Source organism: Deltaproteobacteria bacterium (assembly GCA_026388415.1).
GTDB lineage: Bacteria > Desulfobacterota > Syntrophia > Syntrophales > JACQWR01 > JAPLJV01.
On the sequence record JAPLJV010000044.1, the window covers coordinates 1 to 57,671 of the forward strand.

The 57,671-nt window shown below is 52.5% G+C and carries 42 protein-coding genes, 1 tRNA gene and 1 pseudogene (1 of these 44 running past the window's edge); 25 read left to right on the forward strand and 19 right to left on the reverse strand.

Features of this window, described 5'->3' with window-relative positions; all coding sequences use genetic code 11:
- Positions 1-274: 274 nt before the first annotated feature.
- Positions 275-2,503, forward strand: a complete 2,229-nt coding sequence (locus tag NT140_09705; protein ID MCX5832142.1) for a vitamin B12-dependent ribonucleotide reductase — start codon at positions 275-277, stop codon at positions 2,501-2,503.
- A gap of 182 nt (positions 2,504-2,685) precedes the next feature.
- Positions 2,686-2,997 (forward strand): hypothetical protein, encoded by a 312-nt coding sequence (locus NT140_09710; GenBank protein MCX5832143.1) that lies wholly within the window; start codon positions 2,686-2,688, stop codon positions 2,995-2,997.
- Positions 2,998-3,017: 20 nt separating this feature from the next.
- Here NT140_09710 and lspA read toward each other — a convergent pair whose 3' ends face one another.
- The 5 genes and pseudogenes from lspA to radA form a co-directional block, all read right to left on the reverse strand.
- Positions 3,018-3,509, reverse strand: coding sequence for a signal peptidase II (lspA, locus tag NT140_09715; protein ID MCX5832144.1), 492 nt, complete (start codon positions 3,507-3,509; stop codon positions 3,018-3,020).
- Positions 3,510-3,538: 29 nt separating this feature from the next.
- A pseudogene (ileS, locus tag NT140_09720) lies at positions 3,539-6,325 on the reverse strand (isoleucine--tRNA ligase).
- Positions 6,326-6,486: 161 nt separating this feature from the next.
- Positions 6,487-8,142 (reverse strand): chaperonin GroEL, encoded by a 1,656-nt coding sequence (gene groL, locus NT140_09725; GenBank protein ID MCX5832145.1) that lies wholly within the window; start codon positions 8,140-8,142, stop codon positions 6,487-6,489.
- 22 nt (positions 8,143-8,164) lie between these two features.
- The gene (gene groES, locus NT140_09730; protein ID MCX5832146.1) at positions 8,165-8,452 is read right to left on the reverse strand and encodes a co-chaperone GroES; all 288 of its coding nucleotides are present in this window, start codon (positions 8,450-8,452) and stop codon (positions 8,165-8,167) included.
- Between the two features lie 227 nt (positions 8,453-8,679).
- Positions 8,680-10,044 carry a DNA repair protein RadA gene (radA, locus tag NT140_09735; GenBank protein ID MCX5832147.1) on the reverse strand — a complete coding sequence of 455 codons (1,365 nt, stop codon included), beginning with the start codon at positions 10,042-10,044 and terminating at the stop codon, positions 8,680-8,682.
- A 152-nt stretch (positions 10,045-10,196) separates the two neighbouring features.
- Here radA and NT140_09740 point away from each other — a divergent pair, with 152 nt between their 5' ends.
- The 6 genes from NT140_09740 (at position 10,197) to NT140_09765 (ending at position 15,388) form a co-directional block, all read left to right on the forward strand.
- Positions 10,197-11,324 (forward strand): phosphoserine transaminase, encoded by a 1,128-nt coding sequence (locus NT140_09740; GenBank protein ID MCX5832148.1) that lies wholly within the window; start codon positions 10,197-10,199, stop codon positions 11,322-11,324.
- 66 nt (positions 11,325-11,390) lie between these two features.
- On the forward strand, positions 11,391-12,689 hold the full coding sequence (locus NT140_09745; GenBank protein ID MCX5832149.1) for an adenylosuccinate synthase: 1,299 nt from the start codon (positions 11,391-11,393) through the stop codon (positions 12,687-12,689).
- A 60-nt stretch (positions 12,690-12,749) separates the two neighbouring features.
- Positions 12,750-12,825 (forward strand) — tRNA-Lys (locus tag NT140_09750).
- Between the two features lie 179 nt (positions 12,826-13,004).
- Positions 13,005-14,237, forward strand: coding sequence for an integrase arm-type DNA-binding domain-containing protein (locus tag NT140_09755; GenBank protein MCX5832150.1), 1,233 nt, complete (start codon positions 13,005-13,007; stop codon positions 14,235-14,237).
- A 36-nt stretch (positions 14,238-14,273) separates the two neighbouring features.
- Complete coding sequence (locus NT140_09760; protein ID MCX5832151.1) at positions 14,274-15,017, forward strand: Fic family protein; 744 nt, start codon at positions 14,274-14,276, stop codon at positions 15,015-15,017.
- 143 nt (positions 15,018-15,160) lie between these two features.
- On the forward strand, positions 15,161-15,388 hold the full coding sequence (locus NT140_09765; protein ID MCX5832152.1) for a hypothetical protein: 228 nt from the start codon (positions 15,161-15,163) through the stop codon (positions 15,386-15,388).
- A 110-nt stretch (positions 15,389-15,498) separates the two neighbouring features.
- Here the strand turns inward: NT140_09765 and NT140_09770 are convergent, their stop codons facing one another.
- The 12 genes from NT140_09770 to NT140_09825 all read right to left on the reverse strand — a co-directional run bounded on the left by NT140_09770 (position 15,499) and on the right by NT140_09825 (position 34,560).
- On the reverse strand, positions 15,499-15,786 hold the full coding sequence (locus NT140_09770; protein ID MCX5832153.1) for a hypothetical protein: 288 nt from the start codon (positions 15,784-15,786) through the stop codon (positions 15,499-15,501).
- A 230-nt stretch (positions 15,787-16,016) separates the two neighbouring features.
- On the reverse strand, positions 16,017-16,979 hold the full coding sequence (locus tag NT140_09775; GenBank protein ID MCX5832154.1) for an MBL fold metallo-hydrolase: 963 nt from the start codon (positions 16,977-16,979) through the stop codon (positions 16,017-16,019).
- A gap of 124 nt (positions 16,980-17,103) precedes the next feature.
- On the reverse strand, positions 17,104-18,165 hold the full coding sequence (locus tag NT140_09780) for a TRAP transporter substrate-binding protein (protein MCX5832155.1): 1,062 nt from the start codon (positions 18,163-18,165) through the stop codon (positions 17,104-17,106).
- 121 nt (positions 18,166-18,286) lie between these two features.
- The gene (locus NT140_09785; GenBank protein MCX5832156.1) at positions 18,287-19,588 is read right to left on the reverse strand and encodes a TRAP transporter large permease; all 1,302 of its coding nucleotides are present in this window, start codon (positions 19,586-19,588) and stop codon (positions 18,287-18,289) included.
- Positions 19,581-20,063 carry a TRAP transporter small permease gene (locus tag NT140_09790; GenBank protein MCX5832157.1) on the reverse strand — a complete coding sequence of 161 codons (483 nt, stop codon included), beginning with the start codon at positions 20,061-20,063 and terminating at the stop codon, positions 19,581-19,583. Before NT140_09790 ends, NT140_09785 begins: the two co-directional genes overlap by 8 nt.
- A gap of 682 nt (positions 20,064-20,745) precedes the next feature.
- The gene (locus NT140_09795; GenBank protein ID MCX5832158.1) at positions 20,746-21,663 is read right to left on the reverse strand and encodes a cysteine synthase family protein; all 918 of its coding nucleotides are present in this window, start codon (positions 21,661-21,663) and stop codon (positions 20,746-20,748) included.
- Between the two features lie 228 nt (positions 21,664-21,891).
- Positions 21,892-23,712, reverse strand: a complete 1,821-nt coding sequence (gene recD / locus NT140_09800; GenBank protein ID MCX5832159.1) for an exodeoxyribonuclease V subunit alpha — start codon at positions 23,710-23,712, stop codon at positions 21,892-21,894.
- A 4-nt stretch (positions 23,713-23,716) separates the two neighbouring features.
- Positions 23,717-27,388, reverse strand: a complete 3,672-nt coding sequence (recB, locus tag NT140_09805) for an exodeoxyribonuclease V subunit beta (GenBank protein MCX5832160.1) — start codon at positions 27,386-27,388, stop codon at positions 23,717-23,719.
- An 8-nt stretch (positions 27,389-27,396) separates the two neighbouring features.
- Positions 27,397-30,618 (reverse strand): exodeoxyribonuclease V subunit gamma, encoded by a 3,222-nt coding sequence (gene recC, locus NT140_09810; protein MCX5832161.1) that lies wholly within the window; start codon positions 30,616-30,618, stop codon positions 27,397-27,399.
- Positions 30,619-30,947: 329 nt separating this feature from the next.
- Positions 30,948-33,572 carry a polymorphic toxin-type HINT domain-containing protein gene (locus NT140_09815; protein MCX5832162.1) on the reverse strand — a complete coding sequence of 875 codons (2,625 nt, stop codon included), beginning with the start codon at positions 33,570-33,572 and terminating at the stop codon, positions 30,948-30,950.
- Between the two features lie 98 nt (positions 33,573-33,670).
- On the reverse strand, positions 33,671-33,940 hold the full coding sequence (locus NT140_09820; protein ID MCX5832163.1) for a DUF350 domain-containing protein: 270 nt from the start codon (positions 33,938-33,940) through the stop codon (positions 33,671-33,673).
- A 62-nt stretch (positions 33,941-34,002) separates the two neighbouring features.
- Positions 34,003-34,560 carry a LemA family protein gene (locus NT140_09825; GenBank protein MCX5832164.1) on the reverse strand — a complete coding sequence of 186 codons (558 nt, stop codon included), beginning with the start codon at positions 34,558-34,560 and terminating at the stop codon, positions 34,003-34,005.
- 540 nt (positions 34,561-35,100) lie between these two features.
- On the opposite strand from NT140_09825, the gene NT140_09830 reads away from it, so the two are divergent.
- From NT140_09830 to NT140_09870, 9 genes are all read left to right on the forward strand, one after another.
- Complete coding sequence (locus NT140_09830) at positions 35,101-36,150, forward strand: radical SAM protein (protein MCX5832165.1); 1,050 nt, start codon at positions 35,101-35,103, stop codon at positions 36,148-36,150.
- A gap of 56 nt (positions 36,151-36,206) precedes the next feature.
- The gene (locus NT140_09835) at positions 36,207-36,449 is read left to right on the forward strand and encodes a 4Fe-4S binding protein (protein MCX5832166.1); all 243 of its coding nucleotides are present in this window, start codon (positions 36,207-36,209) and stop codon (positions 36,447-36,449) included.
- Entirely contained in the window at positions 36,446-37,588 is a 1,143-nt protein-coding gene (locus NT140_09840) for a 2-oxoacid:acceptor oxidoreductase subunit alpha (GenBank protein MCX5832167.1), read from the forward strand. Before NT140_09835 ends, NT140_09840 begins: the two co-directional genes overlap by 4 nt.
- Entirely contained in the window at positions 37,588-38,421 is an 834-nt protein-coding gene (locus NT140_09845; GenBank protein MCX5832168.1) for a 2-oxoacid:ferredoxin oxidoreductase subunit beta, read from the forward strand. Before NT140_09840 ends, NT140_09845 begins: the two co-directional genes overlap by 1 nt.
- 2 nt (positions 38,422-38,423) lie before the next feature.
- The gene (locus NT140_09850) at positions 38,424-39,026 is read left to right on the forward strand and encodes a 2-oxoacid:acceptor oxidoreductase family protein (GenBank protein MCX5832169.1); all 603 of its coding nucleotides are present in this window, start codon (positions 38,424-38,426) and stop codon (positions 39,024-39,026) included.
- Positions 39,027-39,285: 259 nt separating this feature from the next.
- Complete coding sequence (locus tag NT140_09855) at positions 39,286-41,667, forward strand: PAS domain S-box protein (protein MCX5832170.1); 2,382 nt, start codon at positions 39,286-39,288, stop codon at positions 41,665-41,667.
- A gap of 230 nt (positions 41,668-41,897) precedes the next feature.
- Positions 41,898-43,193: an ATP-binding protein gene (locus NT140_09860; protein MCX5832171.1), complete on the forward strand. Its 1,296-nt coding sequence runs from the start codon at positions 41,898-41,900 to the stop codon at positions 43,191-43,193.
- 390 nt (positions 43,194-43,583) lie between these two features.
- Positions 43,584-44,801 (forward strand): 1-acyl-sn-glycerol-3-phosphate acyltransferase, encoded by a 1,218-nt coding sequence (locus tag NT140_09865; protein MCX5832172.1) that lies wholly within the window; start codon positions 43,584-43,586, stop codon positions 44,799-44,801.
- Positions 44,802-44,813: 12 nt separating this feature from the next.
- On the forward strand, positions 44,814-46,088 hold the full coding sequence (locus tag NT140_09870; GenBank protein ID MCX5832173.1) for an MFS transporter: 1,275 nt from the start codon (positions 44,814-44,816) through the stop codon (positions 46,086-46,088).
- Between the two features lie 6 nt (positions 46,089-46,094).
- Here NT140_09870 and NT140_09875 read toward each other — a convergent pair whose 3' ends face one another.
- The gene (locus NT140_09875; GenBank protein ID MCX5832174.1) at positions 46,095-47,282 is read right to left on the reverse strand and encodes a hypothetical protein; all 1,188 of its coding nucleotides are present in this window, start codon (positions 47,280-47,282) and stop codon (positions 46,095-46,097) included.
- 140 nt (positions 47,283-47,422) lie between these two features.
- Between NT140_09875 and NT140_09880 the strand changes: the two genes are divergently transcribed.
- The 7 genes from NT140_09880 to NT140_09910 all read left to right on the forward strand — a co-directional run bounded on the left by NT140_09880 (position 47,423) and on the right by NT140_09910 (position 55,117).
- The gene (locus tag NT140_09880) at positions 47,423-48,814 is read left to right on the forward strand and encodes an FAD-binding protein (GenBank protein ID MCX5832175.1); all 1,392 of its coding nucleotides are present in this window, start codon (positions 47,423-47,425) and stop codon (positions 48,812-48,814) included.
- A 19-nt stretch (positions 48,815-48,833) separates the two neighbouring features.
- Entirely contained in the window at positions 48,834-50,186 is a 1,353-nt protein-coding gene (locus NT140_09885; protein MCX5832176.1) for an FAD-binding oxidoreductase, read from the forward strand.
- 59 nt (positions 50,187-50,245) lie between these two features.
- Entirely contained in the window at positions 50,246-51,550 is a 1,305-nt protein-coding gene (locus NT140_09890) for a (Fe-S)-binding protein (protein ID MCX5832177.1), read from the forward strand.
- Between the two features lie 173 nt (positions 51,551-51,723).
- Entirely contained in the window at positions 51,724-52,683 is a 960-nt protein-coding gene (locus tag NT140_09895; protein MCX5832178.1) for a D-glycerate dehydrogenase, read from the forward strand.
- A gap of 141 nt (positions 52,684-52,824) precedes the next feature.
- Positions 52,825-53,730, forward strand: a complete 906-nt coding sequence (locus tag NT140_09900) for a hypothetical protein (protein ID MCX5832179.1) — start codon at positions 52,825-52,827, stop codon at positions 53,728-53,730.
- 47 nt (positions 53,731-53,777) lie between these two features.
- Positions 53,778-54,221, forward strand: a complete 444-nt coding sequence (locus NT140_09905) for a Rid family detoxifying hydrolase (protein MCX5832180.1) — start codon at positions 53,778-53,780, stop codon at positions 54,219-54,221.
- A 140-nt stretch (positions 54,222-54,361) separates the two neighbouring features.
- A complete protein-coding gene (locus NT140_09910; GenBank protein MCX5832181.1) occupies positions 54,362-55,117 on the forward strand; it encodes an SDR family NAD(P)-dependent oxidoreductase in 756 nt (251 codons plus the stop codon).
- 79 nt (positions 55,118-55,196) lie between these two features.
- On the opposite strand, the gene NT140_09915 is transcribed toward NT140_09910, so the two are convergent.
- On the reverse strand, positions 55,197-56,825 hold the full coding sequence (locus NT140_09915) for a diguanylate cyclase (protein ID MCX5832182.1): 1,629 nt from the start codon (positions 56,823-56,825) through the stop codon (positions 55,197-55,199).
- Between the two features lie 460 nt (positions 56,826-57,285).
- On the opposite strand from NT140_09915, the gene NT140_09920 reads away from it, so the two are divergent.
- Positions 57,286-57,671: the 5' portion of a hypothetical protein gene (locus tag NT140_09920; GenBank protein MCX5832183.1), read on the forward strand. It continues 166 nt past the right edge of the window; 386 of the gene's 552 nt are visible here — the first part of the coding sequence; it begins with the start codon at positions 57,286-57,288; the stop codon falls past the right edge of the window.

Genomic DNA, 57,671 nt, shown 5'->3' on the forward strand with positions numbered 1-57,671 from the left:
ATAAGTGCAAAATAAATGTTTTTTGGCAAAACCTCTTTTTTGCCGCCACGTCTCCAAAATCTTAATCATCATCACTACATATCCCAGCTCATCACGGCTCATCCCGCTTCATTTTTTGGCAATACCCCCCCTCACTTCATAATCCGGTTTAAAAATTTCCTGATAAATTTCTTGACAACCCATACATGTTGTGGCAAACATGGCACACGCCACAATATGTTGTATAAAGAAATTATTGCGCGATAATTTATCAAGTCAAGGAGCATCAGAAATCATGACAGGAAAAGTTAAGGTCCACGACAAAATCACCGGTCTATCTCCCAACGCCATTAGCGTCCTCAACAAACGCTATCTGCGCCGGGACCATGAGGGCAAAGTTCTGGAGACAGCGGCACAAATGTTTCACCGGGTTGCCGAAACCGTTGCCGCTGCCGACTTAACATTCGACAACAGGGCCGATGTGAAGAAGCTGTCCGACGACTTTTATCAGATCATGACTAATCTGGAATTTCTTCCCAACTCCCCGACGCTCATGAATGCGGGACGGGAATTGGGCCAGCTCTCTGCCTGCTTCGTTATCCCCGTAGGCGATTCCATGGAAGAGATATTTGAGGCGGTAAAACAGACCGCCCTGATACACAAATCAGGCGGCGGCACCGGATTTTCTTTTTCCCGGCTCCGGCCGGCCCACGACGTTGTCATGTCCACAACCGGCATTTCCAGCGGTCCGATTTCCTTCATGCGGGTCTTCGACATTGCCACCGAAACCATCAAACAGGGGGGGACCAGACGCGGCGCCAATATGGGCATACTCCGAATAGACCATCCGGATATCATGGACTTTATCATGTGCAAGGACGATCAGCGGACCTTGAACAATTTCAATATCTCTGTCGGTCTCACCGAGGCCTTCATGGCGGCAGTAGAAAAAGACCAAGAGTACAATATTATCAACCCCCGCAGTAAAGAAGCTGTGGGTTCCCTCAATGCCCGCAAGGTATTCAGCCGCATCGTCGCTCAGGCCTGGCGTAACGGCGAGCCAGGAATCATCTTTCTGGACCGCCTGAACAAGGATAACCCCACCCCGCTGGTCGGCGAGATCGAATCCACCAATCCCTGCGGCGAACAGCCTCTCCTTCCCTACGAGTCATGCAATCTGGGATCAATCAACCTCGGAAAAATGGTAAAGAACCATGAGCTGGACTGGCAACGCCTGAAGGAACTGGTGACCCTTGCCATCCATTTTCTGGACAATGTCATTGAGATCAATAATTATCCCCTGGCAAAAATAGCGGAGATGACAAGGGGCAACCGCAAGATCGGTCTCGGCCTCATGGGGTGGGCAGACACGCTGATCCTGCTCAAAATCCCTTACAATTCTCCCGAGGCCATTGCTCTCGGCGAGAGAGTTATGAAATTCATCAACGACGAGGGGCATGCCGCCTCAAGGGAACTGGCCCTGACGCGCGGTCCTTTCCCCAATTTTACCGGTTCCATCTACGACAGACCGGGGCTTTCGCCAATCAGGAACGCTACCATAACCACGATCGCCCCGACTGGCACCATCTCAATTATTGCCAACGCCTCATCGGGGGTCGAACCTCTCTTTGCCGTATCTTTTGTCCGGCAGGTTATGGATAAAAATATTCTCGTGGAGGTAAACCCGGCCTTCGATAGTCTCGCCCGCGAGCGGGGTTTCTACTCCCAGGAGCTGATGGAGGAGATTGCTCAACATGGCACCGTCCAGGACTTGAAGGAAGTCCCGGAAGATGTGCGCCGCATATTTGTCACCGCTCATGACATCACCCCGGAGGACCACATCAATATGCAGGCTGCCTTCCAGAAATACACCGACAATGCCGTATCCAAAACGGTAAACTTCCCTCATACGGCCACTATCGAAGATGTAGAAAAGGTTTATCGTCTCGCCTACTCTTTGGGATGCAAGGGGGCAACCATATATCGCGACGGTTCCCGGGACGAGCAGGTCCTTTCCACCGGCAAGATGGAAGAGAAAGCGACGGCCCCGAAAGAAGAGAAAAAATTACACAAGCGGGAACGTCCCAAGGTCCTGAAGGGGTGGACTTATCAGATTCAGACCGGTTGCGGACCGATCTATATCACCATCAACGAGGATAAAGCTGGACTGTTTGAACTATTCACCACGATGGGGAAAGCCGGGGGTTGCGCTTCCTCCCAGTGCGAGGCGATCGGCAGGATGGTTTCCCTCGCCTGGAGGAGCGGTGTCCAGGCCCGCCAGGTCGTCAAGCAGCTCCTCGGCATATCCTGCCATCTTCCCGCTGGTTTTGGCGAAAACCGGGTACTCTCCTGCTCCGACGCGGTCGCCAAGGCCATCCAGTTCCACATGACGGAGAAGGGATACGACACCGATCTGGAAAACCAGGTCCATGAACGGGGCGCTTGCCCCGAGTGCGGGGGCAGGGTGGAACACGAAGGCGGCTGCGCTGTGTGCCGAGTCTGCGGATATTCGGAATGTGCGTAAGGGTCTGTAACGCAACAGATGTTCCGTTGCAGACCATTAGTGACGGCGCTAGATCGCTTGAATTTCGCCTTGCCATCTCCATCCGTTCATGATAGTACATGCCCAAAGCGGGCCCAACGAAGCATGTTAGAAATTATTTGTGGGAACACGGTTACATCATGTTCCCCGAGGAGGGATGCAATATGACGCTGCTACTGGGTGGCGCCGTTTCGGCGATTCTTGGTCTGGTCGGTTTATTTGAATGGATAAAGGATTTCATCACCCTTCTCAAAGGCGGGTTGCCCATTCTGCTGCTTTTGGGGGGCGTCATGGCAGCCTATATCGGCTTTGATGAGTTACAGAGCAAGCTGCGGGAGGAGTCGGAAAAACAGGAAGAGGAACTGGCCAAAGCCAAGGAAGAGATTGACCTCATGAAGGCCAAGGCCGAGCAGTACCGGGAAGAACTGGAACGTATGAAAGAGGAACGGCAGAAAACAGTTAATAGTGAAAGGTAAATAGGAGAATCCTTCGCCTTTTACCCTCCACCCTTAACATCTCTGTGCCTCACCATTTCCAGAAGCATGATCATGGCCCCCACAGAGATGGCGGCATCGGCCACATTAAAAGCCGGCCAGTGATGTGAGCGGAAATAGACATCTATAAAATCAACCACTTCGCCAAAACGCAGCCGGTCAATAAGATTCCCCAGCGCCCCACTGAAAATGAGAGAAAGAGCAAAAACCAGCAAGGGCTGATCGGCCTGGCTTTTTACCAGGTAGTATAAAATCATCCCTATTGCCAATAACGTGACCAGCACAAAAAAAATGGAGCGAAAATATGGCGGGGCCTGGGAAAGAAAACCGAAGGCCGCTCCTGGGTTTCTGACATAAGTGATGCTTAAAAAACCATCAATAACCACCCGGGAGCTATAAAGGGACATGGCCGAATGAATGAAGGCCTTGGTCACCTGGTCCAGCAGCACAACACAAATCACCGTCAGAAAAAATATGATGTATTTATTCAACAAGCAACTACCTCGCTGATCCCGGTAATTATTCAGGAAATGCTGGCCAGGCACCGATCGCAAATTTCCGGATGACCGGCGTCAGATCCTACGGAACCGCTGTATATCCAGCAGCGTCCGCATTTCTGTCCTGCCGACTTGGTAACGCCGACCTTCAAACCGCTGATTTCGCTGCTTTCGTATGCGGCCAGGATGGCATCGTCAGCCACAATATTTACCTGCGATACGATGAGCAACGATCGCATCTCTTCCCTGTATGATGTGAGCAAGGCGCGCAAAGAATCGGGTGGACAAATGTCCACCGCTGCATCTAAAGAATGACCGATGACCTTGTTTTGCCTGGCCGCTTCTATGGCCTTGGAGGCTTCAACCCTTACTTCCAGCATCAGCTTCCAGCGCTCGGCCAGTTCTGTGTCCACATGGACAGGATTGGGCTCCGGAAATTGCGCCAAATGGATACTCGCTTCCTTGCCGGCGTAGTCAGGCATGGCCGACCACACTTCCTCGGCCGTAAAACTGAGCATCGGCGCTAAAAGTCTCACCATCGTATTGAGAAGCAGATACATGGCGCTCTGGGCGGAACGTCTTTGCCGGGAGCGTGCCGGAGATGTATACAGCCGGTCTTTGAGGACATCGAGATAAAGGGCGCTCAGATCCACGGTGCAGAAGTTGTAAAGGCTGTAGTAAACTACATGAAACTGGAAACCATCATAGGCCTCCCGCACGCGATGGGCTACCTCTTCCAACCTGTTTAACGCAAAACGGTCTATTTCTTCCATGTCCTGATAGGCCATCAAATCTGCAGCCACGTCGAAATCATAGAGGTTCCCCAGTATGTAACGGCAGGTATTGCGGATGCGCCGGTAGGCCTCCACCAAACGTTTTAGAATCTCTCCGGAAACTCTGATGTCCTCGGTATAATCGGCCGCTGCCACCCAGAGACGCAATATTTCCGCTCCGTACTGCTCGATGATTTCGTGCGAATCAATGACGTTGCCTACGGACTTGGACATCTTCTTGCCCTCGCCGTCCACCACGAAACCGTGAGTCAAGACACTCTTGTAAGGCGCCCTCCCCCGGGTCCCCACCGACTCGAGCAGGGAGGAATGAAACCAGCCGCGGTGCTGATCCGAACCTTCAAGATACAAGTCCGCCGGCGCTTTGAGATAGGGACGTTTTTCCAGCACGGCGGCATGACTCACACCGGAATCAAACCATACATCCAGAATATTAGTTTCCTTCGTAAAGTCCGTTCCTCAGCAATGAGGACAGGTCGTACCTGCAGGCATCAGGTCGCGCGGCTCTCTTTCAAACCACACGTCGGCGCCATGCTGCTCCACCAGCCCGATTATATGCCGGAGGATATCTTCCGTCATGACCTCGCCATGACAGCCGGCGCAGTAGAAAATGGTAATCGGAACACCCCACAGCCGCTGCCGCGAAATACACCAATCAGGGCGGTTCTCTACCATGCCGTAGATGCGGTCGTGCCCCCAGGCAGGGATCCATTTCACTTCGTCTATGGCCTTGAGTGTATTTTTACGGAGATCATTCTTTTCCATAGAGATGAAATACTGCTCCGTAGAGCGGAAAATTATCGGTTGCTTGCAGCGCCAGCAATGGGGATAGGAATGACTCATTTCCTGCAGGGCCAGTAACGATCCCATTGCCTGCAATTTTTTATTGATACTGGCATTGGCGTCAAAAACGAACTGGCCGGCAAACTCATCCACGTCTGCTGTAAACTTTCCTGCGTCGTCAACGGGGGCGTAATTGGCCAGCCCGTACTTCATACCGATCTCGTAATCCTCCTGACCATGCCCCGGGGCGATGTGCACTAAACCTGTTCCTGCCTCCAAGGTTACAAAGGGTGCCAGAATCAGCGTGCCTTCGCGATCAATCCAGGGATGGCGATATTTTACCCCCTCCAGCGCGGCGCCTTCGATCTCGCCCAGAACTTCAAAATCGCGGCTGCCAAAGGTCGTAAGACAACTTTCCTGCATATCCCTGGCCAGAATCAGCACTTCCTCGCCCACCTTCAACACGGAGTAGATGAAGTCCTTATGTACGGCAATCGCCAGGTTGGCAGGGAGTGTCCAAGGGGTGGTGGTCCAGATCACAAGGCTGGCCTGTTTACCCTGCAAGGCAGGCACAATGGCCGTAAGGTCGGACAGGAGGGGAAACTTGACATAGATGGATGGCGTCTTGTGGTCCGCGTATTCGACCTCGGCCTCCGCCAGAGCGGTCTTGCAGGAGGCGCACCAGTAAACCGGCTTTTTACCCTTATAAACGCTGCCGTTCAGGAAAAGCTTCCCGAGCTCCGCCACAGTGGCCGCTTCGTAACTGTAATTCATGGTCAGATAGGGGTTGTCCCATTCGCCAAACACACCCAGGCGTTTGAACTGCTCCCGCTGAATATCCACATATTTCTCGGCATAGTGGCGGCAGGCGCGGCGCTTTTCCGTCTGCGACATGGTGCGGCGTTTCTCACCTAATTCCTTATCCACCTGATGCTCAATAGGCAACCCGTGACAGTCCCAGCCGGGGACATATATGCTGTCCAAACCGGACATATTCCGGGATTTGATCACCATATCCTTGAGAATCTTATTTAAAGCCGTTCCCAGATGGATGCTGCCGTTCGCGTAGGGGGGACCATCGTGGAGGATGTAAGTCTCTCGCCCCCGGGCGCCGTCCCTGATTTTTTCGTATAGCCCCGTTTCTGCCCAATTCTTCAGAAGTTCCGGTTCCTTCCGGGCCAGGTTGGCCTTCATGGGGAAATCAGTTTTCGGCAGATTCAATGTCTCTTTATAATCCATGCCATACACCTCAGTTATAAAAGTTGGTAGAGCACTAACATATAACATCACGACTTTCAAGACCAAGAAGGCCGTATTTGACCTGATCAGATAAAAAAAGCCCCGGCCTTTTCAGGTCAGGGCTTCTTACCAGACAGCTTAAAACAAACTGTTCTTCTTTGTTACATGCCCATTCCGCCCATTCCTGGGTATCCGCCGCCTCCGGGAGGCATACCGGGCATTCCGCCGGCGCCCTTATCCTCGGGTTTGTCGGCAATCATGCACTGTGTGGTCAGCATGAGAGAGGCAACGCTCGCCGCATTCTGCAGAGCAAATCGGGTCACCTTGGTGGGGTCAATGACACCGGCCTTGATCATGTCTTCATATTGATCCGTCCGGGCATTAAATCCAAAGGCTCCTTTCTTCTCCTTGACTTTCTCGACCACAATACTTCCTTCCATCCCGGCATTGTTGGCGATCATCTTCAAGGGTTCCTCGAGGGCCTTCTTCACAATTCCTACCCCGACCTGTTCATCGGTGTTTGCGAGTTTCAATTCGCTGAGGGCTGGCAGGCATCTAATGTATGCCACACCGCCGCCCGGGACAATTCCTTCTTCAACGGCAGCGCGGGTAGCATTAAGCGCATCCTCGACACGGGCTTTCTTCTCCTTCATCTCCGTTTCCGTGGCGGCGCCGACCTTGATCACGGCTACGCCTCCGACCAGCTTCGCCAGTCTTTCCTGGAGCTTCTCGCGGTCGTAATCGGAAGTGGTTTCCTCTATCTGCGCCCTGATCTGCTTTACTCTGCCTTCCAGATCAGCGCGCTTGCCGGCGCCGTCAACGATGGTCGTGTTATCCTTATCAATCATAATCTTCTTGGCGTGGCCCAGATCACTCAGAGTGATATTCTCCAGTTTGGAACCGGTATCTTCGGAGATTACCTGCCCGCCCGTGAGGGTGGCAATGTCCTCCAGCATGGCCTTGCGTCGGTCGCCAAAACCCGGCGCCTTGACGGCTGCCACATGCAGGGTGCCGCGAATCTTGTTGACTACCAGGGTGGCCAGCGCCTCGCCTTCGATGTCTTCGGCAATGATTAGCAGGGGCTTGCCCGACTTGGCAATCTGCTCCAGAATGGGAAGGAGATCCTTCATGTTGCTTATTTTCTTCTCGTTGATGAGGATATAGCAATCCTCAAGGCTGACATTCATTTTCTCCGCGTTCGTGACAAAATATGGGGACAGGTAACCGCGGTCAAACTGCATGCCTTCCACGATCTCCAGTTCCGTCTCCAGGCCTTTGGCCTCTTCTACGGTGATAACGCCTTCCTTGCCTACCTTGCCCATCGCCTCGGCAATGATGCTGCCGATCGTCTCATCGTTGTTGGCGGAAATGGTGCCAACCTGAGCTATTTCTTTCTGATCTTTGGTGGGCTTGCTCAACTGGCGGAGCTCCTTCACGACTACTTCCACAGCCTTTTCAATGCCGCGCTTGACGTCCATGGGGTTGCTGCCGGCGGCTACTGTCTTCGCGCCTTCGCGATAGATTGCCTGCGCGAGAAGCGTTGCCGTAGTGGTGCCGTCACCGGCTACATCACTGGTTTTGCTGGCAACTTCCCGGACCATCTGGGCGCCCATGTTTTCAAATTTGTCTTCCAGTTCGATCTCTTTGGCAACGGTAACGCCATCCTTTGTAACCGTAGGTGAACCATAGCTTTTGTCAATGATTACATTTCTTCCTTTAGGACCAAGGGTAACCTTGACGGCATCCGCCAGGGTATTTACACCCTTAAGAATCGCTTTTCTTGCATCTTCATCGTATAATAAAATCTTTGCTCCCATACTAATTCATCCTCCTTATTTATTACTCTATAATTCCCAGGATATCATCTTCTCTCATGATCAGATGCTCCTCGCCTTCGATCTTAACCTCCGTGCCGCCATACTTGCTGAAAAGTATCCGGTCCCCCTTCTTCACGTCCAGCTTGATAAGCTTGCCGTCATCGGCAATTTTCCCCTTGCCGACCGCTACCACTTCACCCTGCTGGGGTTTTTCCTTGGCCGAATCGGGGATAATAATACCACCCTTTGTCTTCTCCTCCTCGGGCAAGCGTTTCACGATTACTCTGTCCTGCAATGGCCTGATCTTCATACCGCAACATCTCCTTTCTAAATAATTTTAGATCTTGAAATATTTACCTATTCGCTATTTACCTATCCACCTTGATTATTTGCTCCCATGAACAAAACCACCTGTATAATAAACATCAATTTTCACTTGTCAAGCCGCCGGGGGGAAAATTTCTAACTCACTGCCCCCTACGAACGGGGATAGTTCGTTCACGGATTTGCTTCCCGAAGGAAGCAAATCCTAACTCACTAAAACATGTGGGCAAACAGCTCTCGCAAATTGTTGACTTTAATGAGTTGAATGCCGGGGAACAGGGCATCGTCGGCAGATGTGGTCCTGGGGATGATGCAACGGGTAAAGCCCATGCGGGCGGCTTCCTTGATTCTATCGCCCATGCGGGAAATGCCGCGGATCTCTCCCGTCAAGCCTACCTCACCAAAGACAGCCGTATTGACATCCACCGGGCGGCTATGGAAGCTGGAAGCAAGAGATGCGACGATGCCCATATCAATTGCCGGCTCAGCCGTCTTGATACCTCCGGCAATGTTTAGAAAAACATCATGATTGCCGAGGCTGAGACCGCATATCTTATCCATCACGGCAATCAAGAGCGATACCCGGTTATGGTCAACCCCCATGGCGGTGCGGCGCGGCATCCCCAGATAGGTGGGGCTCACAAGGGACTGGATTTCAATCATGATTGGTCTGGACCCCTCGATACTGGGCACTACTACCGAACCCGCGGCGCCTGCCGGTCGTTCCGCCAGGAAAAAAGCCGAGGGATTTTCCACCTCCGCCAGGCCATTGTCCCGCATCTCGAAGACCCCTATTTCATTGGCGGGTCCGAAACGATTTTTGATGCTCCGGATGATGCGGTAGGCATGACCGGAATCGGCCTCAAAATACAGCACCGTGTCCACCATATGCTCCAGCACCTTCGGACCGGCAATGGAACCATCCTTCGTCACATGCCCTACCAGAAAAAAAGGAATGTTCAGCTTCTTCGCCAGCAGGATCAGTCTTCCCGACGACTCCCTGACCTGTCCCACGCTCCCGGGTGCCGAGGAAAGGTTGCCCGTATAGACAGTCTGGATGGAATCAATGACGACTACATGTGGTTTTATGGCCACGATCTGCTGCATGATGGCTTCCAGGGATATCTCTACCATGATGAGCAGATTATCCGAAGTTGCGCCGATCCTGGCGCCTCTGAGTTTTACCTGGCGCGCCGACTCCTCGCCCGTCACATAGAGAACCTTAAACCCTCGGGTCGCGAGGTTCTGGAAAACCTGCAGGAGCAGCGTTGATTTCCCAATCCCCGGATCGCCCCCCACCAGGACCGCCGAACCGCCGACCAGGCCGCCTCCCAGCACCCGGTCCATCTCTCCGATCCCAGTGGGAATCCGCTCCCCTTCCTCCGCCATGATCGCGGAGATGGGAACAATCTCTTCGTGAAATTGCAGTTCGGAATTGCTCGTGGAAACGGTCTGGCCCACTTCCTCTTCCACGAACTGGTTCCAGCTTTCGCAGGAGGGACATTTGCCCAGCCACTTAGGCGATTGATGGCCACAGTTCTGGCAAAAAAACCGGGTTTTATTTTTTTTCTGTTGCAAGTGCCCCTCCCTATATTGTTGTGATAATATATGCTTTTATCACTCTGCCGTCAACCAGGAAAACGACATCAAAATCCCTTGAGTAATCGTCGCAATCCTGATATGAACAAGACCACACTAACAATTCTAACAGCAGTGAAAAGGAGGAGATCATGCATAATCCAAATTTCAGTTCCGGCCCCTGCAGCAAAAGACCAAATTGGAATCTCGATGCCTTAAAGGATTCCGCCGTTGGTCGTTCCCATCGTTCCGCGCTGGGAAAGGAAAAAATTGTCAAGACCATCGTCGAGAGCAAGCGGATTCTCCAAGTACCGGCCGATTACCTGCTCGGAATATTTCCCGGCTCCGATACGGGCGCCTTTGAGGCCGCCATGTGGACTTTCCTTGGTCCCAGGCCCGTTACGGTCCTGGTGTGGGAAAGTTTTGGCGAGGGATGGGCCAGCGATATCGTCAAACAGTTGAAGTTGAATCCCACCATTCAGAAAGCTGACTACGGCAAATTACCCGACTTGAAAGCGGTGGACTGGTCCTCAGATGTGGTTTTTGTGGCGAACGGAACCACCAGCGGCGTCAAAATCCCCGATTGGGACTGGATACCCGCTGACCGGCAGGGTTTGTCCATCTGCGACGCCACCAGCGCCGCCTTTGCCATGCCCATTGACTGGTCAAAGGTAGACGTTCTGACCTTCTCCTGGCAAAAATGTCTGGGCGGGGAAGCCGGCCAGGGCATGCTGGTCCTCAGCCCCCGGGCCGTGGCCCGCATTGAAGCTTATGACCCGCCCTGGCCAATGCCTAAGGTTTTCCGGATGAAAAAGGGGGGCACGGTAGATAAAAGCATCTTCGAAGGGGATACCATTAATACCCCTTCCCTGCTCTGCGTAGAGGATTATCTCGATGCCCTCGCCTGGGCAGGCTCAATAGGGCTGAACGGCCTCATGGCCAGGAGCCTTGCAAACCTGCAGGTGGTGGCCGATTGGGTGGCAAAAACCGCCTGGATTGAATTCCTCGCCCAGTCTCCTGCGACACGCTCCAGTACCTCCGTTTGCCTTTCCGTCGTCAGCGAAAAGGTTCAGGCCATGGCCAAGGAAGAGCGGGCAAAATTTCTCAAGGGCATCGCCGGTGAGTTGAGTAAAAAAGGCCTGGCACATGATGTCGCCTCTTATAAGGATGCCCCCCCGGGATTTCGCTTCTGGTGCGGTTCCACCATTGAACCCGGGGACGTCAAGGCGGCACTGGCGGCACTGGAAAAGGTATATAACGAAAAAATTCAAGTGGTTTGAACCAAGTCTCTGAAGATGTGACATTTTTACGAGTTCATCATTACTTGAACTGGAGAAAAATCTATTATGGCGAACGTGGTGGTCGTCGGCACCCAGTGGGGTGACGAGGGCAAGGGTAAAGTTGTGGATTTGTATGCTGAAAATGCAGATGTTATAGCCCGTTATCAAGGGGGTAACAACGCCGGGCATACAATAGTTGTCAAGGGCGAACGGACTATTCTGCACCTTATCCCTTCCGGTATTCTGCATGACAACAAGATCTGCATCATCGGCAACGGCGTGGTGATTGATCCGCAGGTGATCATTCAGGAACTCGACAGTCTGCGCGCCCGCAAACTGCTGCCAGCCAATACGAAGCTGTTCATCAGTGAAAAGGCCCACTTGATCATGCCCTATCACCGCCGCCTCGATATTGCCCGCGAATCCCACCACCTGGGGAAGAAAATCGGCACCACCGGCCGGGGCATAGGCCCCGCTTATGAAGACAAGATAGGGCGCGTAGGGATCAGGGTTTGCGACCTCCTGGATGATGAAACTCTGCGTGAGAAAATCAAGAGCAATGTGGAGGAAAAAAACTTTTATCTGACGAAAAGATTTCAGGAAGAACCGGTTGATGAAAAATCAATCTACGCAGAATACATCGCCTATGCCGGCCGCATCAGCGCCTATATCGCCGACACCTCCATCATCATAGACCGGGAAATACGTAAGGGAAAGAAAATTCTTTTTGAGGGCGCTCAAGGTTGTCACCTGGATATTGATCACGGCACCTTCCCCTATGTTACTTCCTCCAATACTGTCGCCGGGAACGCCTGTTCGGGAACAGGCGTTGGTCCGGCGGCAATCGGCGCCGTGGTGGGGATATGCAAGGCTTATACTACCAGGGTAGGAGAAGGCCCCTTTGTTACCGAGCTAAATGATGCTATCGGCGCCCATCTGCAGAAGACCGGACAGGAATTTGGCGCCACTACAGGCAGAAAACGTCGGTGCGGCTGGCTGGACATGGTCCTGATAAGACAATCGGTGCGCGTTTCGGGTATCACCGGGCTCGCTATCACCAAGCTTGATGTCCTGACGGGTATTGATAAAATACATGTCTGTGTCGGCTACAAGACGCCGGCGGGTGAATTTATGGAATCCGTCCCCTCAAATCTGAAGATTTTGTCTCAGGCGGAACCGATCTATGAAGTAATGGAAGGTTGGAAGGAAGACATCAGCAGCGCTCGCACAGTGGAAGATCTCCCCCAGAACGCCAGGCGATATGTGGAACGGATAGAGTCCCTATCCGGGGTCAAATTGTTCCTGATCTCCGTTGGTCCGGGGAGAGAAGAAACCATCATCCTGAAAAACTCCTTTCGTGATTAGAAGCCGATTTATCCTTGACACCAGTTATTGTTATTGCTAAGGGATTAAAGCTTGAGTGTCGGGCTGTTAGCTCAGTTGGTAGAGCAGCGGATTTTTAATCCGTTGGTCGCGGGTTCAAGTCCCGCACGGCCCACCAAAAACTAATCCAATGCGGTGCAAAGGAGTAAAAAACCCGTTAGAAATAGCGGGTTTTTTATTGACTTCCGTCCATGCTCGTGTTATACAATCCAACACAATCTAACATTCTTGGAGGCGTTTTTAGCAGTAGAAAGCCCCCAAGGAAAAGTGGAAGCCCCCAAAAAGGAGAAAACCATTATGCCAAAGAGAGTAATGCCGCTTTCAGAGATCAAGGTGCGCAATGCAAAGAAACAGCAAAAAGACTATAAACTTTTTGATGGCGGTGGTCTCTTTCTCCTGGTTACATCGTCGGGCGGGAAGCTTTGGCAATTAAAATATCGCTTCGACAATAAGGAAAAGAAACTTGCCCTGGGCTCATACCCCGAAATAAGCCTTGCCGACGCAAGAGAACGAAAGGAGAACGCAAGAAAGCAGCTTGCCAATGGCATTGATCCCGGTGCGGTCAGGAAGGCACAGAAGGAAGCGAGCACAGCGGAAACAGAAACCATCGAGGTCATTGCCCGTGAATGGCATGGGAAATTTTCCCATAAATGGACACCTGATTACGGCGATAAACTTTTAAGCTCTCTGCAGCGAGATGTTTTCCCCTGGCTTGGTGAACGTCCGATCAAAGAAGTAAAAGCCCCTGAATTACTGGCAGCCTTACGACGGATTGAAAGCCGGGGTACTTTGGAAACAGCGCACAGGGTCCGGGGCCTGCTTGGTCAAGTTTTCCGGTATGCCGTAGCCACTGGAAGGGCAGAACGAGACCCGATGTCAGATCTGCGCGGCGCCCTGCCACAGCCGAACGAAAAACATCGTGCAGCAATTACTGACCCGAAAGAGGTTGCCCCACTTCTGAGGGCCATTGAAGGATATCAAGGCCACCTTGTTACCAAGTGTGCCCTACGCCTTGCCCCAATGCTCTTTGTCCGACCTGGAGAGTTAAGGCAAGCAGAATGGGCGGAGATTGATCTTGATGAAGCTTCCTGGAATATCCCGGCAGAAAAAATTAAGATGAAACAACCACACCTTGTTCCCCTGCCAAATCAGGCCGTTGAAATATTGAAAGAATTGCAGCCCTTAACTTGTGCAAGCCGCTATGTCTTCCCTTCCGCTCGATCTTTTGCCCGACCAATGTCAAATAACGCCATCCTGGCAGCCCTGAGACGGATGGGTTTTGAAAAAGATGAAATGTCAGGACACGGCTTCCGGGCGATGGCTCGAACCATCATCAATGAAGTGCTGTTAATCCGGCCGGATTTCATCGAACACCAGCTTGCCCATGCCGTCAGAGACCCGAACGGAAGGGCTTATAACCGGACGGCGCACCTTGTCGATCGTCGGAAGATGATGCAGACATGGGCTGATTACCTGGATAAGCTGAAGGCGGGGGCGGAAGTGATACCATTCAAGACGGCCAAGGGATAGCACAGAGCCATAAAACAGCATAGGAGATCACAAGACATGACAACAACATCTCTATTGAAAAAGATCGACGCACTGCGGGCCACCATAGACAGCCACAGACCCCTTGACGCGCACATGCTCAAGCAGATCAAAGAATATTTCCGTATCGGCATGGCTTATTCAAGCAACGCCCTGGAAGGGAACTCCCTAACCGAGACGGAAACAAAGATCGTCATTGAGGACGGTATCACCATCGGCGGCAAGCCGGTACGGGATCACCTGGAAGCCTTAGGGCATTCAGAAGCCTATGACCTGCTTTACCAGTTGGCAAAGAAGCAGGACATAACAGAGGCAAACATCAAGGAGCTGCACTGGCTGTTCTACTATCGGATCGACGCGAAGCAGGCGGGGAAGTATCGAAAGCGCCGGGTCATCATCACCGGAACGGATTTCATCCCGCCGACGCCGGACCGGATCCCGGAGTTGATGGAGTCATTCATCGCCGGGTTATCGGAAGCCAGGGCGAAGAGTCACCCGGTAGAATTCGCCGCGATCCTCCACAAGGAGCTTGTGACCATTCACCCGTTCATCGACGGCAACGGACGGACGGCGCGGTTGATGATGAATCTTGCCTTGCTGCAGGTAGGCTACCCCGTGGCGATCATCCCCCCGGTATTGCGCCGGGACTACCTGGACACCCTGAACAAGATCCATAAGGGCGACGACAAGCCGTTCATCAACTTCATTATGGGGGTCTGCTATGAATCGGCAAAGGAATATCTGAGGCTTTTAGAAGGCTGAGAGACCAAGATTGAGGGGGATAGGGTATGGAGGACTATAGGGCTCACGCCAAAGCGTGACAAAAACAAACCCCGCGGGGAGGCGCGCCGGAGGTGACCGTCAGTCCTTCCCGTGGGGTTATTTGAGCAGACCAGGGAATAAATATGGAAAACCGCATAAGAGCACTTGAAAACAAATACGCTACGGCGATATTAAGGATAGAACGTCTTGAAAATATAGTCAATTCCCTGACGGGAATTCAGGAAGGCACTATTACCATGAGCGATTTTATCAAGGCCTGTGAGTGCGTACCGAAGGATAAGTTAACGATTCAGAAATATTGGGACCAGCGGTTAGGGCGGACATCTCCTGGAGGAAAGACGGGCAAGTGACCAGCTGCCCCCATGGGGGAGAGCAACGGCATTACCTCTGTCAATAACGAAGTGGAAACGGCGAGTGAAAGTTTCCTGCTGGGGCGAGTGTGAAAGCATCCGCCATTTTTTTATTTCCCCTTCTTGTTACCAGCAGGAGATAATATTCTCATATCTGATTTATTGATTATCTTCGTCATATCATGTATTTCATCAGCTAATTCATCTGAGATGATTTCAAATTCGAGTCCTCCATCGTCAGAGATTTTTGAAAGAGCCCGCCAATCCAATTCCGGTTCAAGAAGTTTTCCGTGAATAAATAACAGCTCCCCTATGTCCTCGTTAACAGTAACCAATTTTACGTGATCAGGTACTTCAAGCTCAAATTCAAATTCAACATTAAGAATCATCTTTTTCATTTTTCTTCCTTCCTTTCATGTGGTAGATTACAATTCCATTTAATAAATATTACAGGAAAAAGGCCAGAATAATTTTTATATGAAAATAGAGAAGGTTCTATAATTAGGGGCGTTTTTGGGGGCTTAACTAAATAATGAACTAATGAATATTAAGTAATTACAATATTATGGTTGCTCTATTTGATAGACGCACGGCAACGCAACAGATGGCTCGAAGTTAGTCAACCGGATCAGGCAGCGAAGGTATACCTCGTTCCTGCCGTATTAAGGATGAACTGGCTGGGCATCTCCTTCGAGAAGACTATTGTTGCTTCAAACCCCGTACAATGAGCCGGCACGATAAAATCGGGGTTGATGGCTTTGATATCGGCCACGGTCTTCTGGATAATTTCCGGTTTTGCATTTACGAGGTGGAAACCGCCCACGACCGCATGTACCTTCTCGATCCCCGCCATCTTCTGGACGTGCTTCACTGTGTTGACAATGCCCGCGTGAGCGCAGCCTGACAGCACGACGAGTCCCTTGCCTTTCAAGTTGAATGCCATTGCCTGCTCTCCGGGGGATGAATCTACGACCACGGCATCACCTCTCTTAACGAGAAGTACGGGTGGCGCTTTTTCGTACTCGGTCGCCCGGTCGATATTCCCTGTAAAGTAGCCTCCGGGAACCACTTCAGTCGGGCTCTTGACCTCTACGACCCGCACCAGGCCGAGCGCCTCTATGTCGGCCCTGTTTAACTGGCCGATATCCAACCTGTCCGTAGTGCCAGGCACCAGCGAGTATCTCCTCTCGAAGGCCTCCTCGCCCAAATACAGAGGCGCTCCCTGTTTTATCCTCGACCGGTTCAGGTTGAGCGTCTCGATCAGTGCCCCCCAATGGTCGAAGTGGCCATGGCTCAACCCGAATCCGACTGCCTTTCCCACGTCAATGCCGAGGACCTCCATATTCCGCTTCACGCCCTGCGCATCCAGGCCATAGTCAAACATGAACCCGCTTGTTCTACCGTTTGACACTGTTTCAATGAAGTAGGATAAGCCGTGCTCGGCGTGCATCCATTTTCCGGGTTGAGTACGGAACCTCCTGGTCACCGCCGCGTCAGGTCTCAGTGCGTCGTAGTAGTTGTCCGTAATAATGGTAATGACCACACAGTCCACTTCCGTCATCTTCACCGAACCAAGGCATTGCTTTTTCACGGTGGGGGGCCTCCTTGAGGACATCCATGCATCAGGAGTGCACCCCCATTTTCTCTACGCGGCACAAGATAATGATACATTCCCGCGTTGGCACCTATCTATGCTAAGTCAGGACCGACACTAATTAATACTGATACGCTGTCGGTATGTTCTTAGCCTTTTCCTGACCTTTCCAGTATTCGATACGTTCCTTTACGAAGCTTAACCAACTATCAATCTCCTCGGCCTTATAGCCCTTGGAGATCAAGTCTTTTTTGTAGTCGTCGATAACGGGCTGTGTAGCTTTTACCCATCTGGCACTTTCGGCATCGGAGATAGGTACAATCTGGCCACCCTGTTTTGTAAAGTACTCCCTGCCTTCAATATCTATGTTGTTCCACTCAACTGCCCACCGTTCGGTAAACTCTTTGGAAAATTCGTTAATGACCTTTTTAACATCGTCAGGAAGACTATCCCATTTTTGCTTATTCATGAGCACATAGAAGCAATAGGCGCTTCCTACCTTCCATGATGCAGTAACGTATTTTTGCACTTCACCTGTTTTAAAGCCCTTCAACGTTTCGAGGGGAAGCAATGCACCCTCAATAACACCCCTTTTTAGCGAATCGTAAAGGTCAGGTGTCTCAATAGGAATTGGTGTAGCCCCAAGGGCTTTCACTATATCCCCGAGCCTCCCTGTGCCTCTGAGTTTTAGTCCCTTAATGTCTTCCAGTGTTTTTGCAGGTTTATTGAGCGTCTGGATGACGTTTATAGGAGACGTGCTAAGCATGAGTACATGATACGCATCAAAATCTTTCGGTTTGAATTTGTTATAAAAGTCATTGGCCACATGGCCGGCTATCCAGGCACTCGGGTAACCGAGGGGCAGTTCCATGATCTCCATGACGGGAAAACGTCCCCTTGTATAAGACAAATTTGAGAGACCGATATCCGCAATACCGGCGGATACACCTGCGGCGATCTTGGGTGCCGAAAGAAGTGTGCCGCCGGCGTACTGGGTCAGCTCTACCTTGCCGGTGAGCTTTTTGCTCAGTTCGTCACAGAACTTGCCCATCATTACCGAATTCATGTGGGTGATTGGAAAATAATTCGCAAACTTGAGCTTTATCACGTCTGCTGCATAGGTCGAAGAATACGTTAAAAATAGAAGCGAAACGACAAATACCAATAATACTAACCTTCTCATAATACTACCCCCTTTTTGTTTATTGTGTATCTTTGGATTGTGACATATTGCCTGCCTTCGTTCAAGCCATATTTGCAAAACAGTTGTATATACACTTGATTTCCCATTCCTGCGTCCGCTTTCACTTGTAAAATACCGAGGGAAGCCAGAGGGCGAGCTGCGGAAAGACGAACAGAAGGCCCCAGACAGCAACGAGAGAGATCAGGAAAGGGGTCACCCCCTTGTATATCCGGCCGATAGGCTCCTTGGTGATATTCTTTACCACAAAGACACACACGGCCACGGGAGGAATAACCACACCGATCATAACAACAACTCCGATCAATATTCCAAACCAGATAGGATTGAAACCGAGCTTTAGTATCGTCGGGTAGAAGATAGGCGTAGCAAGAATCATGAATGCGAGGTCGTCAATGAAAGAGCCACCTAACAAATACACGAGACAGATCATCACCATGATAACATAACGGTTCAGAGGCAGCGCTCCCAACCAGTCTGCCGTGTTCTGGGGGATATTGGTCACGGCGATGAAATGGCCAAGTATTACAGAACCTATAATGAGCATGAGGATCATCCCGGCAGTACTGAGGGCTTCCGCGACTGATTTAACATACCCAATGAAAGTTATATTCCGCTTGACCATCACCAGAACAAGAACAGCAAATGTACCCATTGCCCCTGCCTCAGTAGGTGTGAAAAAACCCTCCATGATCCCTCCGGTGACCAGGAAAAAAACAAGGATGATCCAGCCAACCTCCGGTAACGAACGTATCCTTGCCTTCCACGTTGACCGCTCTGACATAGGGGCAATCTTTGGATTGATCTTTACCCAGCCATAAATAATGCCCATGAAAAAGAGGGCTATGATTAATCCGGGGATTATCCCTGCAAGGAAAAGCTGTCCTATAGACTGTTCAGTGAGAATGCCGTATACGATAAGAACAACGCTCGGGGGTATGATACAGCCGAGCGTTCCCACTGTTGCAACTATCCCTGTAGACAATCTTCTGTCATACCCATACCGGTCCATTTCCGGGATCGCGACGCTGGCAAATGTTGCAGCAGTTGCCGCTGCTGAACCGCAAATAGTCTTGAAAGCGGTGGCTCCGATAACGGTAGCCATTGCAAGACCACCGGGGATATGGCCAACAAACCTGTGCGCAGCATCATAAAGTCTTACTGCTATACCTGAGTTGAAGCCGATTTGACCCATCAGGATAAAGAGAGGGAAGACCGTGTACCCATAATTTGTTATGACGTCATATATGTCTCTTGCTACGAGTTGCATGGCCGGATGAAAACCGTTGAGGTAAGCAAAACCCCCAAACCCGACCAGCGCCATAGCAAAACCCAATTCGATGCCGGTTGCGAAAAGAAGTAGTAGCAGAGCAAGAGCCATAATGCCTACAGTGATCTCATTCATATTGACCCCTCCGGATTTTTACGATATCAAAAATGAACACAAAGCACTCAAGGCAACAACAGACTCCCACGCCGTAAGCGACCGGAAAGAAAGGTAGCTTTAGTGTGGACGAAACCTCGCCTGATGTATGAAACTCACTGCCGATCAAGAAGAGGTTATAACTTATGATAGCGAATAGAATGATGCAGAGAAGCCGCGTAAAGGTGTTCATTATGGCCCTATTCCTTTTGGAGAGCTTTTCCAATATAATGTCCATATTTACGTGCCTTCGGTCCAATGAGACATTGGGGATACTAAAACCAATAACAATCGCCAGCGATAATGCCACCATTTCGTAAGTACCCAGAATGGGGTGACCACCGGCTCGCATGAAAACATCGGCGACGGTCAAAAGCATCATCAAGGTAAGAGCCGTACCCGCAATGATATTAAGGACTTTAACCACCCTGACAAAAATGCCATATATCCTTTCCATTATCCCTCCTTATTCTGTTTTTTTATAAGGCACCGCTTTTTTCACGGTGGGAGCACATGAAGTAGGATTTTATTTGTCAATTGAATTTTGGCCACCGAATTGAATCATAATAAATGTTACCCAATGTGTGACTAAAAAGAGATCGTTGACTCATAATTAGGTGTTACCGAACACCGACTTCCGAAGGAGGGGAAATCATGAGTCCGCGATCCAAAAGAGAGTATACGGAAGCGGTCCATTTACGTTATAAAAATGCCAGCCGCCATTGATAATTGATAAGAACTTCCTTTTTCGTAGTGAGAGTATAGGGAGAACTTTTGGCTTGTCAAGGGATATTTTGCATCGCATTGCATCGAAAACCGGTGGCTGGCGATGCAGTTGGGTAAGGAAGGCGTATCGGTGGCCGCTCTTTTGAGAAATCAGCTTCCCCTTGGGGTCGAGTCACCCGGCAAGAGGGCATTATTGAACACAATTCAGACAGGTCTCTCCCGCACGACTCAAATTAGATTCGCCGAGAAAGCGGCATCATTTATAACGGATTGTAATCAAGCATTTTCATCGAGGTTGGCATTTTGCAAGAGCATTAACACCCCTCCATCATTGAGGGTCTGGTAATTCAAAAGTTGCTTCTTTAATGATCAATCACTGATGCTGTAAAATCTATAAAAGACTATTTAAACCATCATGGCGGGCAGAGAGCACAGATGGACCTGAAAACCTCCGTCGAGAGGTAGCGGTCGCCCCGATCAGGAAAGATCACGACGACGGTCGAGCCACGGGAAATGTCTCTCGCGACTTGGAGGGCGCCCCACATTGCTGCTCCAGAACTGATTCCACAAAACAGCCCTTCGCGAAGGGAAAGATCCCGCGTCGTATTAAAAGCTTCCTCATCCGCACAACTGATGATGCAGTCCAGCTTTGAGGGGTCATAAATCTTCGGGACGATTGCTTCCTTCATGTTCTTGAGGCCCTGAAGGCGATGGTTGAGTGTCGGTTCGATGCCGACTATCTTTACCGAGGGTTTCTTTTCCTTAAGAAACAGTGAACAACCCATTAGGGTGCCCGTAGTTCCCATACCAGCGACGAAGAAATCGATCTCACCGGATGTCTGCTGCAGGACCTCAGGCCCGGTCGTATGGTAATGCGCCAGATAGCTTTGGGGATTATCAAACTGGTTAGGCATGAAGTACCGGTCGCCTTCGTATTCCATGATGTGATGGGCCCGTCTTATGGCGCCATCAGTACGTTCACTGCCTGGGGTCAGCTCCAATTCGGCTCCCAGCGCCTGTAAAACGGTCCGGCGTTCCTCACTCACGCAGGTGGGCATGGTGAGTTTGATTTTTAAACCCATCGCCGCCGCAATCATGGCCATTCCTATGCCTGTGTTCCCGGAAGTTGCTTCCAGTATCGTTTTTCCAGGGACCAGTTTTCCCGAATCTATGGCTTCCTTGATCATGAAATAGGCAGGGCGATCTTTGATGGAACCGCCAGGGTTGGAACCTTCCAGTTTTGCCATGATCCGTATGCCAGTTTTTTTAGAGTCCCAGAGATGCTTGATCTCTACCAGAGGGGTGTTTCCGATGGCATCCACTACGCTCATACCGTGTCTCCTTTATCCTTGCGGAGGATCGCTTCATTTTTGCAGTTTAAATCAGATTTTCTTACCCCTATATAGGGTATTGCTTCTCAGCGTGGAAATACACGAGAAAAGTATTATGTGTCAATTGAATTTTTGTCGCAATAATATGGGGCGTATCAGCATACAATTGATCCCGAAACAAATGAGTCACCTTTGAGGTCGAGTATGAAGCTCTGTATTTGAGAGCTTTTATTTGCCCCCAGACCAAAGTGCCTCTCCCAGTCCCGACTTCCGGTCTATTCTCCGTGAAACGGCAGTAACAAATATTCCCTCGTTTCCCCAGATATCAACTTTATTTTTCGCCCGAGTGATGCCGGTATAGATCAGCTCCCGCGTCAGGACTGCGGCATCATTGCCGGGAAGCAGCAGATGGACCCGGTCAAACTCGGAACCCTGACTTTTGTGAATCGTCATGGCATAGACCGTTTCGTGGGCCGGAAGGCGGACCGGTGCAACGTTACGGATCCCCCCGTCAGGGGCAGGGAAAAATACCCGGGGGTTGCCGCCTCCCTCCAGGTCGGGGAAGACGATCCCGACGTCGCCATTGAACAGTTTCAGATTATAGTCATTGATCGTGATAAGCACGGGTCGGCCCCGGTACCAGCGTTGTTGGGGATCAATGAGTCCTTTTGCCGCCAGGATTTCCTCGATGAGGGTGTTCATGCCGGCCACCCCGTAGGGTCCCTGATTCAGGGCGCAGAGAACCCGGAAGGAGTTGAAATATTTGAGAGCCTCCGCGACCGTTCCTGCCGCGAGATAGGCGCTGTACCCTTCAACCACGGAATTTGTTATGGCCTTTTTGAGGCCATCTGGTTTCGGCACGTTTCGCCAGGCAATATCCGGAAAGGCGTCACCTTTGAGGATGGCCAGAGCGTCCGCACTTTTCCCGGCATTTACCGCCCTTCCTGCAGCCCCGATGCCGCTATCGTCTGGGAAACGGTAATTCTTCTTCAGGATAACCAAAGAGTCGGTAAGCGGAGGCGATACCTGACCGGGCGGTGCGGTCGGAATCCTCGCGCCGGACACTTCGGCAAAGAGATCGCCGAACTCGGGCGAAAATATCTCCTGTTGACCGCCGCCACACATATCGCCGAGGACTGCCCCCGCTTCTACCGAGGAAAGTTGATCCCTGTCTCCCAGAATAATAAGCCCGGCATCAGGCTTGAGCGCCGCTGCCATCTTGGCCATCAGCGGCAGCGCGATCATGGAGGCCTCATCAATGATGACCACATCGTAAGGCAGAAGATTTTCATCGGAATAGCGGAAGTGCACTGAACCGGCAATGGGGCCAAGGAGGCGATGGATGGTTGAGACCTCATTAGGGATAAGCGCTTTAACGGAATCCGCACAGTCAAGCGCATCTTTCATTGAGCTAACCGCCTCCCTGAGCCGCGCCGCCGACTTGCCGGTAGGGGCTGCCAGGGCGACCCGCAGGGATTCACCGTTGGCTTGCTCCAAAAGGAGAGCAAGTATCTTGACAACAGTTGAGGTTTTGCCCGTTCCCGGTCCGCCGGATATAATGCAGATCTTTTTCCGCAATGCGGCCAAGGCCGCCACCCTTTGCCAATCAGCGTCTTTTCCGGCAACACCGGGGAAAAGCCTGTCCAACCCCTGGGCGAATAGCGCCTTGTCAATCATGTCACAGCTAAGGGCGGCCTTCTGCAGGATGACCTGCGCGAGGTCTCTTTCATACTTCCAGTAGCGGTAGAGGTAGAGTCGGCCATCCGTGTCGAGGACCAGAGGCCGGAAGTCCCCCGGGGAGCCGACTACCGGAGTCTCCAGAAGAGCATTATGCAGGTTCTTGAACTCGGGAACGCTGAACTCCTCCCCGTCAATCCGGATGTCCCTGCCGGCAATATCCGCCAGGTTCAGGCAGATGTTGCCATTCCCCACCGAGTTGCTCAACAGTGAGACAGCAATCTTGAGGGCCGAGGATGCTCCTCCCGATTCTTTTAGGATGAAGTCGGCAAAATGCCGGTCAATTGAGTTCAGTTCGAATACCAACGTCACGGCATTATCCTCCGTCCTGAATCAGGCTTTTCGTCAATGCGTCAATCATTTCCACGGGCGGCATGTCCCGGAAATAACCGAATTCTTCACCCTTCCCGGCGCTCACGCCGCGCAGGAAAATATAGATCACCCCGCCAAAGTGGGTTGCGTAATCATAGCCCTTCGCGCGGAGGGACAGGTACCTGTTGAGCGCCACCGTGTAGAGCAGGTATTGGAGCGGGTAGAGATTGCGCTCCATCGCCGTTTTGAGGGCTTCCCGTCCATAGTCCTCCACCCGGTAGCCCAGATGATTCGATTTCCAGTCCACAAGATAGTACTTGCCGCCCTGCTCAAAAACCATGTCCATGAAGCCCCTGACCATGCCCCGCACCGGCTTGAACTTCAGGGACGCACAAACCCTGGTAATGTCGGCGGCCTTGTAGAGTACCCCCCATTTGCTGAGACAGGCACTCATCAGATCGGAGGTGATAAACCTGAGCGGGAAATAAAATTCCAGCTCCGTAATCCAGCTTCCCTGTTTGATGCCGGCCAGATTGAAGGACCCCTCCGCTGCTGCCAGCGGGGCGGTTATGACCGCGTTGATCGTATTGCAGACATGAGGTTGCCACTCCTTGCCGTAGCCATACTTCACCAGTCCCTTCTCCACCAGGGCACTTACTGCCTCGGGAGAGCTATTGGCAAAGTCGAGCCCCTCAAAGATTTCGTGAAAAAATATACCGGCCTGCGCCCCCCGGGGGAAGGTAAAGATGCTTATCTCCTCTGGATCTTCGGCATCAAGCGGTCCTGACGCTTTATTCCCGGTAGCTGTTATCTCATCCCGGTCCGGAAGCTCGCTTGCTGCCGCCTCGTGGGCCGCAAAAGAGGTGTAACTGGCGATACGCCAGTCACTGCTGATGACCCCGGAAAATTTATGGCTGGCAATCGGCTTCCCGTCATCCCGGCGCGGGAGATATGGAGTAACAGAGCCTGAAGCGGGTACCGGGACGACAGCGATTGCCCCCCCTCCCTTTTCCTGAAGGGACTGCAACTGATCCTGCATTGCTTCTGCGGTGAGCACACGTACCTCGTCTGCCAGCAGGCTTACGGGGTTATCGGATATTCTGGTTTCGGCGGTGGCGTGGAAAAGATAAGCGAGGGAGGAAGTTTCCGGCCGGTTTTTTGGGCTTTTGCCGGTAATTTTACCCGCAAGCAGGTAACACCGGTATTTTGCCCGGGTGAGAGCAACGTAAAGGAGACGCAGATTCTCAGCAAGCATTTCCTTGCGCGCCACTATCCGGTTATTGTCATACGCGGGGGAGCCAAAGTCCTTAACCAGGGTAAAACCGTCATGGAAGCTGATCGCTTCGTCATTGTCCATGAGGCCGCCCCAAAGGAAGGGGCAAAAAACGATTGGATACTCAAGCCCCTTGCTGACATGAACGGTAACGATCTTAATCGCTTTTTCGTCGGTTTCCAGACGGATCTGGTATTCTTCGGCTTCATCTTCGGCGCTGACCCGTTCGCTAAACCAGGTGACGAGCCCCTCGATACCCGGCTTTTGCTCGTGTGCCTTGTGGTGGATGAGCTCAAAACAGTGCAGCAGGTTGGTCAGCCGACGTTCCCCATCGGGAAACCGGAGGAGCCGGCCCCGTATCCCTTCCTTAGCCAGCAGAGATTGAGCCATGACCATAAAGCCCCGATCGGTCCAGACCTGGTGATACGCGCGAAAGGTCTCCAAACAATCCTCCCAGGCCAGCTCGTCGCCGCTTGGGGTCACGCGGCCTGCAATTTCATCGTCGAGGAGAAGGGCGATATCATCCCCCGACCTGCCAAGGATGTCGGTTACCAGGGCCGCCCGGACCTTGGGCTCACTTCCGGGGTTGGCGAAGGCAATAAGCAGCGTGCAGACCTCCCGCGCCTCGTCAGTGGCAAAAATACTCATATCACTCTGTACGACGCTCGGAATGCCCAGATTTCTCAGGGCTTCCTGAATATAACCGGCCTGCCGGTGACTGCGGACGATAACCGCAATATCTCCGGGAAAGAGAGGATGGCCATCAATCATGGTCTTTCTCTCTGCACCCTCCTGAAGCAGGCGGACGATTTCTCCGGCTATTGCCGGAGGGATGAGTTCATTCGCCTGAGTTACATTAACCGGTCCTCCACCTTCAGCCGGCGGCATATACCATACCTGGAGGGGTGCCGTTTCACCAAAAACGCGCGCTACTTCTTTTCCAGACTTATCCTTGCCCGGTGTGACCGGGTGATAGGATATCCAGTCGTACACAAAGGGGTTGGTTGCGCCGGTAAAGAGCGTGTTGAAGGCGGCCAGGAGAAGGGGCGAAGATCGCCAATTACCCGTTAGGGTGAAGAGTTTATCTTCCGTCACATCTTCCGCAGCTTCCTTATAGGCAAAGATATCGGCCCCCCGGAAGCTGTAGATCGCCTGTTTCGGGTCGCCGATCAGAAAAAGCGGGCTGTCCGTGGCGGCGTAAATCTTCCGGAAGATGTCGTACTGGACAGGGTCGGTATCTTGAAATTCGTCTATGAGAGCTGCCCGGTATTTTATGGGGACACCTTGCAAAAAAAGGTGTCCCCTGCTGCCGGCGAAGGCCATACCGCTGTCTCCGTAAAGCGCCTGATACAGGTCATTGAGAAGGTCATCGAAAAAGCGGATGTTTTTCTCCCGCTTCAGGATTGGCAGGCGCTCCCTGCAAAACACCACAAGTTCCCATTGCAGGGCGAGGAAGCGCTCCTCTACGCTTTTCTGTAGTTCTTCGCAACTGTCAAAGAAGGGATGAACAGGCGCTATCCCCTTGGGCTTCTTCCCCTTGGCAATGCCGGATGTGGTTAATTTGCTGAAACCCGGAAAAAGATCGAAGGGATTATTGCCGGCGAGACAAGAGTCCATCCCCGTAAATAGTTCGGACAGCAGGTCAGGCCGATAATTTTCCGCTGACCTGCTGAGGCCCTTGTCGTTCCTGATTATCTCTTCGATCTCCTGTTTACTCTCCCGCCACCCGTTCCTCGTTTTTTCATAGGCAGTACGGCATCTCTCTTCGATGGCCGCAATTTCGTCAGCAGTAAACGACGGTCTTACTTCCAGTTTCGGGTTGGATAGCATTCCCTTGAGGAAAGCCATGAACGTTGCGGGAGAGTGACCTTGACGCAGGGTATAGCCGAGGAGAGGCGACGGTTCGGTAAAAAATCTCATCCTCCAGAAATCATCCACGATTTCCTGGAGCAATTCTGTCTGGTCGGTAATCAGTTCCGTGTCATAAAGTGAACCGCTCTCAAAGGCATTTTCCTTGAGGACACGCAGGCAGAAACCGTGGATGGTAAAGATCGAGGCCGTATCAAAAGCATTCAGCGCCCGCTCAAGCTTTTCGCGGGACTTTATCCGGCCGGTGCCTTTCCCGTTAATGTTATCAGCTAAACCAGCGAGAAACGCGTCTTTCGTTTCGTCGCCGTCCATGACCATAATAGCCTTCCGAATCTGGCTGCGGATCCTCCGGCGCAGCTCTTTTGTCGCTGCCTCGGTGTAAGTCACCACGAGGATCTGTTCCGGAGTAAGATCTTTCTCTATCAGAAGTCGCAGGTAGAGGCAGGCGATGGCATAGGTTTTTCCGGTGCCGGCGCTGGCCTCGATCAGATTCATCCCCGCGAGTTCAATGTGCAAATGATCCAGTTCAATCATACTTTCCCTTATTCCAGGTGTTGGAGCATTGGTTCCAGCAATGCGTGGGCAATACGTTCGAATTCGGCATTAAACGGATCTACATGGCCAAAGCAGAGCCGGAAATAGGGGTCCCTGCCCTCTCCGGGTATGTCGTTATAGCCGTCTTCCCATTTCCCCCGCGCCCGCCCCAGATTCCATTCCTGCTTTTCCGCGTACGCCATGGCCGAAGCGGGGAAAAACCGGAGTGGGGTCATCAATCCCTGCCAGTAAATATCGAGGAAAATCTGCAGGATGGCGGCGGCATCTTCCACGGGATTGAACGTATTTGTGCCGTTGGTCATGATCAGCAATGTTTCCCGGGGGTATGCTTCCTTTCGCGCCGCATTGAGGACGAGGTGCACTATCCAGGCGCGAAGTTGGTCTTTCGCCTTCAGTTTTGCACAACGATAGCGAATCATCCGCTCCGGCCAGATTCCATCCAGCCGTCCGGTCAATCTGAATCCTGCCAGATCGAGTTCGAAATCGAGAGGCGCTAACGGGATTTTATCGCCGACTTTGTCTCGCACTACCTGGGCAAACGCTTCAACGTCACCGACTAAGGTTTCGAAAACCATCTCACCGTGCCTGGCAGGCGGGATGATCCCGCGACAACGGGCAACGGAGAGGTAATCATGAGCATCGCCGCCCTGAAGCACAATTTCCAGGAGATCCTTTTTCAGGTTATAAGCGTCCAGGCCATCCACTGCGAATGGTTCCCGTTCTTCCAGCGGGGCGACGACATCCTCAAGGCGAATTCCCAGCCTGTTCTCCAGGAAGAATTTAGCCGGGTTGTCGAAAAACCGCAGGAGCTTTATCAGCGGAATGTCCTTCCACTCGTCGGCAGGGGCGGCAAGGGGTTTTGCCAGAAACTCGGCAGCAGGGGACGCCCTGCAAAAAAAAGTGCCCCCTGCTGCCTGGAGCGCTGCACAGTTTTCGGCCGAATAGCTGAATAACGGCGAGTCTTCGGAAAAATAGTCCCGGCTGAAGGCTTGGAGGCGGTGTCGCGTAACGAGATGCCCTTCGATTGTATCGTCCTTCCCCGCGTTAAATCCCCGGTCAATGACATCAAGGAGTTCGCTCACCAGCACCGAGGGCGGGATCTCGCTGTTATCCTTGATGCTCTGGCCGATATAGCTTATGTACAGACAGTCGCGAGCCGAAAGAATGGACTCAAGAAAGAGGTAGCGGTCCTCATCGCGTAAGGAACGGTCACCGCGCCGGGGATTCCGGGCAATCAGGTCAAACCCAGGGGCGAAGTTCTGCCGGGGGAAACCGCCATCGTTCATCCCAATAAGCGTAACGACCCGGAAAGGAATACTTCGCATGGGGAGCATGGCGCAGAACGTGACGCCGCCGGTGATGAAACCAAGCCCCTTTTCTTCCTGGTCCAGACGTGCGGTGAGCCACGCCCGAATGACGCCAAGTTCCACCTTCGAGTCGAAACCGGACTGCTCCGCCAATTCACCGATGTTTGCCACCACGCCGGCGACTGTTGCCAGTTCACGGGCCATGTCTTCGTCAGCAGTGATAAAGTCTGCCAAAAGGTTGCCGCACTGATCCTGCCACTCGGCGAGGGTGCGGGGCTTTATCAGACTATCTGCTATATCCGCAACTTTGTTGATAAAATCCACAAGTTTGCCGAGGGCTTGGGCACTGGAACCTTCTATCTCATCGTAAGGGAGCTTGCCGTTGAACAGACGCCCATTTTCGTCGGGCATGGCATAGCCCAGGAGGAGACGATCAAGCCCGGCCCGCCAGGAGTTTTCGCGATAGCCGGGAAGCCCCAGGCGGATTCGACTCTGCTCGTCTATCCCCCATCGTACCCACGTATCCTCGATCCAGCCGCGGATGATTGCGAGCTCTTCATTGTTCAAGTCGAAACGCCTTCTGACCGGAGTTACTTCAAGGATGTCGAACAACTGGATGACGGTGAGCCGGCTGCCGGGAAGCCCCAGAATCTTAAGCAGCACCGCAGCGATCTGCCCCTCGCTCTTCAGACGCCGATCAGCAATGGAGTAAGGGATTTTCAGAGAGGCATCCTGACACCCGTCGAAGACCGACGAGATATACGGTGCATAGGTTTCAATGTCGGGGGTCATCACGACGATATCCCGCGGCACGAGGCCTTCTACACGTCCCAGGAGGGCAAGGATGTTGTCGTAGAGAATCTCTATTTCGCGCATCGGGCTGTGGCAGGAATGAATCTGGATTGACCGGTCATGCTGATCAATCAGACGTTTTTCCGTCATCTTCCCAGGATCGGAGAGGTTGAGAATATCACGTTGTATATTTTGCAGAAGCAAAGCCCCGCCAGGATCTTCGTAGAGATCTTCCTGGACGGCAGCCACATCGCCGATCTCAATGACCATGTCGGAAAAGTCACGGCCCAGCCTGCCGAGAGACGCCAGGAGTGGATGCCCTTCGATCCGCAATGCGCCAGCCTCATCTGTCAACCGCGCCTTTGCCTGCCTGGAGATGATGTCGGCCCAATATTCGCGGGTGGGGCTTAGAAGGAAAAGGTTGACATCCGTGATCCGGGCGATCGTTGCCAGGATTTCCATATGGTACTTCGGCAAATAGGAGATGCCGAATACCGCGATCCTTTCCGGTATCCCGCTCTCAACCGGCTTGCCCGTCATCATCCGACGGGAAAATTCATCCTTGAGTCGCCCTCGGTGGTATCCTTTACTGCCGGTCACCAGAGCCCGCCAGAGGACCGCCTGCCACTCGCCATTTTTGCCGGTGTCTTCGGCTGCTTCCCATTCCATCATCATCTCCGGACGGAACAGGGTGTACTGGTCGAAGGTGTCGGCAATACGTTCCGCGAGCTGAAAAAGTTTGAGCCCGTTTTTGTCCCCAACGAGATAATGCTGCAATGGGGCAAATTCCTCACGGTCCAGGAATCCAGGCAGAAGCCCCATAATCTTCCACGTAAAAACTTCCGGAGCAAAGGAGGATGCATCATCGGGAACATCCGGAAGCACCAGGCTAAACAGCCGCCATACCATGGAGTTCGGAAACGGATAGCTGCAGTTGGCCCAGACACCGAAATGCTTTGCCAGCTCCATCGCGACCCAGCGCTGCATCCCCTTGCTCTGTACGACAATCACTTCCGGCGCCAGGGGAGCGGTAAGGGGCTCCCTGAGCACGTGGGCAAGGGCCTCAACCAGATTTTCCATCCGGTTGCTGGTGTAGATATTGAGTGGCATGGATCCTTTCTTGTTCCCGATCTTCTCTTGTTATATCAAGGTCTGCACCCTATAAACTATACCCGCATACCTTTGAAAAATATCTTTTCCATAGAGAATGGCGATCCATCCATTTTTTTAATTAGTTCTTGCCCAGGAGCTAATTGCAAAACGTTTTGCCATCCCCGGGTGCTTCTATCGGGTATATGGTTTTTTTGTGGATGTAAACCTGCCTCTATGCTTATGGTCAACAATCAAAAGTGTCCCTTAATCAGTATTGTTTATTGAATTCGGTAAGCGAAGGGGATGCATTTTTGTTATAGCTGACACTGAACAAACAATTTGCGGCCTCAGTTGGCGCGGGTCTGCCTATAATACCATTGCATCTGCCCTGTGCTGCTGTCTTCATCAACATTATCCACGGCGATCAGCTTCTCGCCTCGTGCCGGCTGCAAAACCTCTTTGAGTTTCCATACCTCATCCAGCCGGCCAAATGTCCAATATTCCTCGAAAGGGGTTACGTATTGTTGCTCACTCAATATCTGGCTCCCCTTGTGGACGATTTTCTGGGCATGGGCGCTGATGCGCACAGAGAACTCATCTTTGGCAGGGTCGGTGAAATTCCTGACCAGGATTAGTTCCGCCTTGCGCACACAAAGATTCCGGTACTCCACATTCGTTCCTTCCATCTGCCATTGCAAGATCTGCTTGCGAAGACTTGCTGCCACCTCCGGGAACAGGTCTGCTTCGGGCGCCTGCGCCGGATCGCAGGACTCGCGGGCCAGAAACACGCTTAAGAATACCTGACGCGCCAGTTCGATCATCTGCTGACGATTCCAGAGTTTGTCCGTCCGGACAAGGAAGTTTAACATGCGATCGATGCGCGTTGCCTTTTCTTCAGTTCCCTTCTCCAACCACGGCCCCGCCTTCCCCTCTTTACCGGCCATCTCGCTATAGATTCCCTGGAGAGTCTGATCGGTCAACATCTCGACGAAATTCTCGTCCTTGAGGACATCAGATTCGCCCGCCTGTTCGATCTCGCGGAGCAACCAGCCATCGCTCGATCGTTGGAATGTCCAGAACTCCTGAAATTTTGCCGAGACTCCATCCCCCCGCAAGAATTTATTCGTACGGTCGTCAACATAGTAATCTCGCGCGGAAGCGGTGATGAGTGCAGTGAATTCGCGCTGATCTGGCCTTTCTGTGTAGCGGATGTTGACAATGTCCACCTGTTCCACTTTAAGGCCCTCTATCCGGTTTATCTCATGATTCCTCGCCAATCCCCCAAGCTGTGACTTGTGTTGCCCGAACAGAGCGCGCACGAGAAGGGATTCCATCGGGCCGTAGTCGCGCTTTTCCCAGCATTCTTGTAGCTTGCGGAATGTCGCTTCGGCCAATGCCCGCAATTCACTCTTTGATACTGAGGAATCTTGCCTGCTGAGGAACTCCAGCAGTTTTTCAGTTTTCATTGCCTTTTTTACCACCACCGAGGGACTGTACGTATAGTCAAGGTTGCCTTGGCCTTTATCATTGATGGTCACAAGTTTAAATTTTACCGCCAGGATTAGCACGATCACAAGAAGCAGGATGACGAAGATAAATACCCCAAAAGATGACTCGGATTGGCCGCTGCGGCCGCTGCTGCCGCTGCTGGAACTCGATCTGAATCCTCCCCCTTTGTTATGGGTCAAAAAGCCTTCCGCGAGAAAAGTATGCGGCCCGCCTACACTGAGATTAAAGACCACTTGTCCACGTGCAACAGTTGATGTCTTAACGACTCTGGTTGGGCTTAAAGCGCCATTCACCCATGTAAGCACCTTATCCCCGTTCTGAAGTCTGCCAGCCTCAATAAAAGTCCCGTCGAGCAGCCCGACCGGATGGTCTGAAGTGGTCCGCAGCACCCCTCCCTCCGTCTCGACTGAAAAAATATCGGCGCGAGTTGCGAAAAGTTTTTCCACCTCAGCGTGAATGATCTGTCCGTCCGGACCAACCGTCTGCACTTCATCGCCTGCCGAAAGTATCTCGATGGAGATTTCACCTGAGGGCGTGCGGATCCTGGTTCCTGCGGGAAAGCAGCCGCCGCCTTTGTTGTGGACCGCAAGGCCGCCCGCAATAAATGTGTTCGGATAATCGGTCTGAAGGTTGAAAACGGGGACGCTTTCACGAACCTTCTCCAACGATACAATCGGTTGTTCCAAAAAGGAACGCCCATCCCAGGCGAAAATATTGTCGCCCACCTTGAGGACCTCAAGCGTCTTGAACGTGCCGCGTCCGACATAGAATGGATGCTCTGCGGTGACCCTGATGGTTTGACGATCGGTCCTGAGGATGATGTACTCATCCACCCGGTGACGAATGATGTCCTTGACTCTTGTTGAAACCGTGCGACCTTCCGGTGAATAGGCCAACAATTCATCCCCGGGCCGGACGGCGCTGATGGGCATTTCACTGCCATCGGATCTCATCACCGGGCTTTCGGGAAGAAAGCATCCTTTGTTGTGCACCACGACGTCGGCTGAAATATAAGTCCCGCCCGGAAAGACCAGCAAATTATAAGCAGGCAGATTCGCCCGGGACGATTGGATAGACCGGACAGGAACAGAATAGGCATTTCCTTGATTTACAAGGTAAATCATGTCGCCTATATTAAGCTGGCGGGCAACGCGGTACTCTCCTGGACCAACCATCATCGGGTGCTCCGAGGTGACGGTCACCGTCGTATTCCCGGCAGAGATTTCCAAATAACGATCCGCTGAGATTTCGGTTAGCGCCCTTACCGTTCCAACATGGATTTTGTTACCTGAAAAGCTCCAGACTCGGTCACCAACATGAAGTTTCTCAATGGCGACGACGCCCGAGGGTGTCTGAACCGGGGTACCCTTTACGAGGCAGCCTCCGCCACCTCGCGCCCATACAGGAGAAGAAGCAAGAAAAAATAAGAGAAGTATCGCCTTTAAAACAATTCCTCTATTCATTGGCTCTTCCGTTCGTTTTTGATTACTATGACGCGCCAGAGACCCCAACCAGCTCAGTTTGGATCTGCTTAAAGAGGCTTCTGTTTAACGAAGTCAAACTAGTGCAGTGCGGCTATGATACCGCCCAATACAGCAGCAGCCACAACAATGCTCAACCCAAGGATGCAGGCGCCCACCACCCTGCCGAAATATTCCGCCACAGCCACATTTCCGCGGACGATCTCCTTCTCTTCGTCAATGTTCGGCGTCAATCGGTCCATCAGCTTTGGCACGATGGCCGAAGCCAGCAGCACCAGAGCCATGCCGACCAAGCCACCAACCAGAGAAAAGATCATAGACCATCCAATGTTGCTCAATGTCGCTACCATACAGCCCCCTTTCTCATACTGGACAAAACGCTTCCGCCGCCGTGACCTTCAGCATGGATTGATTAAAACTTAACTTGTGGAACCGCACGTTCCTCGGCGCTTTCCATGTAGAAGAAAGCCTCCGTCTGGAAGTTGAACATATTAGCAATCAAGTTGCCTGGGAACATCTCCACCCGGTTTTTGTATCGCATGGCTGCATCGTTGTAATACTGACGGGAGAAAGCGATCTTGTTCTCCGTTGATGTAAGCTCCTCCTGCAGTGCAATGAAGTTCTGGTTGGCTTTCAGATCCGGGTAGGCCTCAGCCAGTGCGAAGAGAGATCGCAAGGACTGGGTCAATGCGTTTTCGATCTTTGACTTCTCTTCGACACTTCCCTTAAACGCTGCCGCCTGCTGGCGGGCCCTGACTACCTCATCGAGGGTTTGCCGTTCGTGGGCGGCATAGCCCTTGACGGACTCGATCAGGTTGGAAATCAGGTCATGACGCCGCTTAAGCTGTACATCAATGGCGCTCCAGGCATTTTTGACCTCATTCCGGGCGCCAACGAGACTGTTGTAGAGGATCATGGCAAGAATGCCCAAAACGACGAAACCAACGATCATTATTATGAAAATCATCATGCCTCCTTTCAATCGAGCAGAGCAGTACCTAACGATGCTACGGGTTGAGTTTTGTTTTCTCCGTTTGTCGCTTGCTTCCCGACGGTGCCACTGACTTCTACAGATTACCGTTCGAAATGTTGTATGGGCTCGATAAATCAAAAAAATGACGGTACGGGAAGGAGCTCTCAAGCCCGATCATCACCCGAAAATGCTATCTTTCATCTGTAGCTCAATAATATACCTTGATTAAAAAAATGGCAACTTGTATTTGGACACTTGCATTTGGACGGAACAGGTGTTGGTTCATGGAAACAAGACATACGCCAGAACTGGTCACCACCTTGATAACCATTGATTCCTGATCGAAGAAATGGCTGCCCTTTCTGTGTGGTTAAAGGCGAATTGTAGGCACAGTGCCTACAATCGGAATTGACCTGATTTATTAAGTTGTTGCGGCTTCAGGACACGATCGGTAAAGTTGTCTGAATAGCTGTCTGAATAGCTTGAATAAGAGAGTATTTTGCTGTATATCATTGCGAGTGAGAGGGCGTAAATATCATGTATGAACAAGGAGTCATAAGGCCGCCCAGCGAGGCGTCGAGCCTGCTGGTCAGAGTTACCAGAAATTGCCCGTGGAATAAGTGCGTTTTCTGTCCGGCGTACAAAGGGACCAAGTTTTCACTAAGGACAGTGGTGGAAGTCAAAAAAGATTTAGACATTATGGCGCAGGAGTATCAAGGTTATCCTGTCCGGACGGCCTTTTTACAGGACGGGGACACCCTCGTATTAAAAACGGAAGATGTCTTGGAAATCTTGCGCTACATCAAACAAAAATTCCCCGCCATGGAACGGGTAACATCCTATGCCAGGGCGACAACGCTCAGGAAAAAGAGCGTAGCAGAGCTGAAACAATTAAAAGACGCCGGATTAACAAGGATACATGTCGGCATGGAAAGCGGCTCGGAAAAAGTACTGAAATTGATCAATAAAGGAATAACGCCGGAAGATATTGTCGCAGGCGGCAAACATGTTAAAGAAGCCGGCATTGAACTCTCCGAATATATCATGCCCGGCCTCGGCGGCCGTACTTTAAGTGAAGAACATGCCTTGGAAACGGCAAGGTTATTGAATATGATTGAACCGGATTTCATCAGGGTGCGCACCTTCGCCATGCATCCCAGGTCTCCCATGCAGAAGATGGTTGAAAATGGGACTTTTGTTCCGATGACCGACGAGGAGATTGTGACCGAGATCAGGCTGCTGGTGGAAAATCTCAGCGAAATGCCCGCCTATTTCTCCTGTGGCGATTTCAGCTTGAATCTTTTGATGTATGTGGATGGGTATCTCAATGCCAATAAGGCAAAAATGTTGAGTGATCTCGATTACTATCTGTCTCTTACCAAGGAGCAGAAACAGGCATACTCACTGCTGAGGCGGGGTTCCCACATAAATCATCCTGCCGATGTGGTCCGTGATGAAGAGTTGATGAAAAGGGTTCGTCCCGAAATTGAGAAAAGGGAGAAAAGCGGCCCGGATGGGTTTAATCAATACATAAGTTATCTGATGACCTATCAGCTCCCCCAGCCACAGACGGATGACTGGCAGTGAAACCTGTATATCGGGCGAAAAGAATCAGCGCCCCAGTGTGAGGCTTTTGTAAGACCATGAAAAAATCGCTGACCGACGACAAGACCGAGATAGACATCTTCAAGGCCTGGTGCAAGTCCTGCGGCATCTGTGTGGCCTTTTGTCCCTCCGGCGCTTTGGCTATTGATGACGCAGGGGCGCCCTTTGTGAAGGACGCTCAAAAGTGCGTCCGTTGCGGTCAGTGTGAGCTGCGCTGCCCCGATTTTGCCATCAGTGTATCGCCTCCGCGGGAACCAGGCAAGGGAGATAAGGTGCAATGAAAAAACGAAATCCTCAGGAATACCTGCTGCAGGGCAACGAAGCCATTGTCGAGGGCGCCCTCCGGGCCGGCTGCCGCTTTTTTGCCGGCTATCCTATCACTCCGGCCACGGACATTGCCGAACTGCTTTCCGTCCGGCTCCCCCTCGTTGATGGGACCTTCATTCAGATGGAAGATGAAATCGCCAGCTTGGGCGCCGTTATCGGGGCATCGCTCGCCGGCCTCAAATCCATGACCGCCACCAGCGGCCCCGGCTTTTCATTGATGCAGGAGCATTTAGGATTTGCCATGATGACGGAAATCCCCTGTGTCGTAGTCAACGTCATGCGGGGGGGGCCAAGCACGGGCCTCCCCACCTCACCCTCGCAGGGCGATGTCATGCAGGCGCGCTGGGGCGTCCACGGCGACCATCCGAGCATCGTCCTGTGCCCCTCAACGGTACGGGAATGTTATGATCTGACCATCCGCGCGTTCAACCTCTCGGAAAAATACCGCAATCCTGTGATCCTGCTGCTGGATGAGGCCGTTGCCCACATGCGGGAGAAGATGACGCTCTCCGCCCGGGAAGACATCGAGATATGCGATCGTCCGAGGCCGACGGTCCCCCCGGAGTGGTATATCCCCTACGAGGATACGCCCAGGGGAATACCGGCCATGGCGGATTTCGGCAGCGGGTACCGTTACCATGTAACCGGTCTTGCCCATGATGTACGGGGCTTCCCAACCTCGCGCCCCGATGAGGACGGTCCCCTGATTATGCGTCTCCTCCGGAAGATCAGCCAGAATCTGGGGGATATCCAGACAGCAGAACTCTTCGCCACGGAGGATGCCGAGATTACTGTTGTGGCCTATGGCTGTGTGGCTCGTTCCGCGAAGCGGGCGGTGCGGGAAGCGCGGGCGATGGGCATCAAGGCCGGGCTGCTCCGCCCCATCACCATCTGGCCGTTTGTGAGGTCTTCGCTTACGGAAGTGCTGAAGACTTCACGCATATTGGTCGTTCCGGAGATGAATATGGGGCAGCTCTCCCGCGAGGTGAAACGCGTCAACCCCGGAGTGGCGAAGGTGTTCACCCTGAACAAGGTGGATGGAACGATTATCACCTCCGAAGAAATTCTCCGGAAGATCAAGGAGGTAGCGTGATGCCGGAATTCACCAAGCTGATCCATAAGTACCTGCGCCACGACAAGAAATTCCCCCACGTATGGTGCCCGGGATGCGGAATCGGGACTATGCTGGGCGCTCTGATCCGGGCCATAGACCGGATCGGTTACAGCAAGGACGAGGTGGTAATCGTATCCGGCATCGGCTGTTCGGGAAGACTGCCGGTCTATGTGGATTTTCACACGCTTCACACCACCCATGGACGGGCGCTCACCTTTGCCACCGGGATTAAGCTGGCCAAGCCCGATTTGAAGGTGATCGTGATCATGGGCGATGGTGATGCCGTCGCCATCGGCGGCAATCATTTCATCCACGCCGCCCGCAGAAATATTGACGTCACGGCCATTATCGTGAACAACCAGATTTACGGGATGACGGGCGGTCAGATCTCGCCAACCACGCCCAGCGGCATGAAATCCACCACCACGGTTTATAATAGCATCGAACAGGCCTTTAATATTGCCGATCTGGCGACAGTGGCCGGAGCTGCTTTTGTGGCCAGGGGAACGGTCTATCATGCCAAACAGCTCGATGCCCTGATGGAAAAGGCGTTTTTGAAGCCGGGGTTTTCCGTGGTAGAGGTGATATCCCATTGCCACACCCATTACGGCAAACTTAACCGTATGGGATCGGCTGTGGAAATGCTGAAATGGCAGCGGGATCACGCCGTATCGGTGGAACGGGCGACCGACTTGAAACCGGAGGAACGGGTGGATAAGATCATAACCGGTGTTCTGGTGGACAGGATTATCCCCTCGTACCATGACTTGTATGCTGATTTACGAAAACGGGCCAGGGGAACGGAGGAATAGACATGGCGTGGCGTTATGAGATCCGTCTGGGCGGTTCCGGAGGACAGGGCGTGATCCTGATGGGGATTATACTGGCAGAAGCGATAGGCCTGTATGAAGGCAAATACGTTACGCAGATCCAGAGTTACGGTCCGGAAGCGCGGGGCGGGTCCAGCAAGGCAGAGGTGGTTATCAGCGATGAAGAGATAGATTATCCCGAGGCGGAGCACCCGAATCTACTGCTCGCCATGAACCAGAAATCCTGTGACGATTTCTTCAGCGACATGAAGCCGGACGGCTTGGTGATTGTGGATTCTACCTTCGTTTCCCAGTTTCCGCCGGTCGCAACCTTTGGAATACCCTTTACCAGCATCGCCCGGGACAAGTTACACCGGGAAGTGGTAGCCAATATAGCGGCCCTGGGCGCCCTGACCCAGCTTACCCCCTTAGTGTCTCCCCAGGCCATGCGCATGGCGATTGTGAACCGCACGCCCCGAGGCACGGAAAAACTAAATCTTGCCGCGCTGTCAGCCGGAATTCAGGCCGCCAAAAAAGCAATCAAGCAAGGTCCGACCAAGATGATTCCCGGCGATATTCCCCGCGATGGGCTGCTGGGTTATTATTGATCTGAAATATCACCTCCACATTCTATTTGTGCATCAGGGTTCAAGATTTGAAATGGCAATGTGCATGCAAGCGACTATTCCATTTGACACATAACCCAAACTGTGTTTATCCACAGCAGCAGAATCTATACTGTCTTGACGGAGTGGTCGGCACATGCCGTTTCGCTGAGCGATAGTGTGATTGTTTCTATCAAAAAATCAGACGCTGGCAGTGGGAAAAGGGGGGTGGACATCAACCTCTCGAAAGGAGTCGCAGCACATGGAGAAAGGGACAATGAGTAATTTCTTTAGAAGTTACGGAAAACATATCGTTATTCTCTTTCTTTTCATAGCGGTCGGCAATGTCCTGCTTTATATAACCTATGAGAATGTCAGGCAGGAAATGATCGAGGGTCTCAATGCCAGACAACTGATACACGCGAAGCAGGCTGCCAGAGGCATTGAGACTTTTTTGGGCGATAACATCAATATTCTGCAGAATTATTCAAAAAATGAACACCTTGTCGCCATAGATGAATCAGGAAAAAGATTGATGCGTGAATTTCTTTCGTCCCACGTCGGAGGGGTAAGCATCATCTCTAGAGAGGACAGCCATGGCCGGATTCTTTACGCCGAACCTTACGACCGGAAGGTGATCGGTCAGCCTGTAACAAGAATGGAAGATTTTCTGAAAGCCAAGCGCACACATCAAATCACTGTCAGCGACGTCTTCACAAACCGGCGTGGTTTCCAGTCCATAATTGTTCGTGCCCCCATTTTCAGACGTGGCTCTTTTGATGGCACTTTAGCAATGCTATTCTCATTCGATTTCATCGCCAAGCGGTACATAGATGATATCCGGATCGGCAAGGATGGTTATGCCTGGGTGATCAGCAGGAATGGCATTGAACTCTCCTGTCCGGTCCCTGGTCATGTGGGCAACTCCGTCTTCGACAATTGTCGGAAATTTCCCGACATCCTTGCCATGGCGCAAAGGATGATCCGGGGCGAGCAGGGTGTTACGACTTACTTGTTTGATCGAATACGGGGAGACGCCGTCAGTAAAACGATCAAACACGCCGTGTTCATGCCCATCCGCGTGGGAGATAACTTTTGGTCCATTGTGGTTGCCACTCCCGAGGACGAGGTTACAAGTACCCTAAGTGGATTCCAGGACAGGATCTTATTGATCGCCATTTTTTTCGTAATCGGCATTGGATTCTTCCTCTATATGTTAATTAAGACCGGGATTGTCATTAAAGAAGTGGAGCGGAGACGTAAGGTTGAGGAGGAGTTGCGGAAGAGCGAGAAGCGCTTCCGGGAGTTGGCCGAACTGTTGCCTGAAGCCGTTTTTGAAACAGATGCACAGGGCACTCTGACCTTTACTAACAAGAATGCCTTTGATCGCTTTGGATATACCCCAGAGGACTTTGCGGGTGGTTTGAATTTGTTGGACACGGTTACTCCCCATGACCGTGGTCGGGCATTGGAAAACACCCAAAGAATGATGAATCGGGAAAATATTGGCTCGAACGAATACACAATGCAGAGAAAGGATGGGACTATCTTCCCGGCCATGATCCATTCAACGGCCATTATCCAGGACGGCAAGCCTGTCGGGTTGCGGGGTTTCGCTATTGATATCACCGAGAGCAAGCAGGCGGAGGAAGCATTGCGGGAGAGCGAAGAGAAATACCGCTCTATCTTTGACAATGCCATTGAAGGTATCTTCCAGACAACGCCTGAAGGACGTTTTCTTGCTGTCAATCCCGCCATGGCACGTATACACGGGTTTGCATCCCCGGAAGAGATGTTAGCGGGTATTACCGAAATCGGTAAGCAATTGTATGTAAATCCTGAAGACAGAGAAAAATACCTCGGTTACCTCAATGAAAATGGAGAAGTAAATAATTTTGAGGCACAGGTATACCGGACAGACGGGAGTACCATATGGACATCAGCCAGTACCCGTGCCATGAATGATGCCGCCGGGAACATCTCCCGTTTAGAAGGTACGGCAGTGGACATCACCTACCGCAAGCGAGCGGAGGAGGAACTTCAGCGTACAGTCGAAAACCTCAGAAGAGCGGTTCAAACGACCATCCGGGTCATGGTATCCGCCGTGGAAACACGAGATCCCTATACCGCCGGTCACCAGGTCCGGTCCGCGAATCTTGCCCGGGCCATCGCCATGGAGATGGGATTGCCGCAGGAGAAAATCGCCGCCATCCGGATGGCCGGTTCGATCCATGACATTGGCAAACTATCCATCCCTGCTGAGATATTGTCGAAGCCTACCAAGCTGTCGGAAATCGAGTTTTCGTTGATTAAGGAGCACGCCCGCAGAGGATTCGAGATGCTGAAAGACGTGGAATCACCCTGGCCCCTGGCCGAGATTGTCTTTCAGCATCATGAACGAATGGATGGCTCCGGTTATCCAAGAAATCTGAAAGGGGATGAAATTTGCATGGAGGCACGCATTCTTACTGTTGCCGACGTCGTGGAAGCCATGGCCTCGCACCGGCCTTATCGTCCCGGTTTGGGTATTGATGCGGCTCTGGAAGAAATCGAGAAGAACAGAGATATATTTTACGACAGCGCCGTTGCCGATGCCTGTCTGAGATTATTTCGGGAAAAAGGGTTCAAACTTGAAGGAGCTTGATTTTAAACGGTTCAGATGATTGCCGAATGGGGCGCGTATCACCATGAGAGGCTGGAGCAGGCTCGTTACAGCTATCAGGTTGAGCGTGAGAAATCAGAATAACCCCCCTGTGATGGAGACTCAGAGTTGTCAATGCCGGGGGCAACGGAAAAGGGATTCCAGTTCGAGGCGCTAAGCTAAAATGGTTTGTTTTCATTGACAATGAAAACATTAGACGGTATTATTTCGCTATGAATGAAAACAATTGGCAAGCCAAGTGGTCAAAGGAACAGATCAGGGCCATGCTCCGGGAGCAGTTACAGACATTCTGGAAGCGGGAGACCGGTGTGGTTCGAGAAAAGCTCCCGCAACTGCTGAAAGCGGCCGCACTGCCCCACGCGGTGATCATCTCCGGTCTGCGCCGGGTCGGGAAGTCAACTCTGTTAGCGCAAATCGCCCACCAGTTGGGAGAAAACACCTTTTATTACCTTAACTTTGAAGATGAGCGCTTCCTCGGTTTCCAGGCCGAAGACGCCAATTCCCTTTATCAGGCGCTGATAGAAAGCTTCGGTGAGAAAACCGTCTTTATGATTGACGAAATCCAGAATGTCATCGGCTGGGAACATTTTGTCCGCCGCTTCATGGACATGGGATTGAAATTCTACATCACCGGTTCAAACGCCTCGTTGCTCAGTGATGAATTGGGAAGCCGCTTGACCGGTCGTTACCTCCCCTTCGATTTGCTGCCCTTTTCCTTCCGCGAGTTCCTGACTTTTAAGGGACATGATCTGCCCGATCTGGATCGCCTGACCACGGCTGAAAAAGCCCTCCTGCAGCGCCAGTTGGATGAATACCTCGAACAGGGCGGTATTCCCGAACCGGTCAAGTATCCCGATCTTCCGTTGCACCGGGCGCTCTACGACGACGTTTTGTACCGTGATATTGCAGCGCGCTATCGTTTCGATGACCTGAGGGCGTTGAAAGAACTAGCCTTCTATCTGATGAGCAACCCGGCGGGCATGATATCTTTCAATAAACTCAAAGGACAGCTTAAACTGGGCAGCGTCAATACGGTAAAGAATTATATCGGGTACCTGGAAGCCAGTTGGTTGCTGTTCACCATTAACGTCCATGATTACTCGGTAAAGCGTCAGCAGATTGCCCCGAAAAAGATATACGCCATAGACACAGGTCTGGCCCGCGCCGTGGGATTTGCCTTCTCCCCCAATCGCGGCAGATTGTTGGAGAATCTCATTTTCCTTGCCCTGCGGCGCCAGGGACGGGACATCTACTATCTTACCCTCAAGGACGGCTATGAGGTTGATTTTTATCTGCCTCATGCGGGTCTGCTCATCCAGGTCGCTGAAAATCTCCAACAGGAGCAGATCAGGGAAAGAGAGATCCGGGCATTGAAGGCGGCCATGTCGTCGTTGAATTTGCAGGAAGGCTTGATTCTAACAGCAAACGGAGAAGATTCTCTCCAGTCAGGCAACATGACCATTCATATACAACCGATAGCCACATGGTTGTTAAGGAATATATGTTAATCCGGATGTCCCCGGATTACACCCCCCTTCAATGGTCTCAAGTATTCCTTTGATGATTCATGACATAAGACCTTTGAATTTCTCTTGAATGCTGCAAAATCGTCATTCCGATGCAAATCGGAATCCAGTATTTTCAATACATTCTGGATTCCGGATCAAGTCCGGGATGACAAAATGAAGAGATTTTCAAAGGTCTCGACATAATCTCTGCATTTCATATTGCCTCCGCCGTTAAAATTAATTCTCGCAACTCAAATATAAGCCCAGTTCCGGGATTGTCAACGATGAATAGGTCTGCAGCACCTCACTGCGCCGCAAGGAAATGCTGTTCATTGATATCTGAATCATGTACAATGCCCGGCCGATGGAACAAGTTACCGAGAGACGTTGATGCAAGAGATAGTTATCGCCAAACCTTACCGTTTTGTACCGCCGCGCCACGGCAACTTCTGGTCGCAACTCCTGCTGCCGGCCCTGCCTTTCTACCTGCGCCAGAGCCATGGTGTGACCGCCGTCACCTGCCGAGGCGCCGACCACATTCGCGCCTCTCTATCCGCCGGTCACGGCGTCATCCTGGCGGCCAATCATACCCGGCCGTGCGACCCCTTTGTCGTCGGCTTGCTGGCCGAACAAGTGAACTGCCTGCTCTATATCATGGCGAGCTGGCATGTGTTCATGCAGAGCCGGTTCTATGCTTGGCTCCTGCCGCGCCTCGGGGTGTTCAGTATCTACCGGGAAGGCCTGGACCGGGAAGGCCTGAAATATGCCATCCGACTGCTGACGGCGGCCCGGCGGCCGCTGCTGCTGTTTCCGGAAGGCGTCCTTTCACGACACAACGATCGCCTAAATCATCTCATGGAAGGTACGGCGATCATGGCCCGCGCCGCGGCCCGGCAACGCGCCGCCCTCACCCCTCCCGGCCGGATCGTGATCCATCCGGTGGCTATCCGTTATGTTTTCGAGGGCGATATCGAGGCTACCGTAACTCCCGTCCTGGCAGATCTGGAAGCGCGCCTGGCCTGGCGCCCGCACCGGGAGCTGTTTCTGACCGAGCGGGTGCTGAAAGTCGGCAGTGCCATGCTGGCCCTCAAGGAGATCGAGTATTGCGGAGAGCCGCAGGGCGGTCAGATTGTCGCCCGCGTGCAGCAGCTCATTGAACGCATCCTCCGGCCGCTCGAGGAGGAGTGGCTGAAAGAGCGGCAAAGCGGCGACGTGGTCCATCGTGTCAAAGCGCTGCGGAAGGCCATCCTGCCCGACATGACGGGCGATGCCTTGCCCCCGCCGGAGCAGGAACGCCGTGAAAAACACCTGGCCGACATCTACCTCGCCCAGCAATTGTATAACTATCCGGCCGGCTATTTCACACCAGCGCCGACGCCGGAACGTATCCTGGAAACGGTGGAGCGTTTCGAAGAAGATACGACCGACATTGCGCGCATCCACAGGCCGCTCCGCGCGATCGTGGATGTCGGGGAAGCCATTGATGTGGCGCCGGAAGGTGAATATGGCAGCGACGGCGATCCGCTCATGGGTGAGATCAGGTCACAATTGCACGCCCTGCTGGCGGCATCGCTGGCGGAAGTGCATCCGGGCGCGGAGATGCTGTGAGCTGATTAATTTATGAATAAAAAACAGATCTTCAGTTGGTGCCTTTTCGATTTCGCCAATTCGAGCTATTCGGCGGTCATTCTGGCCGTCATTTTCCAAGTCTATTATATCAACGTTATCGTGGGGAATGCCGCAGGTCAAGGCGACCTCTGGTGGGGCCGGGCCATTTCGGCAAGTATGCTCCTGGTCTCGCTGACTTCACCTTTCCTTGGCGGCATATCCGACTATTCTGGTTTGCGCAAGCGGCTGCTGGCCCTCTACACGACGGTCTGCATTGCCGCCGTCGCGGGCTTCAGCCTCCTCACCGCCGGGGCGATCCTGCCGGGCTTTATTTTGATTGTGCTGGCCACCGTCGGCATGGAGGGCGGGCTGGTCTTTTATAACTCCTTCCTCCCCGAGATCGCGCCGGCCCATCATCAGGGGCGCGTGTCGGGCTGGGGTTTTGCCGTTGGCTATGCAGGTTCCATCATCTCCCTGCTCATCGCAATTCCTCTGGCAAAAACCGGCCGGTTTGAACTGATTTGGCTGATGGCGGCAGGCTTCTTTGCCCTCTTCTCTCTACCCGCCTTCCTTTTTTTGCCCCAGGATGTGCAGTCGGCAATGACCGCTTCCCAGGCCGGTCGCACGGGTATCAGTAAGGCTTGGGAGACCCTGCGGGAGATCTGGGGGAACAGGGAAGCCCGAAAGTTCCTTCTGGCCTACCTGATCTATGAAGACGGGGTGAACACGGTCATCGTCTTCTCGAGCAGCCTGGCCACCACTACCTTCGGTTTCCGGCAGAATGAACTGATTATCATGTATCTGGTGGTTCAGATCACGGCCCTCGCGGGTGCCTTTCTGCTTTCAAAACCAACTGACACCTGGGGACCGAAACGGGTGGTCAGCCTCTCCCTGCTGCTTTGGTGTATAGTTTCGATTTCGGCCTTCCTGGTCCAGGGGAAATCCTGGTTCTGGTTGGTGGCCTGCATTGCCGGCCTCGGTTTGGGATCGGTCCAGGCCGGCACCCGCGCCTTCTTCACCCAGTTCATCCCCAAAGGTAAAGAGGGGGAATACTTCGGCATCTATTCCTTAGTGGGGAAGACGGCGGCGATTATCGGCCCGCTCGTTTTTGGCCAGGTTTCCGTGGCCTTCGGCAGCCAAAGGCCGGCCATTCTCTCCATTGCCGCCTTTTTCATCGCGGGGCTCGCCATTCTCAGCCGCGTCAAAGGTGGCGGGCCGAATGTGCTGCGCCAGGCAGGAAATGGTTCTCTACTTGTGATTGATCAGCAGGCTGGTGGTAGTCCATGACGTCCCTTAATGGGTGAGATCATGCTCGGGCAGGTTATGCAGATGCCGGACGTATGAGCTCAGCGTCTCGGGCAGGTACCTTCCCCACAACTTGATCGGCGCCTGATCAATATCAATCCTGGGGCTGAATCCGACCGCGAAAAGGGATTCGACCAGGAACTCGACGTTCATAGGAATAAAGCCCCGGTAGTTTTTATTATCCCTCTGGGCGATTATCCTCTCCTCATGGATGCTGTTACCGAATTCGGATTCGACCATGTCCGGGAAGGTGGAGAGTATTAACTCGATGTTTATCTTCGACTCCGCATCGCCCAGGAAGAGTTCCAATCCCTTTTTCAATTCCTCTTCAGGAATTCCACGCCCCAGATACCGTACCCAGGCCATGTCCTCCCGATATCGTTGACAGGCATATTCAGCATCCCAGGGGACTTCAAGGATCATATTGGTGGCTTGATACTTGCCATTGAAGTCCTCCTGTTCAATAACCGTAATGTCCGGATTCTGCATCAGTGCGTTTTTGAGCTGCTGCAGATCATCGCTTTCTGCCACGATCTTTATCGCGCCCACGTCGTTTATCGTTGAAGCGGCTCTATCAAACCTGATACTACCGTCTCGAAAGCCCCCGGCGATGAACTCTTCCGCCCGGATGAATTCTGTTACCATGCCTTCAGCAGTGGTTACGAACCCGTCGAGTGGGACTCCTGAGAGTTGCGCCCTCTCCTGGGCCATTTCCTGAGCCCGTCCGATGACTTTTTCAAAAATCCAGTCAGCGATTCTGCGATTCGCTTTTTCAGCAATTCTTTTCGGTCGCTTCATTCTGAACGATCCAAGCAAATGATTCTGCTCATCAAGGCAGACCACTCCATTTATGGGGGCTTCCCGGTAGTAATAGTCCGGGTTTTCCCGGTAGCGATTAAAAAGCGCCGCCACCCGAGGCTGCGCATCCCGGTTATCATTGCAGATAATATCGCGCAGTTCCCCCTTGGAGCGGATGCACTGCTGATGGAATGGTCTCTGGTGTATCATGTTGAGCAGGCGCCTGGTCAGTACCGCCAGTGTTTCATTGATGACAAAGCCGTCACAGATGAGAATTTCGGTAAGGGAGCGGCAGTCACCCGGCTCCGGGCGATTACAGAACCAGCGTTCGGCAATATTGAACAAAGCATTCCGGTGTATAAATGAAGTTAGATACACGTTTGTACCCCTCCTGACCAAGCGATGTTATAATACGCGCTGCAGCGCCTAAGCGCAAATGGAATTTACGTGACGAAGCAAAACTATTTGACAGGTTATTTTACGGATGCTACAATCCGGGCCGTCGAAAGGAGTTCACGATGAAAAAAGAAGATATGATCGCCGAACTGACTCGCCTGGCAGGTAAGGACAATGTACTGGATTCGGAGATGCAGCTCAGGCTCTACGAGTATGATGCCTCGCTGATCCGTTCGAGACCGGACTGCATTGTCTTTCCGACTTCCACGGAGGCGGTGTCCAATATCCTGAAATTTGCCTGCAAAAACGGTATTCCCGTTATTGCCAGGGGAGCGGGGACAAACCTGAGCGGGGGCAGTATCTGCCTGCCGGGCGGCATTTGTCTCGTCATGACCAAAATGAACCAGATCATCGAGCTTGATATTGAGAATCAGCGGGTCGTAGTGGAGCCCGGCGTAATTACGCTGGATCTGAAAAATATGCTGGCCCGGCACGGCTATCTGTACCAGCCCGATCCCGCCAGTGAAAAAGTGAGTACGATTGGAGGGAATATCGGCGAAAACTCCGGAGGCCCCCATTGCCTTAAGTACGGGGTCACGAGCAACCATGTCCTGGGGGGCGAGTTGGTCCTTTATGATGGAGAGGTCGTGCAGATCGGCGGCAAGACCCTGGACAACCCCGGTTATGACCTGACGGGCATCATTGTCGGGTCCGAGGGAACGCTGGGCGTCATGACCAAAGTCATCCTCCGTATTATGCCGAAGACGGAAGCCGTGAAGACGATGATGTGCATCTTCAATTCCATCGGCGAGGGAGGCAATGCCGTGTCAGCCATCATTGCCGATGGCATTATACCCGCCACCCTCGAGATGATGGATAACCTGACCATCAAGGCTGTGGAAGAAGCTTACCACCTGGGATTTCCCACCGATGCGGAGGCCATCCTGATTATTGAGCTCGACGGCCTGAAGGACGGCATGGAACGGCTGACGGAGCGCATCATGGAAATTTGCAGAATACACAACGTTCGTGAGATCCGGGTTGCCCGGGACCAGGCGGAACGCGATAAGATCTGGGCCGGTCGCAAGGGTGCCTTTGGCGCGGTAGGCAGACTGCGTCCCAATTACCTGGTCAATGACGGCACGGTGCCCCGTACCCGGCTGCCCGAAACGCTGGCCGGGGTGGTTGCCATCGGCAAGAAGTACAACCTGCCTATCGCCAATGTTTTTCATGCGGGGGACGGGAATCTGCACCCGCTCATACTTTTTGACGAACGGGACAAAGACGAGTTGGAGCGGGTTCACGCCGCCGCAACGGAGATCATGAAGCTCTGTGCGGAGATGGGGGGGACGATCAGCGGCGAACATGGCATCGGTGCGGAAAAGCTGCGCGGGATGCCTCTGGTTTGCAGCGTTTATGATCTGGCCGCCATGGCAAAGGTAAAACAGGCATTTGATCCTGCCAACATCTACAATCCGGGCAAGGTGCTGCCGGAACAGGAAAAAGCGGCATAAGCAGGAAGGGAGACCGTGCATGTCCAATTCCAACCAGTTAGCTTCCGTCCTTAAAGGGATTGTTGGAGAGTCCAATGTGATACAGGATTCCGACAGGCTTCAGGCCTGTGCGGTGGACGGCCTGGCGCCGCAGGCCATCGTCTGCCCCGGGAGTGCGGCCGAAATATCCAGCCTGTTTCTCTATGCCAATACGGAGAAGCTGGCGATCGTACCGCGCGGCAGCGGCACCAAGATGGCGGCGGGCGGGATTCCCACCAGGATTGACCTGGTACTGTCCACGGCGCGTCTGAATCGGATCGTTGATAATGACATCGCCAACTTGAGCTTGACCGTGGAATCAGGGCTTACTCTGGCCGCTGTGCAGAAGCTTCTGGCCGGGGAAAAGAAGGGATATTTCCTGCCGCTCGATCCCCCCTATTCGGAAAAAGCCACCCTGGGCGGCATCATCGCCGCCAACGCCAGCGGGCCGAAGAGGTTCGTCTACGGCTCTGCCCGGGACCTGCTGCTGGGTCTTAAGGCCGTTACGCCCACGGGAGATATCGTCTCTTTCGGCGGTAAGACGGTAAAAAACGTCTCCGGATACGACATGACCAAGCTCATGATCGGTTCCTGGGGAGGTCTGGGCGTCATAACCGAAATTACGACGAAACTCCTGCCGCTCCCGGAGGCCTCGGCGACGGTGCTGGTATCCTTCGCGACGCCGGCGGCAGCCGGCCAGTTCATCCGGAAAATCATCCATTCCGCCCTCTTGCCCTCCGCCGTGGAGCTTCTCGAAAGTAAGGCCGCCGCCCGGCTGGGCGAAAAGACCAATTATCTTGCGGCCTTCAGTCTGGAAGGTGTTCCGGAGGCGGTGGAACGGCAGATCACCGCAATCGGTGAAGATGCCCGGAAGGAAGGGGCTGTCGCGGTAAAGGTCCTGAAAGGGACGGAAGACCAAGCCTTTTGGATCCAGATTCGCGACTTCGCCCTTGATCTCACGGAGGAGTTTACCCATCCCGTTATCCTCAGATCCAATTTCCTCATTTCGCGGCAGGCAGCAATTATGGAGAGTTACGAAGCAATGGCGCAGGCGGCGGGGGTCGCTGCCGCCTTCATTGCCCATGCCGGCAGCGGCATCATCTATACCTGCCTGCTTTTGAACACCGGCGCCTCGACAAGTATGGAGGGAATAATCGCGCTCATCGGCAAACTTACGACTGAGGCGCGGAAACAAGGCGGCAATCTCGTCGTCGAGTTATGCCCGCGGAAGATTAAAGAGACGGTCAGTGTCTGGGGAGAGCCCCGGAGCGATTATGTGGTCATGCGCCGCCTGAAGGAAAAAATGGACCCGGCAGGCATTCTGAACCCGGGCCGGCTGGCGGGAGGCATTTAGCGGCGGCACGGACGCCTTTATTTGCATTCCGTGCTTTGGTTCATAAAAAAGGAAGAATTATGCCAGACGGGTCGTTATTCAGTGAAAATACGAAGGAAAATATCTATCACTGCATCAAATGCGGTTTATGCATTGCCCACTGCCCGGTTTACAAAGAGGAGCTCATAGAAGAAGCGACGCCCCGCGGCAAGGTTCAGCTTTCCCGGTACCTCTCCGAAGGCAGCCTGCAACTTTCCGAAGAGGTGAAAAACGCTTTTTTCTCCTCCTGCCTGCTCTGCGGTTCCTGCGTGGCCAATTGTCCCAGCGGTGTTCACGGAGACCACCTTTTTTCCGGCGTCCGCTGGCGGGCCGTGCAGCAGTATGGCATTGACTGGAAAAAGAAAGTGATGTTCCAACTGCTGGCCAATCAGTGGATGATGTCCCCCTCGGCCTGGTTCGGCAAATGGGCGCTGAAGATGTTTGGGGGTTCCCGGATGGAATCGTCACTGCACGCCGGCGCTCTGGATGTGGCGCGGATCCCGGCCTTCAACGAAAAACCGTTCTCCCGGATGGTTCTTGAGGTGGTGAAACCCGCAGGAACCGTCAGGGCGAAAGTCCTCTATTTCCATGGTTGCGCAACCAATTACCTCTACGGTGATATCGGGATCGCGGTAGTGGCTGTGCTTAACAGCATGGGTGTAGAAGTCATCATTCCCCCGGAGCAGACCTGCTGCGGCCTTCCCATTTTTATGTCCGGTGATCGCGAGACGTCGCTAAAGTGTATCCGGTCCACGCTTGCCACCTTTGCCCGCCCGGACATTGACGCCGTCGTGGTGGACTGTGCCACCTGCGGCGCTGCCCTGAAAAACGAGTATGCCCACCTGCTACTCGATCTGCGCCAGTTGGGCGAAGATGTGAAGGATGAGGAAATCAAGGCGGCGGAACTGCTCTCGGCCAAGTTGCAGGATGTTACCGTCTTTATCGAAGAGCACCGGGACTGGCTGCCCGCGATGAAGCCCACAATAAAAGAAGGCGGCCCCACGGTCCGGGTCACCTACCACGATCCCTGCCATCTCATCAAGGGGCAAAAGATAAGCATTCAGCCCCGGAACATCCTGAAGTCCCTGCCCGGGGTGGAGTATGTGGAATTGCCGGGTGCCGGTGATTGCTGCGGCGGCGGCGGTTCCTTCCAGGTGGAGCATGCGGAGATATCGCGGAAGATCACCAAACGCAAGGTGGACAACATCCACGACACGAAGGCCAATATACTGGCCACCTGCTGCCCGGGCTGCAATCTGACCATTGCCAACCATCTCGACCCCACGCAGGGTGTGAAAGTAATGCACCCGGTGCAACTGCTCCAGATGGCGATCGCCGGAAAATAACAACGCGATTTGTCATAACATTGAGGCAATTGCAAAAGTCGCATAAATGCCCCGTAGGTCATTCCGGCGGAGGCCGGAATCCAGAAATTTGAATGCGTTACGAGCGCGCTGGACACCGGTTTTCACCGGTGTGACGAGTTTTGCAATTGGCTCCATCTACAGAGGATATAGTTATGAAGCCCGTTATCCTTGTTACCCGCAAGCTGCCCGAGGCCGTGGAGGCTCGTCTGCAACGGGACTATGCCCCCCGTTTCAATCCCGGGGACGTTCCCTATGCAAGCGACGAGATGATCGAACGCGCCGGTGGCGCCGACGCCATTCTTGCCTGTCACACGGAAACATTCAGCGCCGCAGTGATTGCCCGTCTGCCCAAAAGTGTCCGCGCCATTGCCAATTTTTCCGTAGGCTACGACCACGTTAACACCGCGACCGCCAGATCGAGGGGGATCATCGTTACGAACACCCCCGATGTGTTGTCCGATGCCACAGCGGAACTGACCTTGATGCTGATGTTGGGTGCTGCGCGGCGCGCCAGCGAGGGAGAGCAATTGGTCCGCACCCGCCAGTGGAAGGACTGGAGCCCCAGTTTCATGGTGGGCGTCCAGGTTACGGGCAAGCGGCTGGGTATTATCGGATTTGGCCGCGTCGGTCGGGTCGTCGCCAAACGCGCCCGCGGCTTGGACATGGAGATCCACTATACCGACATACAGAGAATGCCGCCTGCGCTTGAGGAAGGAGCAATCTATCACGAGACCCCTGAGGATATGCTGCCGCACTGCGATTTTTTAACGCTCCACTGCGTGTCCACCCCGACAACCTTCCGGTTGCTGAACGCCGAGCGCATCGCCCTCCTCCCGGACGGCGCCATTGTGGTCAATGCGAGCCGCGGCGCCGTTATTGACGATGAAGCGCTGATAGCGGCGCTCAAATCAGGGAAGCTGACCGCCGCCGGTTTGGACGTCTACAATAACGAACCGGACATTCATCCGGAATACCGGCAGTTGCCGAACGTATTCCTGATGCCGCACATCGGCAGCGCCACCAAGGAAACAAGGGACGCCATGGGGTTCCGGGCGCTCGACAACCTGGACGCCATCTTTGCCGGACGGGAGCCCCGCGACCGCGTGGCCTGAGAATGTCCGCCACCTCTCTTATTATACAACAAATGAAGCTGGATGGTTTTATTCTGGGATTGAGTAACGTGATATGCGTGCTTGCTTGCGCTTTCGCGCCATGGTATAAGTAATCATCAGTTGCAGGGAAAGGAAAAGGCAATGGAAAGGCTTGGGGTGGTGTCTACTATCTGGGCCAAGTGTCTATTGGCTGGAGACCAGTTTGAGGATCTGGCCCTGTGCTTTGGAAGGGAAGGCTTCTCGGATATCGAGATCAGGGACGGCGATTACCTGAGAAATTCGGACTTTGGCCTTTTTTTAAGCGAAATTGAGAAGGTGTCCGAACATTACCCGGCAGCCGCATGGAGAGGGGTGTGCGAGGCGCTCTCAGCGGGCGGCGATCCCGCCGCAGCTATTAGGCAGGTGGATCGCCCCTTTTTTCAGCGGATCCGTCGTTTCCAGGAAAAAACATTGGGCATTACCTTCACCTATGCCCTGCAGCATCCCTGGTTGAGCAGGCCGGACGATGAGGAGGCGCATGACCGGCAGATCATTTCCGCAAAAAAACTCGCTTTTCTTCTTTCTCCCCCCTGTGCCCGGATACGCCTCGTGGATCTCAGTTCCCCGGAGCCGATTGACACGTCGGCCGCCGCCGCCAACTTGGGCCGCTACCTCTCTTTGGCAAGCGAAATTCCCGTAATCCAGGCGGTGGAAAACTCGAACCAGTCCGCGCTTTTCACCGGGAAAATAGCCACCGGGGCCGGCTTTTTCATGGTCTACGATGAGGCCAATCTTTACCTTCCGGGGGGCCGGATTCTCGAACCGCCGGTGCGTTTTTGGGAATCGCTCGCACCTCGCTCGCTGGTCTCGGTTCATTTGAAACAAAAATCGGCCGAGGGAATATTGCCCCACCTCGGCCCTGGCCGGGTAGATCTTTCCGGCATCCTGAGTTGGGTCCGGAAAATTTCTTTCACCGGCGATCTCCTGCTCGAGAACGCGGCTTCGGAAAATCCACTCCAGGAAGCGGAAAGGAGCCGGAACTACTTATTGGGTTTGGCCGGGGTTTGAGGCTGGTGGGCCTTACATCATCAAACAACGATTTATAGGAGAGAGAAATGAATGATTTAGCAATACCACCCCCAAAATTGACAGCGCCAACTACGACAACTGGCGTGCAGCTCATGAACGATATTCCTGATGTACCTAAAGCAGTTGGCCCTTATTCTCAGCTATCTATTGCGGGCGATACAATATATCTTTCCGGTCAGTTACCATTAGACCCTAAAACCGGAAAATTAGTCAGCGGCACGATTGAGGAGCAAACTGAACAAGTATTTAATAACATCGAGGCGGTGTTAAAAGGTGTAGGGTTGGGATTGATTGATGTTGCCCGTTCCAGCGTGTATCTCACTGATATGAGCACATTCCCGAATATGAACGCAATTTATGCAAAAAGATTTGGCGATAATAAACCAGCTCGAGAAACCATTGGAGTTAGTGCGCTTGCATTAGGAGCAGCCATTGAGATAACGGTTATTGCCCATAAAAGAAAAGAATAAAAAGTATGTCAGAGAAAATCGCATGATGCTTCATTTCCAATCATTGCTCTTTTGGACAGAAGCAATGCCTTATCAAAGAGCGCAGCGGGCGGCAAAATTAAGATTTTAATAAGCGCTTAAACATTGAACGGGGTTGGAATATGAAATTAAAGGGAAAAGTGGCCTTCCTGACGGCGGCAGCCGGGGCGGGGATCGGTCAGGCAGTCGCGCGCACGTTCGCACGGGAAGGCGCCTGCGTTGTTGTGACCGATGCGCACAGGGAGAGGGCGACTGCAGTAGCAGAGGCGATACGCGTGGAATACGGCACGGAAACCCTCGGCATGACATGCGATGCAGCAAACCGGGACGATGTTGAACGTACCGTGGGCGCAACCATTGAACGTTTGGGCCGTATAGACATCCTCTTTAACAATGCCGGTACAAACCGTCCTTCCCGGATCGTAGATATGAGTGATGAAGACTGGGAGCTTGTCATCAATGTGTCGCTGCGGGGGGTCTTTTATTGCTGCCGGGCGGTTCTGCCTGTGATGATGAAGCAAGAATATGGACGTATTGTGAGTATGACATCTGTGGCGGGGTTTAGGGGTCTTAAGGCCGGACATGCCCATTATGCTGCGGCAAAGGCCGGCGTCATGGCATTCACACGCTGCCTTGCCATGGAGGCGGCGCCTTACCATGTTACCGCCAACACAATTGCTCCGAGCTTTATCTATAATGAATTTATCCCGAACATCTATCCGGAAGAAGAAATTGAAAGGATGCGCGAAGAGATCCCCTACCCCCGCAAAGGAACGCCGCAGGACATTGCCAATACAGTCCTGTTCCTTGTTTCTGACGAAGGCGAATATGTTACGGGCCAGACCATCTGCGTAACAGGCGGGAGCTGGATGAGATGAAGAAGGGCGGAAGATAGAACTACAATCTTGAAATGCGCATCGCGCATCGCGAAGTCCCTGGAAACGTAAATCGTAAAATTCAATGAATACTGTTTGAAAGGGAGTTCCCTTGAGGGAGAAGGCTCTTCTTGTTTTGCTTCTGCTCATACATCAATTTGTCCGCAGAGACCATGAGTTCTTCAATAGAACAGGGATTTTCAGGATCATAGTGAGAGCAACCGACACTGATTGAAAGTTTGTATCTCCGGTTTTCCTGATTGTTTCTTGTGTCAATCAGAGACTGCAACCGGATGGTAAAGACACTATAATTTTCTTTGGCTATATCTACGGCAAGGGCGGCATATTCATCTCCTCCCAGACGAGCAATTATGTCGGAGGCTCTGAAGGTCTCTTTTAACACGGTGGCTGCTTCAATGAGCGCCTTATCTCCTTCTTCATGACCCAGCGTATCATTAACCCACTTCAGTCCGTCCAGATCCGCAAAAAAGAGCAGCATTTCAGTCTTATTCCTTATTGACAGTTTAAGCTGCTGCTCCGCAAGAGATAAAAACCCCCTTCTGTTATGCAGTCCCGTGAGCTGGTCGGTGATTGAAAGGGAAAGGATTTGCTCCTCCATCCGCTTGCGCATTATTGCCTCGCCTATGTGCGATGCTATTCCTTCCAGGAGCTCAATCGTCTCCAGGGAGAAGCTTCCTTTGCGCCGGTCGTTGAGATGGAGCAAACCAACAATCATTTCCTTGTTCCGAATGGGAACCAGGGCCACAGAGGCATAGCCTTCATGTATGCATCGGTTGCGTGGATGAAGTCGGGGACCCTGATCGGACGGAAGGTCGAGGAGAGGGAAGGAATCGTTTATCCAGAAACTCCCCCCCGGTGTGAAGAGTGGGCTGGCTGAATCGAGCTTGCCGGAAATGACCAGACCGCAAGTGCATTCGAGCCTGACGCTACCATCCTCGCTCCGGCAGATTCCGCCATCCGTGGCATGCTCGATTAGCGAGTTTTCCGTCAGCAGAAAATCATTGGAAAAACCATCCTGGGCGAAATACGGGAAGTCATCCCCATCTTGCAGGCGAATACCCACGGCATCGAATCCTGTCCCTTTCTTCAATACTTCGAGGACGAGCTGGATGGCATCCTGCAGATCTCTTGACTCGTTTAGTATCTGTAGGATTTCCATTCCCATTTCTCTATATGCTTCCTGCAACTTGCTGTCAGTGATGTCGCGAACAATACTCAGATACCCGCTCAGTTCCCCATTTTTTAAATAATAACAGGAGGATGAAATTGAGCAGATGATTTTCTGACCATCTTTTCTTTTCTGAATTATCTCATAATTTTTAATGCCCTTATTTTTCTCGATAACATTGCGAAATTTTACACGATCCTCCGGATTGTCATAAAATTGAGTGATCGATTCACCAATTATCCCTTCGACGTTACAGCCTAAAATGTCGCAGAATGCCTGATTGGCTTCAACAATTTTTCCATCAAGCGTTGTCTGGCATACGCCATCCATCGAATCAATAAACAATTTGTGGTACTTCTCTGCGACATCCAAGAGAGATGCTTCAAATTGCATCCGCTTCTCAGTTTCCACAATCTTTTCAAGCGATAGTTGTTCTTGTCTTTTCTGCACCCGGTAAGCTGTAGCACCTATAACCATTACACCAAAAGTAATCCCGATAATGTGCGAATAAAATATCGTCATTCCTGGAAATATCAGATAATTAGCATATTGAAATGCGGCGATCACAGTAAGGACCAGCAACATCACTTCCAATAAAGAGCGGAGCAGTGTCTTTTGTTTAGGGGATTGATTCATCGGCGTGTGATTGTTTTCTTCCATCACATTGTCAAAAATTCATAGTCGTTTATTCCTGATCGAAAGAGTGAACCTCTGCCAGAATTGCAGGGGGCCTTGTTTCAGGAAGCTATCCACACCCTCGTTCATCCGAAAAATTCCCTCCGAAATCTGCACATTTCAATTGGATATTGACAAGATATTGCTTACGATGGGCGGGAGTATAGAGGGGCCGTTTTTGCTTGTCAAGGGATATTATACGCCCGAATTGCCTCAAATAAAATGTTACCCAAGGAGGGGTTGAAAAGGGATCGTTGACTCATAATTTGATGTTACCGAACATCGACTTCCTAAAGGAGAGATAATTATGAGTCCACGGTCCAAACGAGAGTATCGGGAGGCAGTCTATTTACGATATAAAAAAGCCACCCGCCATGAAAAGACCGCCATCCTGGATGAATTCTGCGACACCTGCGGATGTCACCGCAAACATGCCATAAGGGTTCTCAAAAGATTCAAGCGCTTTACCAAACCAAAGCCAAAAAGAAGAGGGAAACCTTCCATTTATCGGAACGAAGCCACCATCAACCCTATGAAAGAAATCTGGCTTGCTGCGAATCTGCCCTGTTCAAAACGCCTCAAAGTAATGCTGCCGATCTGGCTGCCCGGATATGTTGAGCTCTTCGGCAAACTTTCTTTCGAGGTTACCAATGCCTTACTGAAAATCTCCCCCTCAACCATGGACAGGATTCT

Coding starts and splice junctions, on each gene's coding strand:
- NT140_09900 (MCX5832179.1), top strand. CDS start 52,825: ATGGAAAGGCTTGGGGTGGTGTCTACTATCTGGGCCAAGTGTCTATTG.
- NT140_09745 (MCX5832149.1), top strand. CDS start 11,391: ATGGCGAACGTGGTGGTCGTCGGCACCCAGTGGGGTGACGAGGGCAAG.
- NT140_09845 (MCX5832168.1), top strand. CDS start 37,588: ATGCCGGAATTCACCAAGCTGATCCATAAGTACCTGCGCCACGACAAG.
- NT140_09795 (MCX5832158.1), bottom strand. CDS start 21,663: ATGAGCGTAGTGGATGCCATCGGAAACACCCCTCTGGTAGAGATCAAG.
- NT140_09815 (MCX5832162.1), bottom strand. CDS start 33,572: ATGAATAGAGGAATTGTTTTAAAGGCGATACTTCTCTTATTTTTTCTT.
- NT140_09770 (MCX5832153.1), bottom strand. CDS start 15,786: ATGAAAAAGATGATTCTTAATGTTGAATTTGAATTTGAGCTTGAAGTA.
- NT140_09905 (MCX5832180.1), top strand. CDS start 53,778: ATGAATGATTTAGCAATACCACCCCCAAAATTGACAGCGCCAACTACG.
- NT140_09765 (MCX5832152.1), top strand. CDS start 15,161: ATGGAAAACCGCATAAGAGCACTTGAAAACAAATACGCTACGGCGATA.
- NT140_09885 (MCX5832176.1), top strand. CDS start 48,834: ATGTCCAATTCCAACCAGTTAGCTTCCGTCCTTAAAGGGATTGTTGGA.
- recB (MCX5832160.1), bottom strand. CDS start 27,388: ATGATTGAACTGGATCATTTGCACATTGAACTCGCGGGGATGAATCTG.
- NT140_09915 (MCX5832182.1), bottom strand. CDS start 56,825: ATGACGATATTTTATTCGCACATTATCGGGATTACTTTTGGTGTAATG.
- NT140_09830 (MCX5832165.1), top strand. CDS start 35,101: ATGTATGAACAAGGAGTCATAAGGCCGCCCAGCGAGGCGTCGAGCCTG.
- NT140_09755 (MCX5832150.1), top strand. CDS start 13,005: ATGCCAAAGAGAGTAATGCCGCTTTCAGAGATCAAGGTGCGCAATGCA.
- NT140_09910 (MCX5832181.1), top strand. CDS start 54,362: ATGAAATTAAAGGGAAAAGTGGCCTTCCTGACGGCGGCAGCCGGGGCG.
- NT140_09710 (MCX5832143.1), top strand. CDS start 2,686: ATGACGCTGCTACTGGGTGGCGCCGTTTCGGCGATTCTTGGTCTGGTC.
- NT140_09865 (MCX5832172.1), top strand. CDS start 43,584: ATGCAAGAGATAGTTATCGCCAAACCTTACCGTTTTGTACCGCCGCGC.
- NT140_09870 (MCX5832173.1), top strand. CDS start 44,814: ATGAATAAAAAACAGATCTTCAGTTGGTGCCTTTTCGATTTCGCCAAT.
- NT140_09840 (MCX5832167.1), top strand. CDS start 36,446: ATGAAAAAACGAAATCCTCAGGAATACCTGCTGCAGGGCAACGAAGCC.
- NT140_09860 (MCX5832171.1), top strand. CDS start 41,898: ATGAATGAAAACAATTGGCAAGCCAAGTGGTCAAAGGAACAGATCAGG.
- NT140_09855 (MCX5832170.1), top strand. CDS start 39,286: ATGGAGAAAGGGACAATGAGTAATTTCTTTAGAAGTTACGGAAAACAT.
- NT140_09790 (MCX5832157.1), bottom strand. CDS start 20,063: ATGGAAAGGATATATGGCATTTTTGTCAGGGTGGTTAAAGTCCTTAAT.
- NT140_09785 (MCX5832156.1), bottom strand. CDS start 19,588: ATGAATGAGATCACTGTAGGCATTATGGCTCTTGCTCTGCTACTACTT.
- groES (MCX5832146.1), bottom strand. CDS start 8,452: ATGAAGATCAGGCCATTGCAGGACAGAGTAATCGTGAAACGCTTGCCC.
- groL (MCX5832145.1), bottom strand. CDS start 8,142: ATGGGAGCAAAGATTTTATTATACGATGAAGATGCAAGAAAAGCGATT.
- NT140_09760 (MCX5832151.1), top strand. CDS start 14,274: ATGACAACAACATCTCTATTGAAAAAGATCGACGCACTGCGGGCCACC.
- NT140_09895 (MCX5832178.1), top strand. CDS start 51,724: ATGAAGCCCGTTATCCTTGTTACCCGCAAGCTGCCCGAGGCCGTGGAG.
- NT140_09880 (MCX5832175.1), top strand. CDS start 47,423: ATGAAAAAAGAAGATATGATCGCCGAACTGACTCGCCTGGCAGGTAAG.
- NT140_09825 (MCX5832164.1), bottom strand. CDS start 34,560: ATGATGATTTTCATAATAATGATCGTTGGTTTCGTCGTTTTGGGCATT.
- NT140_09780 (MCX5832155.1), bottom strand. CDS start 18,165: ATGAGAAGGTTAGTATTATTGGTATTTGTCGTTTCGCTTCTATTTTTA.
- NT140_09740 (MCX5832148.1), top strand. CDS start 10,197: ATGCATAATCCAAATTTCAGTTCCGGCCCCTGCAGCAAAAGACCAAAT.
- NT140_09890 (MCX5832177.1), top strand. CDS start 50,246: ATGCCAGACGGGTCGTTATTCAGTGAAAATACGAAGGAAAATATCTAT.
- NT140_09820 (MCX5832163.1), bottom strand. CDS start 33,940: ATGGTAGCGACATTGAGCAACATTGGATGGTCTATGATCTTTTCTCTG.
- recC (MCX5832161.1), bottom strand. CDS start 30,618: ATGCCACTCAATATCTACACCAGCAACCGGATGGAAAATCTGGTTGAG.
- NT140_09835 (MCX5832166.1), top strand. CDS start 36,207: ATGAAAAAATCGCTGACCGACGACAAGACCGAGATAGACATCTTCAAG.
- NT140_09850 (MCX5832169.1), top strand. CDS start 38,424: ATGGCGTGGCGTTATGAGATCCGTCTGGGCGGTTCCGGAGGACAGGGC.
- NT140_09705 (MCX5832142.1), top strand. CDS start 275: ATGACAGGAAAAGTTAAGGTCCACGACAAAATCACCGGTCTATCTCCC.